General features: G+C 71.3%; 51 protein-coding genes and 1 tRNA gene (2 of these 52 running past the window's edge). 39 read left to right on the top strand and 13 right to left on the bottom strand.

What is annotated here, in order from left to right:
- The 5 genes in view from KYK13_RS37420 to KYK13_RS37400 are tightly spaced (at most 53 nt apart) and all read left to right on the top strand, a layout consistent with a single transcriptional unit that may run on beyond the window.
- Window positions 1-584 carry the end of a HAMP domain-containing sensor histidine kinase gene (locus KYK13_RS37420; RefSeq protein WP_223639938.1) on the top strand. Its footprint begins 865 nt before the window's first position, so the window shows 584 of its 1449 coding nt (coding positions 866-1449); its start codon lies beyond the left edge, outside the window; the stop codon is at window positions 582-584.
- A gap of 46 nt (window positions 585-630) precedes the next feature.
- The gene (locus KYK13_RS37415; protein ID WP_223639936.1) at window positions 631-1977 is read left to right on the top strand and encodes an efflux RND transporter periplasmic adaptor subunit; all 1347 of its coding nucleotides are present in this window, start codon (window positions 631-633) and stop codon (window positions 1975-1977) included.
- Window positions 1978-2030: 53 nt separating this feature from the next.
- Window positions 2031-2777 carry an ABC transporter ATP-binding protein gene (locus tag KYK13_RS37410; RefSeq protein WP_223639933.1) on the top strand — a complete coding sequence of 249 codons (747 nt, stop codon included), beginning with the start codon at window positions 2031-2033 and terminating at the stop codon, window positions 2775-2777.
- Window positions 2774-4006 (top strand): ABC transporter permease, encoded by a 1233-nt coding sequence (locus KYK13_RS37405; RefSeq protein ID WP_223639930.1) that lies wholly within the window; start codon window positions 2774-2776, stop codon window positions 4004-4006. Before KYK13_RS37410 ends, KYK13_RS37405 begins: the two co-directional genes overlap by 4 nt.
- Window positions 4006-5463 (top strand): TolC family protein, encoded by a 1458-nt coding sequence (locus KYK13_RS37400; RefSeq protein WP_223639928.1) that lies wholly within the window; start codon window positions 4006-4008, stop codon window positions 5461-5463. The genes KYK13_RS37405 and KYK13_RS37400 overlap by 1 nt, the downstream gene beginning before the upstream one ends.
- A gap of 3 nt (window positions 5464-5466) precedes the next feature.
- Here KYK13_RS37400 and KYK13_RS37395 read toward each other — a convergent pair whose 3' ends face one another.
- Entirely contained in the window at window positions 5467-6057 is a 591-nt protein-coding gene (locus KYK13_RS37395; protein WP_223639927.1) for a DUF2378 family protein, read from the bottom strand.
- 440 nt (window positions 6058-6497) lie between these two features.
- Between KYK13_RS37395 and KYK13_RS37390 the strand changes: the two genes are divergently transcribed.
- Window positions 6498-6863, top strand: a complete 366-nt coding sequence (locus KYK13_RS37390; protein WP_223639925.1) for a helix-turn-helix transcriptional regulator — start codon at window positions 6498-6500, stop codon at window positions 6861-6863.
- Window positions 6864-6915: 52 nt separating this feature from the next.
- Here the strand turns inward: KYK13_RS37390 and KYK13_RS37385 are convergent, their stop codons facing one another.
- From KYK13_RS37385 to KYK13_RS37370, 4 genes are read right to left on the bottom strand one after another with little or no spacing between them, the layout of a single operon-like run.
- Window positions 6916-8448 (bottom strand): response regulator, encoded by a 1533-nt coding sequence (locus KYK13_RS37385; protein WP_223639923.1) that lies wholly within the window; start codon window positions 8446-8448, stop codon window positions 6916-6918.
- Complete coding sequence (locus KYK13_RS37380) at window positions 8441-10492, bottom strand: hybrid sensor histidine kinase/response regulator (protein WP_223639921.1); 2052 nt, start codon at window positions 10490-10492, stop codon at window positions 8441-8443. The genes KYK13_RS37385 and KYK13_RS37380 overlap by 8 nt, the downstream gene beginning before the upstream one ends.
- Window positions 10489-11196: a hypothetical protein gene (locus tag KYK13_RS37375; protein WP_223639919.1), complete on the bottom strand. Its 708-nt coding sequence runs from the start codon at window positions 11194-11196 to the stop codon at window positions 10489-10491. The genes KYK13_RS37380 and KYK13_RS37375 overlap by 4 nt, the downstream gene beginning before the upstream one ends.
- 4 nt (window positions 11197-11200) lie before the next feature.
- Entirely contained in the window at window positions 11201-11860 is a 660-nt protein-coding gene (locus tag KYK13_RS37370) for a B12-binding domain-containing protein (RefSeq protein ID WP_223639917.1), read from the bottom strand.
- A 173-nt stretch (window positions 11861-12033) separates the two neighbouring features.
- Between KYK13_RS37370 and KYK13_RS37365 the strand changes: the two genes are divergently transcribed.
- The 5 genes from KYK13_RS37365 to KYK13_RS37345 all read left to right on the top strand — a co-directional run bounded on the left by KYK13_RS37365 (window position 12034) and on the right by KYK13_RS37345 (window position 17074).
- On the top strand, window positions 12034-12783 hold the full coding sequence (locus KYK13_RS37365; protein ID WP_223639915.1) for a hypothetical protein: 750 nt from the start codon (window positions 12034-12036) through the stop codon (window positions 12781-12783).
- Between the two features lie 9 nt (window positions 12784-12792).
- Complete coding sequence (locus KYK13_RS37360) at window positions 12793-13323, top strand: hypothetical protein (protein WP_223639912.1); 531 nt, start codon at window positions 12793-12795, stop codon at window positions 13321-13323.
- A gap of 189 nt (window positions 13324-13512) precedes the next feature.
- Window positions 13513-13992: an RNA polymerase sigma factor gene (locus tag KYK13_RS37355; RefSeq protein ID WP_223639909.1), complete on the top strand. Its 480-nt coding sequence runs from the start codon at window positions 13513-13515 to the stop codon at window positions 13990-13992.
- A complete protein-coding gene (locus KYK13_RS37350) occupies window positions 13989-14813 on the top strand; it encodes a DUF4384 domain-containing protein (protein WP_223639906.1) in 825 nt (274 codons plus the stop codon). Before KYK13_RS37355 ends, KYK13_RS37350 begins: the two co-directional genes overlap by 4 nt.
- Complete coding sequence (locus KYK13_RS37345) at window positions 14810-17074, top strand: caspase family protein (RefSeq protein WP_223639903.1); 2265 nt, start codon at window positions 14810-14812, stop codon at window positions 17072-17074. The genes KYK13_RS37350 and KYK13_RS37345 overlap by 4 nt, the downstream gene beginning before the upstream one ends.
- 47 nt (window positions 17075-17121) lie before the next feature.
- On the opposite strand, the gene KYK13_RS37340 is transcribed toward KYK13_RS37345, so the two are convergent.
- The gene (locus KYK13_RS37340; protein ID WP_223639900.1) at window positions 17122-17628 is read right to left on the bottom strand and encodes a DUF6748 domain-containing protein; all 507 of its coding nucleotides are present in this window, start codon (window positions 17626-17628) and stop codon (window positions 17122-17124) included.
- Window positions 17629-17890: 262 nt separating this feature from the next.
- Between KYK13_RS37340 and dnaN the strand changes: the two genes are divergently transcribed.
- The 7 genes from dnaN to KYK13_RS37305 all read left to right on the top strand — a co-directional run bounded on the left by dnaN (window position 17891) and on the right by KYK13_RS37305 (window position 25133).
- On the top strand, window positions 17891-18997 hold the full coding sequence (dnaN, locus tag KYK13_RS37335) for a DNA polymerase III subunit beta (RefSeq protein WP_223639897.1): 1107 nt from the start codon (window positions 17891-17893) through the stop codon (window positions 18995-18997).
- A gap of 113 nt (window positions 18998-19110) precedes the next feature.
- Window positions 19111-20322, top strand: a complete 1212-nt coding sequence (locus KYK13_RS37330; protein WP_223639894.1) for a hypothetical protein — start codon at window positions 19111-19113, stop codon at window positions 20320-20322.
- An 82-nt stretch (window positions 20323-20404) separates the two neighbouring features.
- Window positions 20405-21139, top strand: coding sequence for a hypothetical protein (locus tag KYK13_RS37325; protein WP_223639893.1), 735 nt, complete (start codon window positions 20405-20407; stop codon window positions 21137-21139).
- Window positions 21132-22202: a site-2 protease family protein gene (locus tag KYK13_RS37320; RefSeq protein ID WP_223639891.1), complete on the top strand. Its 1071-nt coding sequence runs from the start codon at window positions 21132-21134 to the stop codon at window positions 22200-22202. Before KYK13_RS37325 ends, KYK13_RS37320 begins: the two co-directional genes overlap by 8 nt.
- 8 nt (window positions 22203-22210) lie before the next feature.
- The gene (locus KYK13_RS37315; RefSeq protein WP_223639889.1) at window positions 22211-22996 is read left to right on the top strand and encodes a hypothetical protein; all 786 of its coding nucleotides are present in this window, start codon (window positions 22211-22213) and stop codon (window positions 22994-22996) included.
- The gene (locus tag KYK13_RS37310; RefSeq protein ID WP_223639887.1) at window positions 22993-23904 is read left to right on the top strand and encodes a type VI immunity family protein; all 912 of its coding nucleotides are present in this window, start codon (window positions 22993-22995) and stop codon (window positions 23902-23904) included. Before KYK13_RS37315 ends, KYK13_RS37310 begins: the two co-directional genes overlap by 4 nt.
- A gap of 98 nt (window positions 23905-24002) precedes the next feature.
- On the top strand, window positions 24003-25133 hold the full coding sequence (locus KYK13_RS37305; protein WP_223639885.1) for a DNA replication/repair protein RecF: 1131 nt from the start codon (window positions 24003-24005) through the stop codon (window positions 25131-25133).
- Here the strand turns inward: KYK13_RS37305 and KYK13_RS37300 are convergent, their stop codons facing one another.
- Complete coding sequence (locus KYK13_RS37300) at window positions 25134-25520, bottom strand: hypothetical protein (protein ID WP_223639883.1); 387 nt, start codon at window positions 25518-25520, stop codon at window positions 25134-25136. It abuts the gene before it with no gap.
- Between the two features lie 262 nt (window positions 25521-25782).
- Between KYK13_RS37300 and KYK13_RS37295 the strand changes: the two genes are divergently transcribed.
- The 12 genes from KYK13_RS37295 (at window position 25783) to KYK13_RS37235 (ending at window position 38969) form a co-directional block, all read left to right on the top strand.
- Entirely contained in the window at window positions 25783-26289 is a 507-nt protein-coding gene (locus tag KYK13_RS37295; protein WP_223639881.1) for a hypothetical protein, read from the top strand.
- Window positions 26286-27080 carry an ABC transporter permease gene (locus KYK13_RS37290; protein ID WP_223639879.1) on the top strand — a complete coding sequence of 265 codons (795 nt, stop codon included), beginning with the start codon at window positions 26286-26288 and terminating at the stop codon, window positions 27078-27080. The genes KYK13_RS37295 and KYK13_RS37290 overlap by 4 nt, the downstream gene beginning before the upstream one ends.
- Window positions 27081-27093: 13 nt before the next feature.
- Entirely contained in the window at window positions 27094-27921 is an 828-nt protein-coding gene (locus tag KYK13_RS37285) for an ABC transporter ATP-binding protein (protein ID WP_223639876.1), read from the top strand.
- Window positions 27918-29120 (top strand): MlaD family protein, encoded by a 1203-nt coding sequence (locus KYK13_RS37280; RefSeq protein ID WP_223639873.1) that lies wholly within the window; start codon window positions 27918-27920, stop codon window positions 29118-29120. The genes KYK13_RS37285 and KYK13_RS37280 overlap by 4 nt, the downstream gene beginning before the upstream one ends.
- Before the next feature lie 249 nt (window positions 29121-29369).
- Entirely contained in the window at window positions 29370-30272 is a 903-nt protein-coding gene (locus tag KYK13_RS37275) for a zinc metalloprotease (RefSeq protein ID WP_223639870.1), read from the top strand.
- A gap of 226 nt (window positions 30273-30498) precedes the next feature.
- Window positions 30499-31404: a zinc metalloprotease gene (locus KYK13_RS37270; protein ID WP_223639868.1), complete on the top strand. Its 906-nt coding sequence runs from the start codon at window positions 30499-30501 to the stop codon at window positions 31402-31404.
- A 162-nt stretch (window positions 31405-31566) separates the two neighbouring features.
- Entirely contained in the window at window positions 31567-32730 is a 1164-nt protein-coding gene (locus KYK13_RS37265) for an alanine--glyoxylate aminotransferase family protein (protein ID WP_223639866.1), read from the top strand.
- A 273-nt stretch (window positions 32731-33003) separates the two neighbouring features.
- Complete coding sequence (locus KYK13_RS37260) at window positions 33004-33636, top strand: TIGR02265 family protein (protein ID WP_223639864.1); 633 nt, start codon at window positions 33004-33006, stop codon at window positions 33634-33636.
- 225 nt (window positions 33637-33861) lie between these two features.
- A complete protein-coding gene (locus KYK13_RS37250; RefSeq protein ID WP_304504078.1) occupies window positions 33862-35490 on the top strand; it encodes an ATP-binding protein in 1629 nt (542 codons plus the stop codon).
- A complete protein-coding gene (locus KYK13_RS37245; protein ID WP_223639862.1) occupies window positions 35487-35864 on the top strand; it encodes a response regulator in 378 nt (125 codons plus the stop codon). The genes KYK13_RS37250 and KYK13_RS37245 overlap by 4 nt, the downstream gene beginning before the upstream one ends.
- Window positions 35865-35973: 109 nt before the next feature.
- Window positions 35974-38145, top strand: a complete 2172-nt coding sequence (locus tag KYK13_RS37240) for a cation:proton antiporter (protein WP_223639860.1) — start codon at window positions 35974-35976, stop codon at window positions 38143-38145.
- Window positions 38146-38150: 5 nt separating this feature from the next.
- Window positions 38151-38969, top strand: coding sequence for a helix-turn-helix domain-containing protein (locus KYK13_RS37235; protein WP_223639858.1), 819 nt, complete (start codon window positions 38151-38153; stop codon window positions 38967-38969).
- A gap of 16 nt (window positions 38970-38985) precedes the next feature.
- On the opposite strand, the gene KYK13_RS37230 is transcribed toward KYK13_RS37235, so the two are convergent.
- A complete protein-coding gene (locus KYK13_RS37230; RefSeq protein ID WP_223639856.1) occupies window positions 38986-39738 on the bottom strand; it encodes a GNAT family N-acetyltransferase in 753 nt (250 codons plus the stop codon).
- A 110-nt stretch (window positions 39739-39848) separates the two neighbouring features.
- On the opposite strand from KYK13_RS37230, the gene KYK13_RS37225 reads away from it, so the two are divergent.
- Window positions 39849-40304 (top strand): hypothetical protein, encoded by a 456-nt coding sequence (locus tag KYK13_RS37225; RefSeq protein ID WP_223639853.1) that lies wholly within the window; start codon window positions 39849-39851, stop codon window positions 40302-40304.
- A gap of 122 nt (window positions 40305-40426) precedes the next feature.
- A complete protein-coding gene (gene gyrB, locus KYK13_RS37220) occupies window positions 40427-42883 on the top strand; it encodes a DNA topoisomerase (ATP-hydrolyzing) subunit B (protein ID WP_223639850.1) in 2457 nt (818 codons plus the stop codon).
- A 153-nt stretch (window positions 42884-43036) separates the two neighbouring features.
- On the opposite strand, the gene KYK13_RS37215 is transcribed toward gyrB, so the two are convergent.
- Both KYK13_RS37215 and KYK13_RS37210 read right to left on the bottom strand, forming a co-directional pair.
- Window positions 43037-43594 (bottom strand): hypothetical protein, encoded by a 558-nt coding sequence (locus KYK13_RS37215; protein WP_223639847.1) that lies wholly within the window; start codon window positions 43592-43594, stop codon window positions 43037-43039.
- 149 nt (window positions 43595-43743) lie between these two features.
- The gene (locus KYK13_RS37210) at window positions 43744-46566 is read right to left on the bottom strand and encodes a serine/threonine-protein kinase (RefSeq protein ID WP_223639845.1); all 2823 of its coding nucleotides are present in this window, start codon (window positions 46564-46566) and stop codon (window positions 43744-43746) included.
- Between the two features lie 293 nt (window positions 46567-46859).
- On the opposite strand from KYK13_RS37210, the gene KYK13_RS37205 reads away from it, so the two are divergent.
- From KYK13_RS37205 to KYK13_RS37195, 3 genes are all read left to right on the top strand, one after another.
- Window positions 46860-48233: a hypothetical protein gene (locus KYK13_RS37205; protein WP_223639843.1), complete on the top strand. Its 1374-nt coding sequence runs from the start codon at window positions 46860-46862 to the stop codon at window positions 48231-48233.
- 125 nt (window positions 48234-48358) lie between these two features.
- A complete protein-coding gene (locus KYK13_RS37200) occupies window positions 48359-49414 on the top strand; it encodes a metallophosphoesterase (RefSeq protein ID WP_223646944.1) in 1056 nt (351 codons plus the stop codon).
- 124 nt (window positions 49415-49538) lie between these two features.
- Entirely contained in the window at window positions 49539-50036 is a 498-nt protein-coding gene (locus KYK13_RS37195; protein WP_223639841.1) for a hypothetical protein, read from the top strand.
- Window positions 50037-50105: 69 nt separating this feature from the next.
- Here KYK13_RS37195 and KYK13_RS37190 read toward each other — a convergent pair whose 3' ends face one another.
- The 3 genes from KYK13_RS37190 to KYK13_RS37180 all read right to left on the bottom strand — a co-directional run bounded on the left by KYK13_RS37190 (window position 50106) and on the right by KYK13_RS37180 (window position 53140).
- The gene (locus tag KYK13_RS37190; protein ID WP_223639839.1) at window positions 50106-50390 is read right to left on the bottom strand and encodes a hypothetical protein; all 285 of its coding nucleotides are present in this window, start codon (window positions 50388-50390) and stop codon (window positions 50106-50108) included.
- Window positions 50391-50472: 82 nt separating this feature from the next.
- Window positions 50473-51690: a glycosyltransferase family 87 protein gene (locus tag KYK13_RS37185; RefSeq protein WP_223639837.1), complete on the bottom strand. Its 1218-nt coding sequence runs from the start codon at window positions 51688-51690 to the stop codon at window positions 50473-50475.
- Window positions 51691-51748: 58 nt separating this feature from the next.
- Complete coding sequence (locus tag KYK13_RS37180) at window positions 51749-53140, bottom strand: NAD(P)/FAD-dependent oxidoreductase (protein WP_223639835.1); 1392 nt, start codon at window positions 53138-53140, stop codon at window positions 51749-51751.
- 388 nt (window positions 53141-53528) lie between these two features.
- Here KYK13_RS37180 and KYK13_RS37175 point away from each other — a divergent pair, with 388 nt between their 5' ends.
- The 4 genes from KYK13_RS37175 to KYK13_RS37160 all read left to right on the top strand — a co-directional run.
- Window positions 53529-53933, top strand: a complete 405-nt coding sequence (locus tag KYK13_RS37175) for a ribosome-binding factor A (protein ID WP_223639833.1) — start codon at window positions 53529-53531, stop codon at window positions 53931-53933.
- Window positions 53930-55087: an RtcB family protein gene (locus KYK13_RS37170; protein WP_223639830.1), complete on the top strand. Its 1158-nt coding sequence runs from the start codon at window positions 53930-53932 to the stop codon at window positions 55085-55087. Before KYK13_RS37175 ends, KYK13_RS37170 begins: the two co-directional genes overlap by 4 nt.
- Before the next feature lie 178 nt (window positions 55088-55265).
- A tRNA-Gln gene (locus tag KYK13_RS37165) sits at window positions 55266-55339 on the top strand.
- Window positions 55340-55396: 57 nt separating this feature from the next.
- Window positions 55397-55922: the 5' portion of a non-proteolytic archaemetzincin-like protein gene (locus tag KYK13_RS37160; RefSeq protein ID WP_223639827.1), read on the top strand. 32 nt of this gene lie beyond the right edge of the window; 526 of the gene's 558 nt are visible here — the first part of the coding sequence; the start codon lies at window positions 55397-55399; its stop codon lies beyond the right edge, outside the window.

The following is a 55922-nucleotide window of genomic DNA, read 5'->3' as shown; positions in this document are numbered from 1 at the left end:
AGCGCCTGGTCTCGGACGTGCTCACCGCGTCCCGCCTGGAGCTGGTGACGGAGGGCCCGAGCGGCGGCGTGCCCCCCTTGCGCCTGGAGCGCGTGGACGCGAACGCGCTGGTGGACAAGGCCGTCGCCCGCTTCCGCACCGCCCGGCCGAAGCACCGGCTGGAGGTCCAGGTGGACGGCGCGCTGCCCGCCCTGGAGGCGGATCCGGTCCTGCTGCGGCGCGTGTTGGACAACCTGCTCGACAACGCGGGGAAGTACTCCGAGCCCGGCACCACCGTGACGCTGCACGCCCGGCCCGTGGGCGGCGGCCTCCAGGTGGAGGTGCGGGACCAGGGCATCGGCATCGAGGCGCAGGACCTGGCGCGCGTGGGCACGCCGTTCTTCCGCACCGACCGCAGCCGCGCTCGCACCACGGGCGGAGTGGGGCTGGGGCTGGCGCTCGTGCGCCGCATCCTGGATGCGCACCACGGCCAGCTCACGCTGGAGAGTCAGCCCGGCCAGGGCACCACCGCGCGCGTCGTGCTCCCTGGAGTGGGGGCCACGGACACACCGGACGGTCGCCTCGCTGTGGGTCATCTTTCGTAATAGAGACGAGATTCGCCGCAACATTTCAAAACGTAGACATAGGGGCATGAAGGCCTTGAGCGAGATGCCGCGGGAAGCGCCGGCCCTGGCGCCGGTGGAGACGGAAGAGGACGAAGGCCGCAAGCGGGGCATGCCGCGCTGGGCCTGGATCCTGGGAATCTTGGTGGTGGTGGGCGCTGTCGTGTTCTGGCGCGTGCGCGCCGGAAGCCGGGCGGACGCCGTCACCTACGAGACCACCCCCGCCGAGGCCCGGAAGCTCACGGCCAAGGTGACCGCCACCGGCACCGTGGCGGCGCTGGTGACGGTGCAGGTCGGCAGCCAGGTCTCCGGTCGCATCCAGGAGCTGATGGTCGACTACAACTCGCAGGTGAAGAAGGGGCAGGTCATCGCCCGAATCGACCCGCAGCTGGTGCAGGCCGCGCTGGACCGGGCGAAGGCGAACATGACGGCCTCGCGCGCGAACCTCCAGAAGGCGCGCGTCAACGCGGACGTGGCGAAGAAGCAGGCCGTGCGCTCGCGCGAGCTGCGCGCCCAGCAGTTCATCTCCCAGTCCGAGCTGGAGACCGCCGAGTCCGCCGCCGCCAACGGCCAGGCGGAGGTGACGGCCGCGGAGGGCGCGGTGGCCCAGGCGCAGGCCGCGCTCAACGAGGCGGAGGTGAACCTCAAGTACACGACCATCGTGTCGCCCACGGACGGCATCGTCATCTCGCGCAGCGTGGACGTGGGCCAGACGGTGGCCGCGTCCCTCCAGGCCCCCGTGCTCTTCACCATCGCGGAGGACCTGCGCAAGATGCAGGTCAACACCAGCATCGCGGAAGCGGACGTGGGCAAGCTGCAGCCCGGCATGAAGGCCACCTTCACCGTGGACGCGTTCCCGGGGGAGACCTTCGAGGGCACCATCCGGCAGATCCGCAATGAGGCCATCACCGTGCAGAACGTGGTGACCTACCTGGCCGTCATCGACGTGCCGAACCCGGACATGAAGCTCAAGCCGGGCATGACGGCCAACGTGACCATCGTCACGCAGCAGAAGGACCAGGCCCTGTCCGTGCCCAACACGGCCTTGCGCTACCGCCCCGTGCCGTCGGCGAACGCGCCCGCGCAGGCGCCTGCCCCGCAGGCCCCCGCCGGCATGCGCACCGTCTACGTGCTGCGCCGCCAGCCAGAGCAGAAGCCCCAGCCCGTGGCCGTGAACGTGCGCACCGGCATGACGGACGGCACGTACACGGAGGTGGTGGAGGGTGAATTGAAGGCCGGCGACCGCGTCATCACCGCGGCGAACTCGCCGGCGGGCCCGACGTCCTCTGGCGGTCCTTCGGGCGGAAGCCCCGTCGGTGGACCGGGCGGCGGCGGCCGGGGCATGGGCGGCGGCATGCGCCGCGGCCCGTTCTAGGCACCAGTCCAATCACTCTCATCGAGGGCAGGGGAAGGGACAGAGGCAGCGAGATGGACGCGGACACGAAGCGGGCACCCCCCGTCATACAGCTCAAGAACGTGGTGAAGGTGTACAAGTCCGGCGACGTGGAGGTGCGGGCCCTGCGCGGCGTGGACTTCACGGTGGAGCCCGGAGAGTTCGTCTCCATCATGGGCTCCTCCGGTTCAGGCAAGTCCACGCTGATGAACATCCTGGGCTGCCTGGACCGGCCCACCTCCGGTGAGTACCTGCTCAACGGCCGCGAGGTGGCCCGCCTGGACCGCGACGGCCTGGCGCGCGTGCGCAACCGCACCCTGGGCTTCGTCTTCCAGAGCTTCAACCTGCTGGCGCGCACCACCGCGCTGGAGAACGTGGAGCTGCCCATGCTCTACGCGGGCGTGCCCGCGAAGGAGCGCCGCGTCCGCGCGAAGGAGGCGCTGGAGCGCGTGGGGCTGGGGGCCCGCCTGGACCACCACCCGAAGCAGCTCTCCGGTGGCCAGCAGCAGCGCGTGGCCATCGCCCGGGCGCTGGTGGGCCGGCCCCGCGTCATCCTCGCGGACGAGCCCACGGGCAACCTGGACTCGCGCACCACGGTGGAGGTGATGGCGCTGTTCCAGCAGCTGCAGAAGGAGGGCCTCACGCTGGTGCTGGTGACGCACGAGCCGGACGTGGCCGAGTACACCCAGCGCGTGGTGGTGGTGAAGGACGGGCGCATCGTGAATGACAGACGCCAGACGCCGCACCCGGCGGTGGTTCCCGCCGAGGAGGTGGGGGCATGAACATCCTGGAAACAGTCATCCTGGCGCTCCGGGCGCTCTTGCGCTCCAAGACGCGCTCGGTGCTCACCGCGCTGGGCATCATCATCGGCGTGGGCGCGGTCATCGCCATGGTGGCCATTGGCGACGGCGCGAAGGCCAGCGTGCAGAAGGTCTTCGACTCCATGGGCACCAACCTGCTCATCATCCTGCCGGGCTCGTCCAAGTCCGGTGGCGCGCGAGGCGGCTTCGGCAGCCAGCCCACCATCACCTGGGATGACCTGGAGGCCGTGCGCACGCAGGTGCCCACCGTGCGCGGCGCGGCGCCGGAGATGCGCTCCAACGCGCAGGTGTTCAGCGAGGACCAGAACTGGAACACCAGCATCATCGGCACGACGGTGGACTACTTCACCGTGCGCAGCTGGACCATGGCGCTGGGCGCGCACTTCACGGACGCGGACAACGAGGCGGGCGCGAAGGTGGCGGTGCTGGGCCAGACGGTGGTGGACAACCTCTACGGCAAGGGCTTCAACCCCGTGGGGCAGGTCATCCGCATCAACAAGACGCCCTTCACCGTGATGGGCGTGACGGCGCCCAAGGGCCAGTCGCCCGTGGGCCAGGACTTCGACAACACGGTGTTCGTGCCGGCCACCACGTTCAAGCGGCAGGTGCAGGCGCAGAGCCTGGGCGCGTACATCACCGGCGCGGTGTTCGTGCAGGCGGTGAGCGCGGACCTCACGGCCAGGGCCCAGGCGGACGTGTCGAACCTGCTGCGCGAGCGCCACCGCCTGGGGGAGAACGACCCGGACGACTTCGACGTGCGCAACCTGGCGGAGGTGGCCAGCGGTCAGCAGCAGAGCACGGAGACGCTGAGCCTGCTGCTCGCGGCCATCGCGGCGGTGTCGCTGGTGGTGGGCGGCATCGGCATCATGAACATCATGCTGGTGAGCGTCACCGAACGGACGCGCGAGATTGGCGTGCGCGTGGCGGTGGGCGCGCGGCCGCGAGACATCCTGGCGCAGTTCCTCATCGAGGCGCTGACGCTGGCGGTGCTGGGCGGCATCATCGGCGCGGCCGTGGGCCTGGGCGTGGCGAAGCTGCTCGCCGCGCAGTTCGGCTGGCCCATGCTGGTCCGTCCTGACGTCGCGCTGCTGGCCATCGTGTTCAGCGGCCTGGTCGGGGTCGTCTTCGGGCTGTACCCGGCGCGCAAGGCGAGCCTGTTGGATCCCATCGATGCACTGAGGTACGAGTGATGCGGTCGCTTCCGTTGACGCTTTCGTTGTGTGTCCTGCCCGTGGTCGCGGGGGCCCAGGCGGCCTCGCAGCCCCAGGCCCCGGCCGCCCAGGCTCCGGCGGACACCCGGGCTCCGGCCTCGACGCCGCGGAGCCCGGCGACGCCCGCGACGCCCCCGGCCGTGCAGCAGTCCCTGTCGATGTCCGAGGCCCCCGAGGGGCGCGTCATCACCCTGGCGGACGCGGAGGCGCTGGCGCGGCAGAACCAGCCGGCGCTGCGCTCGGCGCAGGCGAGCACCGACGCGGCGTACGCCCGGGTGGATCAGTCCTTCTCCAGCTTCCTGCCGCAGGTGAGCGCCAACGCGGGCTACACGTTCGGCACCAGCAACCGGGCCGTCATCCAGAACGTGCCGGGCAGCGACACCGGCGTGGTGTCCAACTCCACGCGGCGCTTCAGCGGCAGCGTCACCGCCAACCAGCTCATCTACGACTTCGGCAAGACGAAGGGCCGCTACAGCGCGTCGAAGGAGTCCGCGGGCGCGCAGGAGAGCTCGCAGCAGCAGGTGATCCAGGACGCGCTGCGAAACGTGCGCACGGCGTACTTCAACGTCCTCACGCAGAAGGCCCTGCTGGGCGTGGCGCGCGAGACGCTCCAGAGCGAGGAGGCCCGGCTCAACCAGGTGAGCGCGTCCGTGCAGGTGGGCACGCGGCCGGAGATCGACCTGCTCCAGCAGCGCACCGCGAAGGCCAACGCGCAGGTGGCGCTCATCCGCGCGCAGAACGCCTACGCCACCGCGAAGGCGCAGCTCAACCAGACCATGGGCGTGGAGACGGCCACGGACTTCACCGTGCAGGACGTGACGGTGGCGGCCATCCCGGGCGAGGACGAGGTGCTGGACGCGCTGGTGAAGCGCGCGCTGGAGTCCCGGCCCGACGTCGCCGCGCGCGAGCGGCAGATCGCCGCGCAGGAGTCACAGGTGAAGGTGACGAAGGCCGGCCACCTGCCCAGCTTGAGCGCCACGGGCAACCTGTCCGACGTGGGGGAGAACCCGTTCAACGGCGCCACGCTGAGCGCGCAGGGCGGCATCCAGCTGAGCTGGTCGCTGTTCCAGGGCGGGCTCGTCAACGCGCAGACGCGCGAGGCCAACGCCAACCTGCGCGACCTCCAGGCGCAGAAGGACTCGCTCCGGCAGCAGGTGCGGCTCCAGGTGGAGCAGGCCCGGCTCAACGTGGTGGCCACGCGCGAGGCGCTCACCGCCGCGGACGAGGCCCAGATGAACGCCCGCGAGCGGCTGCGGCTGGCGGAAGGGCGCTACCGCGCGGGCGTGGGCAACATCATCGAGGTGAGCGACGCGCAGGTGGCCTTCACCAACGCCGCCGCCCAGCAGGTGCAGGCGACGTATGACCTGGCCACCTCCCGCGCGGAGCTGGCGCGCGCCCTGGGCACGGTGGAGCTCAACACCCTGGCGTCTCGCTAGGGACTACAGCGTCACCAGGAAGCGGGTGGCGGCGTTCACCGGGTCGTGCTCCAGCACGTCCACCCGGGCGTGCACCGCGCCCGCGTCCTGGAACGCGAAGGTGAGCAGCCCCTGGGCGAAGCGGGGCGGCTCCGCGGTCAGCCACGCCTGGCCCACGAACTCGGCGCGCGGGCGGATGACCAGCTCCCACGCTTCGCCCCCTGGACGCGGCACCACGGTGGCGTCCAGGAAGGTGTGCCCCCACCGGACGTTGTGGGCCATGCGCTGGAGCATCCGCTCCGCCCCCACCACGCGCGCGAAGTCATGCAGCGACGCGCCCAGGCGGGACGCCTTCACGCTCGCGCCGTAGCGCTCGCCCAGCAGGTAGAGCGCTCGCGCCTCCCCCAGCCCCGGGTTGAGCAGGCGCGCCATGCTTTCAATGAGGCGCGGCCACAGCCGCGCCGGATACGCGGGCCTTCCCCGCGCTTCGTCCGACAAGCCCAGGAACCTCAGCGTTCCGCGCAGGCCCGGGGTCCGGGCATCCACGCAGGCGAGCATCGCTTCCACCGCCTGCCCCAACACGAGCGGCGCCGGCGCTTCCCGGGGGAGGGTCATCGCGTCCATCCCCCGGCGATAACGCCCGGCCTCATTTTCACGCATCACGTCTGTGTGAAGAGATGTTTCGGCCGCGCTTCCACGGAGCCGCCGCCGCCGGACGCGGCGTAACCGGGCGGCACTGAAAACATGAGCCAACCCTGAAGGGTGGCAGCGGCGGCAGGACGCTCGAACACCGTAGGAAACGGCGGCTCCAACGTCATGGGTCACCTCCGGACAAGCCCGGAAACGCGTGGGGATGCACCTCGCGGAGGCCGTTTCCAGAGGGCGCTCCGTCTCAAAAGAGCCGTGGGTGTCGGGGTTACCCGGACTCCGAAAGTCCACCTCCCGCGCAGCGACCCTATGGGTGAACAATGGGAGGCTGACCCGGCAAGTTCTGTCTGTCTGCCTCTATACGTCCTATGCCGTCGGCCAAACGTTTCGGGTCGGCAAGCAAAGGCATGGACAAGAAACTCGCAACCACCATCGGCGCATCGGCTCGGGTCGCCCGGGGCCGCATGGAGCTGACGCAGGCCGACGTGGCCGAGCGGATCGACGTGGCGACGGAAGTGTACGGCCGCCTGGAGCGCGGCGGTATGCTCCCCAGCGTCCAGACCCTGCTGAAGCTGTGCCACGAGCTGCACGTCTCCGCGGACGAGCTGCTGGGGCTGTCCGCGCAGGGCGCGCCGCCGTCGCGCACGAGCGAGGCGCCGCCGCCCACGCCGGAGCGCCCGGAAGTCCGCCGGCTGCTGCGCAGCGTGCGCCAGCTGGACCCCGCCCAGGTGAAGCTGCTGGGCCTGGTGGCCAACGCCCTGACGCGGCGGTAGCCCCCCGCTCCACCCCCGCCTCCGAAAGCCCGGGACCGCGCGCGAACCGCCTTCACAGGTTCGACAGGACGCGATCCAGGTCGGCGGGCCGCACCGGCTTGGTGAGGTGCACGTCGAACCCGGCCCTCAGGGCCTGCTGGTAGGCCTCCGGGTCGCCGTAGCCGCTGAGCGCCACCAGCCGCAGGCCCTGCCCCACCCGAGCGCGGAGGGCGCGAGCCACCTGGTAGCCGTCCAACCCCGGCAGGCCAATGTCCACCAGCGCCAGGTCCGGCGCGTGCTCCAGGGCCAGCGCCACGCCCTGCACGCCGTCCTGGGCCACCGCCACCTGGTGACCCCACAGCTCCAGGAGGTCGCGCATGGACTGACGCGCGTCCGAGTTGTCCTCCACCAGGAGGATGCGCCGCGCGCGCCGCGCGTCCAGGAGGTGGGCCCCGACCGGCGGGCAGACGCGGGCCTCCGGGAGCAGCGGCAGCCGCACCATGAACTCGCTGCCCTGGCCCGGGCCGCCGCTGGTGGCGTCCACGGTGCCGCCGTGCATCCGCACCAGCGTGCGCACCAGGGTGAGGCCAATGCCCAGGCCCCCGCGCGAGCGCTCCAGGGACGTGTCCGCCTGGGCGAACAGCTCGAACATGGCGGGCAGCTTCTCCGGCGGGATGCCGATGCCGGTGTCCTTCACCCGCAGCACCGCCTGCGCGCTGCCGTCCACGCCCTCCTGGAACAGCTCCACGGTGACGCAGCCCTGGTCCGTGTACTTGGCCGCGTTGTCCACCAGGTTGGTGAAGACCTGCTCCAGGCGGGTGGCGTCGCCCTCCAGCCACAGCGGCGTGCGGGGCAGGTGGGCCTCCAGCGTCAGGCCGCGCGCCTCCACGCGGGGGCGCAGGATGGAGAGCACCTGCTGGAAGATGGCCGTCAGGTTCAGCGTCTCCTTGCGCAGCTCCACCTTGCCCCGGGTGATGCGGCTGACGTCCAGCAGGTCATCCACCAGCCGCGCCAGGTGGTGCGTCTGGCGCTGGATGATGCCGTGCATCCGCGCTTCCTTGGTGTCCGTGGGCGCCTTGCGCTCCAGGATGCCAATGGCCGTCATGATGGCGGCGAGCGGGTTTCGCAGCTCGTGGCCCAGCATGGCCAGGAACTCGTCCTTGCGCCGGTCCATTTCAATGAGCTGGTCCGTGCGCAGCCGGGCCTGCTGCTCCGCGTGACGCAGGCGCAAGAGCGAGCGCACCGTGGCGATGAGCTCCGACGGCTCGTAGGGCTGGGTGAGGTATGCGTCCGCGCCGCCCTCCAGGCCCTGCACCTTCTTGTCCGGCGTGACGAACGTCGCGGACGTGTGCATCACCGCGATGGCGGCCGTGGCCGCGTTGGCCCTGAGGCGCGCGCAGACCTCGTAGCCGCTGATGTCCGGCAGCTTCACGTCCAGGACGATGACGTCCGGGCGGTGCTCCTCCGCCATGAGGAGCGCGGCCATGCCGGTGGCCGCCTCCAGCACGCGGTAGCCGGACATCTCCAGGATGCGGTTGACCAGGTAGCGGTTGGCCTCGTCGTCGTTGACGTTGAGGACCGTCGCCAGGCGGGGTTCCTCAGCCACGGGGGTTCACCTCCCGCAGCTCCCGGTTTCCGCCGAGGCCCGCCTTGGACAGGGCGTCACGGATGCGGGTGATGGCCACCTCCCGGCTGAGCGTGTGCTTGGCCAGGATGGCGGAGGTCTCGCGCGCCAGCCGCTGGCGCTCCGACTCCTGCAGCTGGTGGGAGGTGTGCAGGATGATGGGGATGTCGCGCGTGCGTGGATCCGCCTTCAGCTCATCCAGCACGTCGAAGGCGGTGATGTCCGGCAGCACGAAGTCCAGGAAGATGAGGTGCGGGGCGTGCTCGCGGGCGATGCGGACGCCCTCGCGGCCGTTGGCGGCCTCCAGCAGCTGGAACTGGGTGTCCTTCAAGAGCTGCTTGAGCAGGTAGCGGTGCACGTCGTCGTCGTCGATGATGAGCAGCCGCTCCATCGGCCCGGTGCGCGCCATGGCGGACAGCTTCTTCTGCAGGCGCGTCTCGTCCACGGGCTTGAGCCAGAACTCGTCCGCGCCCAGGGCGCGCGCCTTCTGCTCGCGGTCCGTCACGGTGACGACGAGGACGGGGATGTCGCGCGTCTGCTCGCCGTTCTTCATCTCCGCGAGGAAGCTCCAGGACGTCTCGCCCTCCAGCATCACGTCCAGCACCATGGCCGCGGGGCGCACGCGCTGCATCACCTTGCGCGCTTCGTCCACGCTGCGCACGGGCAGCACCTGGAAGCCGGAGCGCGCCAGGTACTTCTCGTAGAGGAAGAGCGTCTGGCGGTCGTCCTCCAGCACCAGCACCGGCGCGCGCGCGGGGTCCAGCGTCGCGCTGCGCTGGGTGAGCCCCGTCATCTCCGACACCTCCGGGTGGATGCGCGGCAGGGTGATGGTGAAGGTGGCGCCTTCCCCCAGCCGGCTCTGCACGGTGAGCGTGCCGCCGAGCAGCTCCGTCAGCTTGCGCGCGAGCGGAAGGCCCAGGCCGGTGCCCTTCACGCGCCGCTGCAGGTGGCTGTCCACCTGGATGAACTCCTCGAAGACGCGCTCGTGGTTCTCCGGCGCGATGCCGATGCCCGTGTCCTTCACGGTGAACACCACCGTGTCGCGCGGGCCCGGGGCCGCGGTCACCGTGACGGAGCCGGACTCGGTGAACTTGAGCGCGTTGGAGATGAGGTTGCGCACCACCTGGCTGAGCTTGGCCTCGTCCGTCTCCAGCTCCAGGGGCTCCCGCGGCTCCTCGAAGTTGAGCGCCACCGTCGAGTCCGGCGGCAGCAGGGGCCGCGTCATGCCGCGCAGCGCGCTGATGAGGTCGGACGCGACGAAGCGGCTGTGGCGCAGCGTCGTCTTGCCGGACTCCACCTTGGACAGGTCCAGCAAGTCATTGACCAGCTCGAAGAGCGCCTCCGCGGAGCCGCGGATGAACTGGACCTGCTTCTCCTGCTCCGGCGCGAGGCTGCCGTTGAGCGGATTGAGCAGCACCTTCGACAGCCCGAGGATGGAGTGCAGCGGCGTGCGGAACTCGTGGCTCACGTTGGCCACCACGCGGCTCTTGATTTCGGACGCGCGCTGGAGGCTCTCCGCCTTCTCGTCCAGGGCGGCGTGCAGGCTGCGCACGCCGCGGTTGGACTCCTCCAGCTCGCGGTTCAGGCGGGCCAGCTCCTCCGCGCGGCGCTTGAGCTCGTGCTGCTGGCGCTCCGTCTCGCGGTGGAGCGCGGACAGCTCGCCCAGCGTGGTGCTCACCTGGGTGAGCGCGGCGCCGTAGTCCTCCGGCACCAGGCTGCCCACCAGCGCGACACCGCCCTCGTGCGGGCGGGCGCGGAAGGCGAACGTCGCGGGCTTCTGGTGGCTCTGGAGGATGAGCTCCCAGCCGTCCACGGCTTCGTCGCGGGCCTGCGCGAGCAGCTTGTCCACCTTGCTCTCGCTGCCGTGGCTGGCCAGGTCCTTCAGCGCCTGTCCGGGCTTGATGCCCAGGATGCGCGCCGCGCGCTCGTCGCGCCAGACGACCGTGCCTTGCGCATCGCAGGCCAACGCAAGCTCGCGGCTGAGGGATTCGAAGATCCCGGAGGCGCGGTCATCCTCTTTCATCATGAGTGCGTCTCCTCCCATGAAACGGGTGCCCGCGCGAGCAACGACCGCGCATGGGGATGTCCGTCCTCCAGGGCCGCCTTCAGCGCGTCCAGGAGGTGGGGAAGGGTCAGGGGGGAGAGCCCCCGCTGGGGCCAGAAGCCCGCGTACCATTGGAGGTGGGCGTCCCACAGGTCCGCGCGGTCCAGTGCGAGTGCATCCGCGAGATAGGACAACTGGAGCCGCACCTCTTGTTCCAGCCGGGGGCGACTTCCCGAAGGAAGTGGGGCCTCCAGCCGCCGGACGACCGCGCTGATGAGCCCGGGGGCATCCGCTTCCAGCGCGTGGGCAGGGCCTTCCCGGTAGCGCAGGGCCTGGCGGGCGGCATGGACGTAGGTGTGCGGCAGCGAGTCCGGGCCGAAGCCCTCTGCCTGGAGGGCGCGGGAGAGCCCCTCGAAGTGCTGATCCAGATGGAGCGAGCACATCCCGCGGGTGACGAGCAGGGTGCGCAGCCAGCGCGCGTAGTCCTCCAGGATGGCGGGGCGGGACGCGTCCAGGGCCTGGACGAGGTAGCGCACGTGGAAGACGGCGTCCTCGTCTCCGAAGCGCCGCGCGCGCTGGATGCCGTAGCGCGCGGCCCAGAACGGGTCCTCATACAAAGCTTGGACTGAAGCGGAAGCGATGGACGGGGTCCGCGCCTCCACCTGGTGGCTCACGTGCGGCGGCATGACGTCAGACTCCCAGGAGGCGGCAGGCGGAGGCGACCAGCTCGCGGACGCTCTTGCCGAAGAAGGACACGGCCAGTTCCTCTTCCAGCACGGGGCCCCAGTCGAAGGCGAGTCCGCCCACGGCGATGGGCAGGGACGGAGCCACCTCGCGCACCTTGCGCACGGCCTCGCGGACCTGGGGCATGTGGAAGGGCATGGAGACGGAGAGGGCCACGAGGTCCGGCGGGGACTCACGCACCATGCGGGCCAGGTGGTCCGCGGGCATGTTGGCGCCGAGGAAGCGCACGTCGAAGCCGGCCATCTCCAGGAAGTCGCTGGCCATGCGCGCGCCCACTTCGTGCAGCTCGCCCTCCACGCACGCCATCATCACGGTCTTGCCGTTGGACGGGTCGCGGGGCAGGTGGCGGTACAGGTGGGCCAGGACGTACTGGGAGATGGCGGTGGCCAGGTGCTCCTGGGCCACGGAGATGATGTTCTCCTGCCAGAGCCGCCCGATTTCGTACTGGGCCGCCTGGATGACGTCCAGGTGGAGCTCCTGGAGGGGCACTCCGCACAAGAGCCCCTCATCCACGAGCAGGCGCAGGGCCTCCTGGCGGTTTCCGGAGAGCTGCGCGGCCAGGTACCGCGCCCGCAGCGAGTCGATGGCAGGGGTCGTTTGGATCACGGGAGCGGTGGCGGACGGGACAGGGTAGAGGCGTTCCAGCTTCCGTTAAACCCTGGACCGCCCGCCCGCATCCGTAAGTGAACACTCACCCGTCCGGCGGGGCGTCCAATTGCTTTTTTGCTTGCAGGTCAAGCGGGCTTCCAGGCGGTGCGCTCAGTCTGCGGCATGATTTAATGGATTACATGCATGGCAGCTATTGCTGGTCTGCCTGGGGCTTCGCGGTGGGGCTGGCCCTGCTGGCGGGCTGCTCGGGGCCACGGGAGGTGGAAGGGGTCTGGCGCCCCAGTCCTGGCGCGTCGCAGGAGCACATCCCAGGACCCATGAAGAACTTCGGGCCCTTCGACCTGGCCGCGGATGCGCTGTCCGCAGCCTGTCCGCTCATCCTCTCCAAGCCGAATGCGTCCGTGGTGGCCCTCCAGGAGACGCAGCCCGAGGTGGCCGTCCGCATGGCGACGGAGTACTGCGCCTGGCTCTACGCCACGCCGGAAGGACGATACGAGATGAGCATGCTGTCGGACTCATCCCGTCCGGGGGACGCGGTGCGCGGGATGCGGAGCTGTTCACTGCCTCCGTTCGTGGACGATCCCCGCTACGCGCCCGGCACCCTCAAGCAGATCTTCGCGCTGCACAACCATCCCTTCGGGACGCGCCTCTCCGCGCGGGACCTGCGCTTCATCGAGTCGATGGCCACCGTCCACGACTGGGAGGTCTTGACGCGGGAGGGGCGCATCCGCCTGTCCATCATCGCGTTCTTTTCCCGGTCGAGGGACGCGAACGCGCCCACGTGCGACGGCTTCTACCAGTATGTTCCCGCCTCCCGGGAGATGATGCTGTGGACGCGCACGGGCGGCCGTTGGAGGCAGGAGTCCCATGGCATCGTCGAGTGGCTCGATGAGCGCACCTACCGGCTGGATGCGCTGTAGGAAGGCCGCATGCGGGAGCGGATCATGTCGCTGAGGGCGGCCGCGTTGGTGCTGGGACTGATGGGCTGTGCCCGGAGGCCCGAGCCTCTTTCCGCTCCGGTCCTGGAGGACCGGGCCGTCCGCTTCCCGGTGTCCTCCGATGCAGGCGTCATCCACGCCGGTGAACCGGTCGTGCTGGATGGCGAGACCCTGCGCGCGTTGTCCATCGTCTCGCAGGACCTGTTCCCGCTGGGGAGCGCGACGACGTCGTGCGACAGCCGGCCGGAGTCCTACTCGTACCGGGTCCTCCGGCAGGACGGCATCCTCTTCGTCTACGTGGAGGAGGATCCCGCAGCGTGTGGACGGCGGTTCCCGTCGCTCGACTCCGGCGCGAAGTACGCGCTTCGTCCGGACGGGCGCATCCTCCGGCGCGTCGTCGACGGTGTGGACGCGGACGACGACCTGCGGGGCGTGATGCTGCCGGACGGCGGGGTGCAGACCGTCCTCGTGCCCCCGAGCCAGGGAGTGCTTCCGGCAGACGGGGGGGATGCGGGACCGTGAGGGCTTGGGGTGGGCGGGTGTGCTCCGCTCGCCCAGGATGGATCCGGCGAGCGGACGTGCAGGCCTTCCTTTCCCGGCCGTGGGTGGCCTGGGTGGGGGAAACGGGGTAGGGACGCCGCTTTCGTCAAAACGCCGGTGACAGATTCGCGGGGCGCCGGTGTTCCCCTGTCCAACCGGGAGGCGCGAGCGGTGTCCGTCGATGTGGAGGCCTATTACCGACGCTATGGCCCCCAGGTGCTCCGGCGCTGCCGCTTCCTGCTGCGCGACGAGGAACAGGCCGTGGACGCCATGCATGACGTGTTCGTTCAGCTCTTGCGCTACCAGTCCGCCCTGAAGGACGCCGGACCCTCCAGCCTGCTGCATCAGATTGCCACCCGCGTGTGCCTCAACCGCCTGCGCGGCGCCAAGCGGCGCCCCGAGGACCGCGACGACGAGCTGGTGCTGAGAATCGCCGCGTCCGGAGACACCGAGGCGCGCACCGCCGCCCGGGGCCTGCTGGACCGGCTCTTCGGCCGCGTCCCCGCGTCCAGCCGCGACATCGCCGTGCTCCACCTGGTGGACGGCATGACGCTGGAGGAGACCGCCCGCGAGGTGGGCCTGTCCGTGTCCGGAGTGCGCAAGCGCCTCCGGGCCCTGTCCGCTGTCCTGCAGGAGCTGGAGGCCGCATGACGTCCCCCCACCGCACCCCGGACTGGCTGCTGGAGCGCATCGCCCTGGGGGAGCTGCCCCCGGACGAACTCGCCGCCGCCCGCGACCGCCTGTCCCGCGAACCCGACGGCCCCGCCCGCCTCGCCGCCCTGGAGGCCGACTCGCGCGCCACCCTGGAGGCGCTGCCCCCGGACCGCGTCGCCCGCGAGGTGAAGGCCCGCTTCGCCCGCGCCACACCCCCCGCCGAGGCCCCCGCATCGCGCCCTTCCTGGCGCTTCCTGCCCGCTCTGGTGCCGGTGCTCGCCGCCGCCGCCTTCGTCGTCCTCGTCCGGCCGGGGGCGTCCCAGCAGCAGGAGGCGCACGACCCGTGGGCCGCGACGTCCTCCCCCGGCGTCCTGGAGCCCACGCGCAGCAAGGGGCTGCAGCCCCGGCTCGACGTCCACCGCCAGGTCGCCACCCGCACCGAGCGCCTCACCGACGGCGCCCGGGCCCAGGCCGGTGACGTGGTGCAGCTGTCGTACACCGCCGCCGGCCACGCCCACGGCGTCATCCTCTCCGTGGACGGCCGGGGCACCGTCACCCCGCACCTGCCCTCCCAGGGGGACACCTCCGCGCCCCTGGAGCGCAGTGGCGCGCACGTCCTGCCCCGCGCCTACGAGCTGGACGACGCCCCCGGCTTCGAGCGCTTCTTCCTCGTCACCGCGGACGCCCCCTTCGAACTGGAGGGCGTGATGGCCGCCGCGCGCGTCCTGGCCGCATCCCCCGAGGCGCGCACCGCGCCGCTGACCCTGCCCGCGGGCCTGGACCAGACGTCCTTCCTGTTGGAGAAGCCCTCCCCATGAGAGCGCTCGTCATCCTCCTGTTCACGCTGGCCGCGGCCACCCCCGCCTCCGCCGCCGAGTCCGCCGACGTGCGCCGGCTGGCGCTGCTCGTGGGCGTCAATGACGGCGGCCCGGAGCGCGTGCGGCTGCGCTACGCGGAGACCGACGCGAAGGCCTTCTCCACGGTGTTGTCGGAGCTGGGCGGCGTGCTGCCCCAGGACCGCGTGCTGCTCACGGACGTGGACCGCGCGGGCGTGCTCGCCGGCTTCGACAAGGTGCGCCGCATGGCGGAGGGCATCCGCGCTTCCGGGGCCCGCCGCGTGGAGGTGCTGCTGTACTACTCCGGCCACTCGGACGACGAGGGGCTGCTGCTCAAGGGCCAGCGCCTGGACTACGGCGAGCTGCGCCGCTCGCTGGAGGGGCTGCCCGCGGACGTGCGCATCGCGGTGCTGGACTCGTGCGCGTCCGGCGCGTTCGCGCGCAAGAAGGGCGGCGTCGCGCGGCCCGCGTTCCTGGTGGACTCCGGCATCCAGGTGAAGGGCCACGCCATCCTCACCTCGTCCAGCGCGGACGAGGCGTCGCAGGAGTCGGACCGGCTGGGCGGCTCGTTCTTCACGCACCACCTGCTGTCCGGCCTGCGCGGGGCCGCGGACGTCACCCACGACGGCCGCGTCACCCTCACGGAGGCCTACCAGTTCGCGTTCCACGAAACGCTCGCGCGCACCGAGCGCACGCAGGGCGGCGCGCAGCACCCCAACTACGACATCGAGCTGGCCGGCACCGGCGACCTGGTGATGACCGACCTGCGCGCCACCACCGCGGGCCTGGTCCTCACCGAGCCGCTGGAGGGCCGCCTGTACGTGCGCGACGCGGTGGGCACGCTGGTGGTGGAGGTGCAGAAGCAGCCCGGCCGCGCCACCGAGCTGGGCCTGGCCCCCGGCGCCTACCGCGCCCGGCGCGAGTGGGACGGCGGCGTGTCCGAGGCCGCCTTCACGCTGAAGGAGGGCCTGCGCACGCCGCTGGCTCCCGGCGACTTCCTGGGCGTGGGCCACGAGCCCACCGTGATGCGCGGCGGTGGCGGCGGCGTGGCCGTGGCCCCGCAGGGCCGCGTGCAGCTGCCGGTGAACCTGAGCCTCGTCCCGGCGATGAGCACCAACACGCTGAGGGCGGGCCGCGCGCAGGTGGAGAACCGCTTCGCGCTGGGCGTGGTCAACGGCGGCGCGGCGCTGGGCGGCGGGCTGGCGCTGGGCTTCGCGGGCAACGTGTACGACGCGGAGGTGTCCGGCCTGGCCATGGCGCTGGGCTTCAACACGTCCGGCGGCGACGTGAGCGGCGCGCAGCTGTCGCTCGTCACCAACGTGGCGGGCGGGTCGGTCACCGGCGCCCAGGCGGCGCTGGGGCTCAACGTGGCCAACGGAGACGTGGACGGCGTGGGGCAGCTGGCCGTGGGCGCGAACATCGCGCGCGGCGCGCTGGGCGGCGTGCAGGCGGCGCTGGGCGCCAACGTCACCACCTCGAACGCCACCGGGGTGCAGCTGTCACTGGGTGTCAATCACGCGAACGGCACGATGAAGGGCATCCAGTTCGCGCTGGGCGTCAACTCCGTGACGACGGCGGCGCGGGGCCTCCAGGGGTCGGTGCTGCTCAACCGCGCGCCGTCCCTCACCGGCATGCAGCTGGGGTTGATCAACGTAGGCGGCGACGTGACCGGCATGCAGCTGGGGATCATCAACGTCGCGGACACGGTGCACGGCATGCAGCTGGGCCTGGTGAACGTCTCCGACGCGGTGAGCGGCGTGCCGCTGGGGCTGGTCTCCTACGAGAAGCAGGGCCAGCTGCACCTGGAGGTGTTCGGCAGCGACGTGCAGCTCACCAACCTGGCGCTGAAGTTCGGCGGCAGGTACCTCTACACGACGCTGCTCGCGGGCATCGGACCGGACGACCGCTTCCAGCGCTTCAGCCTGGGCCTGGGCGTGGGCGGGCACATCCCGCTGGGCTCGCGCTTCTGGGTGGACGCGGACGTCGCGGGCAGCCAGGTGCTCTCCACGAAGCACCCGTTCTCCGGCGCGTCCAACACCCTGCTGACGCAGGCGCGCGCCATGCTGGGCTTCCAGGTGATGCCGAGGCTGGCCGTGTTCGCTGGCCCCACCTACAACGTGGCCTTCACCTGGGGGGAGCCGGAGTTCGCGAAGCTTTCCACGCTGCCGGTGAGCTCGCGCAACATCGGCACGGACACGCGCATGCAGCGCTGGCCCGGCTTCCAGATGGGCGTGCGGCTCTGAGCTTCGGCCGGGACCGCGCGGGACGCGGTCCCGGAGGGGAGCGCACCTCAGCCGACGACGCGGGTGGCGCGCAGGACGACGGCGTCGCCCGCGGGGCCGGCCTTGAGCCGCTTGTCCAGCGAGCCCTCCACCTTGAGGCCGGGGCCCCCCTTGGCGGCGCGCTGGAGCAGCTCGCCCGTCTTCTCGGAGTCCCCGCCGGTGATGGCGCTCAGGTCGATTTCATGGAGGGTCTGGAGCTTCTTGTCCGGCGCGTCCGCGCTGAACAGGTCGTAGTGGTCGCAGGGCGGCGCGAAGCAGCGCTTGCCGTTGTCCTTGATGATGTAGACGGTGCTGGTGGTCATGGTGGCGTCTCCGGGTGAGGGGGTGGGGGCGGCCGTGCCGGGCTCGTTGGCGGCGTCCGCGGGCGCTTCCACCTCGGTCCGCTTCAGGTCGGCGGGGGCCGCCGCGCCGGGCACATCGCCGCCGGACGGCTGCGTGGTGGGGGAGGACGGCGTGCTGCACGCCACCGGGCCGAGCACGAGCACGGCGGACAGGATCAGCGAGCGGGCGTTCATGGCGACTCCGGAAGGAGGACGGGGGCCCTCCTTCAACGCGGGAGGGGCACGGCCGGGTCCACTCTGCCCGGCCGCGCGCCCGCCTGCCAGGGCGACAGGGGCGATTTTCCTCCATGTCCTACATGGGCTCCCGGACAGTCCGGAAGCAGGCGGAGTGGGGCCATAAAGCGCCGCCAAGAGGGTGGAAGGGGTTGACCGTTCGTTGTACACCCGCGCCCCAAGAGATCGGCCTCCGGGGCCGTGACCTGTAAGGACGCCCACGATGGAATTCCGCATCGCCGCCGACGAGCTGAAGAAGGCCCTCTACCGCGCCCAGGGCATCGTGGAGCGCAAGACGACGATGCCCATCCTCGCCAACGTGCTGCTCACGGCGAACAAGGGCAGCGTCACGGTCACGGCCTTCGACCTGGACATCGGCATCGTGTCCGAGCACCAGGCGGACGTGTCCAAGCCGGGCGCCGTCACGCTGAGCGCGAAGTACGTCTTCGACATCGTGCAGAACCTCCCGGACGCGGAGGTCACGCTCAAGAAGCTGGCGAACAACTACGTCGACATCTCCTCCGGCTCCGCGCACTTCAAGATCGTCGGCATGGCCGCCGAGGAGTACCCGAAGCTGCCCAAGGAGGAGAACGCTCCGCTGGTGCAGATCTCCGGCAACGTGCTGCTGGAGATGATCAAGAAGACCCAGTTCGCCATCTCCAGCGACGAGACGCGCTACATCCTCAACGGCGTCTTCTTCGAGCCGCAGTCCAGCGGCAAGGTCCGCATGGTGGCCACGGACGGCCACCGGCTGTCGCTCATCGAGCGCGAGATGTCCGGCGACTTCAAGCTCAAGAGCGGCGTCATCATCCCGCGCAAGGGCCTGATGGAGCTCAAGCGCCTCCTGGACGAGGCCCCGGACGCGGAGTGCCACCTGGGGTTCGCGGAGAACTCGGCGCTGTTCAAGAAGCCGGGCCTCACCATGGTGATGCGCCTCATCGACGGGCAGTTCCCGGAGTACCAGCGCGTCATCCCCAAGGAGGGCGAGAAGGTCGTCCTCGTGCCGAAGGTGCGGCTGCTGGAAGGCCTCAAGCGCATCGCGCTGCTGTCCGCGGACAAGAGCAACGCCATCCGCATCGGGCTGGAGAAGGGCAAGCTGCTCATCACGGCCAGCAACCCGGACCTGGGTGAAGCGCGCGACGCGCTGGACGTGGACTACAAGGGCAACGACATCACCATCGGCTTCAACGCCCGCTACCTGATGGACGTGCTGGGCGTGACGGAGACGGACGAGGTCAGCTTCGAGCTGGGCGACGAGCACAGCCCGGGCGTCCTGCACGGCCCCGGCGACCGCAGCTTCACCGCCGTGGTCATGCCCATGCGCGTCTGAGCCGGCCCGGGCGTCCACCTTCCCACGCCGGAGGGGACGCCACCGTTCCACGTCCGACGCTCCGCGCCATGGGGGAGCCTGCGCCCGGCGCGGGGGCTTCCTATGATGGGGGCGTGGCCACCCGTCCAGATGACCTGAGAGCGCGGCTGGAGGACCGAGCGGACCTCCTGGAGGCCACGCGCCTGCGCTACCGCGCGCTCAAGGGGGTGCTGGAGTCCTTCTTCTGGAAGGACCGGATCCGCAACCACTTCGAGCTCTTGCGCGAGGTGGCCATCGCCCAGCCGGAGGTGGACGCGACGCTGGCCGCGCTGCGGCGCCGCGTGGAGGCGGAGGGCTGGCCCCGCGACGCCGCGCCCGTCCGGCTGATGCACGAGGTGGAGCGCCTGCGCGAGGCCGTGGAGCGCGCGGCGGAGCGGCGGCTGGCCGCCAGCGCGTCCGACGGCGCGGAGGGCGAAGGGCCCACGACGCTGGGCGAGCGGCTGCTGCGCCTGGAGACGGAGGTGCTGGACGCGGCGCCGCTCCTGGGGGGCCGCGTCTGGGCCCAGGCGGTGGAGCTGTTGCCGCGCAACCTGCCGGAGCTGCGCGCCGCGTGCGCCGCGGGCGAGGTGTTCGAGCGCGTGTTCAAGCGCCCCGTGACGGAAGGGGCGCCGGCCTTCACGGACGAGGAGGCGCGGGAACTGGCCCGGGCGCTGCCCCTGGGGGCCGCCGCGCTGGTGTCGCTGTGGGAGCGGCTGGAGCGCTACGACAGCCGGGGGCGGGTGAAGGACTTCCTCCAGCGGCGCATGCGCCGGGCGCCGACGCGGGTGGCGCGCAGCGGGCCGGAGCTGCTGTTGCACGCGGCCTTCTGGCACGACGTGGCGCGGGTGCGGGTGCGCGCGGTGCTGGAGGCGGAGCTGTCGCCGGTGGTGCCGCGCGAGGTGGAGCTGCCCGCGCTCCTGTCCTGGCGGGCCGCGCTGTCGGAGGACCCGGCGCTGCGGCTGTCCGCGCGGAGCGTCTTCACGGAGGGGCGCGCGGGGTTGGTGGAGACGGCGGCGGCGCTGGCGGCGCTGTCTCGCGAGCGGCCGCGGGGTGCGTGGAATGAAGAGGTCGCGTGGTCGCGGCTGGAGCAGGCCGCGCTCCGGGCGCGCGCGGAGGAGGGGCCGGAGGCGGAGGCCCTGCGGGACGCGCTGCGCCTCTTCGTGATGCTGCGGGGCCAGGCGCGCACGCCCGCGCGGCTGTTCTCGCCGGAGCACGCGAAGCCCGCGGGGGGCGACGTGGCCCGGAACGGGGACCTGGTGGCGCTGGTGCAGGCGGCGCGTCACGCGGCGCTGCGGCAGGGCGGCTGAAGACAGACACCGGTTTGGGGCCGGTGGCAGGCTTCTGTTAGGTTGGACGGGCTGATTCCTTTCCCTGTCGGAATCCCCGCCCATGACCCAGCCTGTTCCTCCGCCGTCCGATGACGCGGCGCCGCTCCAGTTCGACCGCGCCGAGTTCACCGAAGCGCCCCCGGCGCCGAAGTGCTCCCTCTGCCAGCGCGCCATCAAGAGTGTGTATTACGACTTGAACGCGCGCCTGCTGTGCCCCGACTGCCGCGAGAACGTGGAAGCGGCGATGACGGGCGGCTCGAAGGTGAAGCGCTTCCTGAAGGCGTCGGTGTTTGGCTTTGGCGCGGCCATCGCGGGGGCGCTCGTCTATTGGGTGGTGAGCCTGTCGGGCTACAACATCGGCCTCGTCGCCATCCTGGTGGGGTGGATGGTGGGGACGGCGGTGTTCAAGGGCTCGGAGGGCCGCGGCGGCAGGGGTTACCAGTCGCTGGCGGTGGTGCTGACGTACCTGTCGGTGGCCGCGTCGCTGGCACCGGATGTGTACAAGGCGGTGTCGGCGCCGTCCTCCCAGGCGGAGGAGCCGGCGGACGCGGAGCCGGTGGATGAGGGGGTCCAGAAGTTCGCCGCGCTGGTGGGGACCGTGGTGGTGACTCCGGCGGCGCCGGTGTTCGTGGCGCTCGACAGTCCCATGTCCGGGCTCATCTACGGCTTCGCGCTGTTCGAGGCGTGGCGCCGCACGAAGCGGACGGAGCTGAACATCGGCGGGCCGTACAAGCTCCAGGAGGCGCCGGCCGAGGGCGAGGCCGCGCCGGCGGGGCAGGAGCAGGCCGTTGGCTGAGTCGCTCGCGGCGTCGCTCCTCACGCAGCGGTGTGAGGGGTGTGGTTCGGAGCTGTCGCCCCGGCGGCTCACGTGTCCGTCGTGCCAGCGGCTGGTGCACGCGAAGCGGCTGACGCAGTTGGCGGCGGATGCGCAGGCGGCGTCGGCGCGGGGCGCGCCGGTGGAGGCGCTGGCGCTGTGGCGTGAGGCCTTGGAGTTGTTGCCGCCGGGCACGTCGCAGCACGCGCAGGTGACGGCGAGGGTGACGGCGCTGAGTCAGCAGGCGGATGCGCAGGGATTGGCGGTGCCGCTGGCGGAGGCGGAGCGCAAGCGTTCGGGGATGCCGAAGGCGCTGGCCAGCATGGGCGCGGTGGGGCTGATGCTGTGGAAGTTCAAGTTCGTGCTGGCGCTGGTGTTGGGCAAGGGGAAGCTGCTGCTGCTCGGGCTCACGAACGCGAGCACGCTGTTCTCCATGATGTTCGCGGCGAGCGTGTATTGGACGATGTGGGGTTGGAGCTTCGCGCTGGGGCTGGTGGCCTGCATCTACGTACACGAGATGGGTCACGTGGCGTCGCTGCGGCGTCTGGGGATGAAGGCGGACGCGCCCATGTTCATCCCGGGCCTGGGCGCGTTCGTGCGCCTGAAGCAGGTGCCGGTGGATGAGCGCGAGGACGCGCGCGTGGGATTGGCGGGGCCCATCTGGGGCAGCGTGGCGGCGGTGGCGGCGCTGGTGGCGGCGGTGCTGACGGGGTGGAAGGCCCTGGGCGCCATCGCGCACGCTGCGGCCTGGCTGAACCTGTTCAACCTGGTGCCGCTGTGGCAGTTGGACGGTTCAAGAGGGTTCCGGGCGCTGGCGCGTCCGCAGCGGTGGATGGCGGTGGCCGTGCTGGGCGCGACGTGGTTCGCCACGGGAGAGAACCTGCTCCTGCTCATCGGGGGCGTGGCGATGTTCCGGGCCCTGCTCACGCCCGCGTCGGAGAAGGGCGATGTGCGCACGCTGGTGGAATACAGCGCGCTGGTCGTGGGCCTGGGCGCGCTGGGCTGGGCCGCGCAGCACTGGACGGGAGCGACGGCGGCGCTGTGACGCAGGTGATGGCGAAACTGTGCGCGGCCATCGCGCTGCTCACGGCCTGTGCTGGCGGGAGCACGCGGCGCTCCGCGCACGGTGACTTGCGCTTCGTCGACACGGAGACCGCCGCGAGGCTGCGTCATGCGGCCCTTGTCGCCGAGCAGGGTGTTTCTTCCACCACGGCCTCTGTCCTGGTCCAGGCCGCCCCGGTCATCCTCGGCTTGATGCAGCGGGACCACAGCGCGGATGAGCTGGAGGAGCGACTCGTGGAATGTGCCGTCGAGGCCGAGCGTCAGGGCAATGCGCATTTCTTCCAGGGCCGTCCTCCGACGCGGCAGGAGTGCCGCGAGGTGGTGGGGCGCGACCGCTGCGGCAACCCCATCACCCGGGCCATGCAGCTCGGAAAGCAGAAGCACGTCCTGGCTCTTCAGTGCGCGGAGGAGGTGCTCAAGGAGCTATGGGCCGCGCCCTACAGCATCGAGCAGCGCTATCGCTACTATCCGAATGCCCGGTTCGTGGAGCCCCTCAGCCGGGAGAAGGAGACGCGGATGCTCGCCGAGGGCTGCACCGATGAGCTCCGAGGCACGATCAAGCCGGACCTTGTCCTCCATGCGGACCGGAGTCTGAACAAGGCCGCGCTCATCCTCGACTTCAAGTTCCCCTGCCCTGAAAGCAACGAACCGCAGTGGACCGTCTATGGGGAGGGCAGTCCCTACGATGGAAAAACGCAGGAGAAGGTCTACGAGGAGGCGCTTGGTGGGAGAGCCCGGCTCGTTTCTCCTCGCAAGGGAGTTGTGGGCCAGCCATGAGCGCGAACTTCCCGACCCTTCGTCTTCATTACAGGGATGGCGCGGTCGCGGCCCGCGACGGTGTCGTGGTCGCGTTCTTCATCCCCCACGACCACAGGATCGTGACCCAGGCGTGTTGGCGCGCCTTGCAGGCCTACGTTCGAGCCATCCCGCCGCAGTCGCTGAACTGGTACGGCGCGGACGATGGGGATGTCCTTGAGCTGGATGCGGACGGATGGGAAGTCATTCGCAAGCGGATGGTGGAGCGACCCTCCCGCCTGGCCTGGCACGTCGACTTGTCCGACCTGCCTGGAGGAACCGGAGGGTACCAGTTCGAGTACCACAGCTGGCGGATCGAGCCCCCGATCCGCGATGCGTCCGCCACAGCGATGTCCTTCACATTTCCGACCGAGTTCCTCCTGGAACAGGGCCCCCAGCGGATGCGTGCCCTGGTGGTGGAGCTGGCTCGGGAGCTGCCCTTCCATTTCGGCTACGCGAGCTTCGCCCTTGCCTCTCGATCGGGCTCCTGGACCGCAGGGGACTGGAAGGTCCTGGAAGAATACTCCGCGCGCTATCTAGGGGTGGACCTGCCCGCTGTCGCCAGCCTCGGTTACGTCATCGGGACCCACGCCCTGGGCGCCCACTGGCTTACCTTCCTGGGCCCACCGCTGTTGGACCGGCTCGGTGGCATTGAAGCGCTGCGGCAGGCACTCCCGTTTCCGGAGGTCTCCTTCCTCCCCATGGACCACGAACGCCTGCTGCTGACCCTGAGCGAATGGCCCGAGGCCATCGACATCGAGACATCAGCCGTTCCACCCCAGTACCGCGCCCTGGCCTGCCTGTTGAAACCCTTCATGTACGAGCCAGGAGAGAACGACACCGGGATCGGGAGCTACCTGGACCGCTGGCGGCGACGGCTCTGTCCGTAGCGCTCCCGCGCCCACCAGCCAGGCATCACCCGCTGAATCCCGCGCACCGCCGGCCGCCGCATCTGTAGTACGAAGGACGGCCCCTTCTCGGTGACGCTGTGCGCCTCCTCTCGCTCCAGGTCCAGGACTTCCGCAACCTCCCGGCGGTGCAGCTCGCGCCCAGCACCCACGCGACCATCGCCGTGGGCCAGAATGGGCAGGGGAAGACCAACCTCCTGGAGGCGCTCTACTTCCTCGCCACCCTCAAGCCGCTGCGCGCCGGCCGCCTCTCCGAACTCGTCCGCTGGGGCTCCCAGGCCGCCCGTGTCACCGGCCGCTTCCTCCTCAAGGGCGCCGAGCGCGAAATCTCCGTCGAGGTCGGCGGCGGCACCCGCCAGGCCCTCGTGGACGGCAAGAAGGCCGCCAGCCTCGAGGACTACTTCGGCGGCGTCTCCGTCGTCGCCTTCACCCCGGATGACCTGGAGGTCATCAAGGGCGGCCCCGACGCCCGCCGCGCCTTCCTCGACCGCGCCGTCTTCAACCGCTTCCCCGCCTTCCTCAAGGAGAGCCGCGAGTACGCCCGCGCCCTCAAGAACCGCAACCGCCTGCTGCGTGAAGGCGCCACCGTCGACGCCGCGTACCTCGACGCGTACGACGAGACCCTCGCCCGCTCGGGGGCGCGCCTCTACGCCCGCCGACGCGCGCTGATGGCCGAGCTCGCGCCCCGCGCCCAGGCCACCTTCGCGTCCATCGGCCGCACCGCCGACCCCGCCGTCTACGGCTACCACCCCGCGCACCTCGGCGCGGACTTCGCCCACGCCGACGAGGCCGCGCTCGCCTCCGCCCTGCGCGAGGCCCTGTCCGCGCGCCTGCGCCGCGACCTGGACCGCGGCTTCACCTCCGTGGGCCCGCACGTGGATGACGTCTCCGTCACGCTGGGCGGCCGCAGCGCGCGCGCCTACGCGAGCCAGGGACAGCAGCGCGCCCTGGTGCTGGGCTGGAAGATCGCGGAGATTGAAAACCTGGAGGCCGCCATGGGCTTCCTCCCCCTGCTGCTCCTGGATGACGTCTCCAGCGAACTGGACCCCGAGCGCAATGCCTACCTCATGGGCTACCTCGCCCGGAGCGGCGCGCAGGTCTTCCTCACCACCACCGACGCGGGGCTCGTCCGGGCCGCCGCCGCCAGTGACACCCTCTGGCTCACCGTCCACGCGGGACAGGTGGCCACCGAGGCACCGCCCGCCCCCTAGTCAGTGCACCCGCCGCCGGTGGTGCCAGGGCCAGTGCACCGGCCTGCGGCCCGGGTGATGGGGCAGCTCCTGCCGCGTCACGTGCCCGAAGTACTCGAAGCGGAACTCCGCCCAGAGCAGCCCGAACGCCACCGCGAACAGGAACACCGCCAGCGTCAGCCACCACGCCGTGCCCGTGGCCAGCGCGATGATGAACAACACCCCCAGCACCGCCGACAGCCCCAGCGACAAATCCCGCAGGCGCTTCGACTCGCTCCAGGCCATTCCCATGGTCAGCATGGAGAGCGCCAGCAGCGGCCACGCCAGCCAGTACGCCGTGCGCGCGTACAGGTTGGCAATCGACAGCAGGAACAATCCGAATCCGAATATCGCCAGTCCGCCGTCCATCTCATCCTCCTCGGTGAGAGTCCCCCGGCTCCCGGCTGAACATGCGCCCTGCTCATGCCCGCATGCACCCCACCTTCCCCAGTCCGACCGGGGACACGGCGGGAGAGCGGCCCCCGGACCCCCTCCGGAATACGCGGCCCAGGGCCCGGAAGTCGACGTTCGCTCCCGTTGGCTCCGACGAAGTTCTTGCGGAGCCGCCGGGCGTGCACCATGACGAGGTCCCACCGTCCCACCGGGCCCCCGGGACGCTTGAAATGGTGCCATGCCGCGCTTGCTGCTGACGCTCGTGCTGTCCGCCCTCCTCGCGGGGTGCCACCGCCCGACGTTCAAGGACTCGGTGCTCCAGAAGCCCGACGTGAAGTACAGCGTCGGCCCGCTCTCCAATGAGGTCTGGGAGCGCCGCGGCTTCTCCGACAACGACCTCGCCTTCGTGGAGCGCGGCGAAACCGGCCGCGTCATCGCGGTCAACTCCACCTGCCGGGACTACGACGACCCGTCCCTCCAGGTCCTCACGAAGCACCTGCTCATGGGCTTCACCGAACGTCAGGACCTGGGCCAGCGCACCTTCCCCCTGGACGGCCGCGAGGCCCTGCGCAGCCGCTACATCGCGAAGCTCGACGGCGTGCCCGTGTCGCTGGAGCTGGTGGTGCTGAAGAAGGACAACTGCGTCTTCGACTTCAGCTACGTCGCCCCCGTGGGCACCGCCGACGCGCGCATGGCGGACTTCGAGAGCGTCTTCCAAGGCTTCCACGGGGAGCGCCGGCGATGATGCCCGAGGCGAAGCTCTTCGCCGGCGGCCCCAGCCTCAAGGAGCGCCTGCGCGAGCGCATGGAGTCCCTGGGCGCCCTGTCCGTGATGACCGGCCAGGTGTTCAGCCGCGCCGTGCGCCCGCCCTATGACTGGGCCGGCCTCATCTTCCACACCGAATCACTGGGCGTGCGCTCGCTGCCCATCGCGCTGCTCACCGCGACGTTCGCGGGGCTCGTCATCTCCCTGCAGTTCGGCTACTTCCTCGCCCGCTTCGGCGTGCAGTACACCGTGGGCCGCGTGGTCATCCTCACGCTGTTCCGCGAGCTGGCCCCCGTGCTCACCGCCCTCACCGTGGGCGCGCGCATCGGGTCCGGCATCGCCGCGGAGCTGGGCTCCATGACCGTGACGGAGCAGGTGGACGCCATCCGCGCGCTGGGCGCGGACCCCTTGCGCAAGCTGGTGGTGCCGCGCGTGTTCGCGTGCCTCATCGTGCTGCCGGTGCTCACCGTGTTCTCGGACGTGGTGGGCCTGGTGGCGGGCGCGCTGGTGGTGAAGTCCCAATACGGCATCCCGCTGGATCAGTTCTCCCAGGGCGCGCTGGACGCAGTGCTGATGGGCGACTTCGTCTCCGGCGTCATCAAGGGCGCGGTGTTCGGGCTCATCATCGGCATCGTCGGCTGCTTCAAGGGGCTGGCGGTGGAGGGCGGCACGGAGGGCGTGGGCCGCGCCACCACGCAGACGGTGGCCATCACCTCCGTCACCGTGTGCCTGGCGGACTTCTTCATCACGAAAATCACGCTCTACTTCTGAAGCCGCCCGCACCATGCGCAAGGCCCACCTCCACAGAGACCCCGCCGTCCCGTTCACGTTCCGCAAGCCCACGCCGGGCGAGGAGCTCATCCGCTTCGACGGGCTCATCAAGCAGTTCGGCCCCAAGCGCATCTACGACGGCGTGGACCTGGACGTGCGCGCGGGCGAGACGCTGGTGGTGCTGGGCGGCTCCGGCGTGGGCAAGAGCGTGCTGCTCAAGTGCCTCATCGGGCTCATGCACCCGGACGGCGGCAGCATCCTGTTCGAGGGCTACGACCTGGCGAAGTTCTCCGAGGCGCAGTTCCTGGAGGTCCGCAAGCACGTGGCCATGGTGTTCCAGGGCGCGGCGCTGTTCGACTCGCTCAGCGTGGCGGAGAACGTGGCGTACCCCCTGCGCGAACACTTCCCCACCATGTCCCGCGCGGAGGTCCAGAAGCGCGTGGCGGAGAAGCTGGAGCTGGTGGACCTGCCCAACACGGAGAAGCTGATGCCGTCGGACCTGTCCGGCGGCATGCGCAAGCGCGTGGGGCTGGCGCGCGCCATCGCCACGGACCCGGAGGTCATCCTCTGGGACGAGCCCACGACGGGCCTGGACCCCGTCACCACGCAGACCATCAATGAGCTGATTGAGTCCATGAAGCAGCGCCTGGGCGCGACCTCCATCGTCGTCACGCACGACATGGTGAGCGCCTTCGTGCTGGCGGACCGGATGGCCATGCTGGCCAACCGCAAGATTGTCCAGGTGGGCACCCCGGAGGAGATGCGCCGCTCCCAGGTGCCGGAGGTGCGCGCCTTCATCGACGCGCGCCGCCTGGAGCTGAACCCCCGAGGAACACCATGAGTCTCTTCACCTCGACCTCGAAGGAGAAACGCCTGGCCGTGCGGGCGGGCCTCTTCGTCGCCGTCGGCCTGGCGGTGGCCGGCGTCGTCGTCTTCTTCATCGGCCGCGAGTCCAACCTCTTCCAACGCCAGGTCATCTTCCGCGCCTACTTCCAGAGCGTGGACGGCCTGAGCGACCAGTCCCCCGTGTGGATTGGCGGCCTGAAGGTGGGCCGCGTGAACAGCGTGTCCTTCTCCCAGGACCTGAAGGACAGCCGCCTGGAGGTGGAGTTCCAGGTGGCCAGCGCCTACGCCAACCGCGTGCGCGCGGACTCCGTGGCCCGCCTCACCAGCATGGGCGTGCTGGGCGACAAGGCCGTGGACATCTCCCTGGGCAGCGCGGACCAGCCGCCCGTGGAGCCCGGCGGCGTCGTGAAGTCCGCCAGCGGCGGGGACCTGTCCAAGCTGATGACCAGCGCCAGCCGGGTGATGGAGAACTCCGTCGAAATCAGCGAGTCCCTCAAGGACGCCGTGAAGACCTACACGAACCCGGACCTGTCCAAGGACCTGGCCCGGAGCGTCGCCTCGCTGCGCAAAATCATCGAAGAGGTGGAGAAGGGCAACGGCGCCCTGCACGCCCTCATCTACGACCCGCGCATGGGCCAGGAGGTGAACACGCTGCTGGCCAACGCGTCCGGCGCCGCGAAGCGCATGGACGGAGCCCTGGGCCACGTGGAGGCCATCCTGGGCGAGGTGCGCCGGGGGGACGGTACCGCGCACGCGCTCATCTACGGCCAGGACGGCGCGGTGGCCATGCGCGAGCTGGGCGAGGCGGCCGGCCAGCTCGCGGGCCTGCTGGAGGACGCGAAGAAGAGCCCCAACGGCGCCGTGCACCAGCTCATCTACGGCGACGCGAAGGGCATGTTCGCGGACCTGGGCAGCGCCGCCGCGGACATCAAGCAGATCACCGCCACCGTGGCCCGGGGGGACGGCACCCTGGGCGCGCTCGTCAACGACCCCACCGTCTACGACGACCTGCGCGAGGTGCTGGGCAACGTGAAGCGCAACCGCATCCTCCGCGCCCTGGTGCGCTTCTCCGTGAGCAACCGCGAGAACCTGGACCGGGTGGGCGCCCCCCAGACGGCGCCCACCCCGCTCACGCCCGACGACGGGGGCACCCCCGCGAAGCCCGACGGCGCGCCCACCCCCTCCGCTCCCTGAGCCTTCCGGGAGGTCCGGGAAAAAAAGTACGCCGGGCTGTGGCCGTTTTTCCCGTGCCGGGGTCCCCGTCCAGGGGCTCCGGCATTTTTCATTTCACGGGCTGAAACACCGCCAGGCCGCATCCCGGCCTGTGACGCTTGGCTTGTCTTTGGTGGTTTACGCCAAGTTCAAAATTGTCGCGTGATTTGACTTTCTCTGTTTCATCCGTGTATCAATTTTCCGCCCCATTTCTCTAGGAGTTGGGAAACGATGCTTCGTCACGTCGCGCAGCGTGGTGGTCGTCTCGCCGTTGTCTTTGGCACCCTGATGTCCCTGGCGGGCTGCAGCAGCAGCGCCCCGACTTCCGAGGAGCAGACTCCGGCGGCTCCCGCGGAGGAGACCACCGCGCAGGCCATTCCCCACCGCGGCTGTGCGACCATCGAGCCGTCCGCGCAGGAGAAGGCGGAGATTGAAGCGGCGCTGGCCAACCGCGTGCAGGAGAAGCGCGCGGTGGGTTCGGTGAACGTGCCGGTGTACTTCCACGTCATCAACAAGGGCGCGGGCCTCGCCAACGGCGACATCCCGGACTCGCAGATCACCGCGCAGATGAACGTGCTGAACGCGGCGTACGCCAACACGCCGTTCTACTTCACGCTGGCCGGTACGGACCGCACCACGAACAGCACCTGGTTCAACCTGGGCCAGGGCACGGCGGCGGAGAAGAAGATGAAGTCCGCGCTGCGCAAGGGCGGCGCCAACGCGCTGAACCTCTACTCGGCGAACCTGTCCGGCGGTCTGCTCGGCTGGGCGACGTTCCCCTCCAGCTACAAGAGCCAGCCCTCCATGGACGGCGTGGTCATGCTCTACAGCAGCGTCCCCGGCGGCTCCGCGGCCCCCTACAACGAGGGCGACACGGCCACGCACGAGGTCGGCCACTGGCTGGGCCTGTACCACACGTTCCAGGGCGGCTGCGCCAGCCCGGGTGACTCCGTCAGCGACACGCCGCCGGAGGCCTCGCCCGCCTATGGCTGCCCGGTGGGTCGTGACACCTGCGCCGGCGGCGGCGTGGACCCCATCTACAACTTCATGGACTACACCGACGACAGCTGCATGAACGAGTTCACGCCGGGCCAGGTGGCCCGCGCGGACAGCCTGACGGCGCAGTACCGCTAGTCCCCGGCCTCGCTTCCTGAAGTCCAAGGCGCCGGAGTCCCCGCTCGCAGGGGGACTCCGGCGCCTTCCTGCTTCGGGATGAAACACAGACAGGACAGGTCGCGACAGGGGACGCGCGGTTCGCCTGATGAGAGTTCGATGAGAATTCAGCTTTTCATGGCCCGTTGACTTTGGCGGTTTCATCCGTGTATTTCTGGATGACCCACTTTCCTAGGAGTCGGGAAACATGTTCCGTCACGTCGCGCAGCGCGGTGGCCGTATCGCGGTGGTTGTTGGCACCCTGATGTCCCTGGCGGGCTGTAGCAGCAGCGCCCCGACTTCCGAGGAGCAGACTCCCGCGGCTCCCGCGGAGGAGACCACCAACGCGCAGGCCATTCCGCACCGCGGCTGCGCCACCGTGGAGCTGTCCGCCCAGGAGAAGGCGGAGGTTGAAGCGGCGATCGCGGGCCGCGTGCAGGCGAAGCGCGCGGTGGGCTCGGTGAACGTGCCGGTGTACTTCCACGTCATCAACAAGGGCGCGGGCCTCGCCAACGGCGACATCCCGGACTCGCAGATCACCGCGCAGATGAACGTGCTGAACGCGGCGTACGCCAACACCCCGTTCAAGTTCACGCTGGCCGGCACGGACCGCACCACGAACAGCACCTGGTACACCGTCACGCCGAACAGCCCGGCCGAGACGAGCATGAAGAACACCCTGCGCAAGGGTGGCAAGGAGTCGCTCAACCTCTACACCGCGAACATCGGCGGTGGCCTGCTGGGCTGGGCGACCTTCCCCTCCAGCTACAGCAGCGCGCCGAAGATGGACGGCGTGGTCATCCTCTACAGCAGCGTCCCCGGCGGCACGGCGTCCCCCTACAACCTGGGCGACACGGGCACGCACGAGGTCGGCCACTGGGTGGGCCTGTACCACACGTTCCAGGGCGGCTGCGCCAGCCCGGGTGACTCCGTCAGCGACACGCCGCCGGAGGCCTCGCCCGCGTACGGCTGCCCCGCGGGCCGCGACACCTGCGCCGGTGGCGGCGCGGACCCCATCTACAACTTCATGGACTACACGGACGACAGCTGCATGAACTCGTTCACCGCCGGCCAGGTGGCCCGCGCGGACAGCGTGACGGCGACGTACCGCTAGTCAACGTTCGGCCTATGAAGTTCCAGACGCCGGAGTCCCCAGTGCACGGGACTCCGGCGTCTTCATTTTCCAGCGTGGACAAGCCGGGCGCGCGCTGGCCACAGTGGGGGGCCGCCCTCCGCCGTCTCATCGGGAAAGGGGGGCCTCAGGAGGCGTGGCGCCGTGAGAGACCTGTTGATGATTCCCGGGCCGGTGGACGTGGACGCGGAGGTGTTGCAGGCGATGTCCGGGCCGGTCCCCGGACACCTGGACGCAGGCTTCATCGCCACCTTCGGCCGGGCCCTGAAGCGCCTGCGCGAGGTGTCGCTCGCGCCCGGCTCGCAGCCCTTCGTCGTCTCCGGCAGCGGCACGCTGGCCATGGAGCTCGCCGTGGCGAACATCGTGGAGCCCGGCGACCGCGCGCTGGTGGTGAACACCGGCTACTTCAGCGACCGCATGGCCCACATCCTGGAGCGCCACGGCGCGAAGGTGACGCACGTGCGCGCGGGCGCCGTGGGCAGCACCCCGGACGTGGCCCAGGTGGAGGCGGAGCTCCAGCGCGGCGGCTTCAAGCTGATGACCGTCACCCACGTGGACACCTCCACCGCGGTGCTCGCGCCCGTGGAGCCGCTGGTGAAGGCCGCGCGCCAGCACGGCGTCCTGGCCGTGGTGGACGGCGTGTGCGCCACCGCCGGCGAGGCCTTCCACCAGGACGCGTGGGGCGCGGACGTGTACCTCACCGCCAGCCAGAAGGCGGTGGGGGTGCCGCCGGGCCTGGCGCTGCTCACCGTGAGCCCCCGCGCGCTCGCCGCGTGGAGGGCGCGCAAGGCGCCGGTGGCCAGCGTGTACGCGGACTGGGCGGAGTGGCTGCCGGTGATGGAGGCCTACGAGGCCGGCAAGCCCGCCTACTTCGCCACCCCGCCCACGCCCCTGGTGTGCGCGCTGGACGTGAGCCTGGGGCAGATCCTGGCGGAGGGCATGGAGCCCCGCTTCGAGCGCCACCGCCGCATGGCCCGCGCCTTCCGTGCCGCCTGGAGCGCGCTGGGTCTGCGGCTCGTCCCCGCGTCGGAGGCCGTGGCCGCCAACACCCTGAGCGCCGTGTACTACCCGGACGGCGTGGACGCGTCGCTCGTGGGCCGCGTGAAGGCGCAAGGGGTCGCCATCGCCGGCGGCCTCCACCCCGAAATCAAGGCGCGCTACTTCCGCGTGGGGCACATGAACCGCGTCAGCGCCGGAGACGTGCTCGTCACCGTGGGCGCCATCGAACGCGCCCTCAGCGCCGCCGGCCACCGCGCCGCCGCCTCCGGAACGGCCGTCTCCGCCGCCCAGGCCGTCCTCTCCGGGTAGGACGCTGTGTGGGGCGCGGACCTCAGCCTTTCTCAGTGTTCAAGAACGGCCATCCGCGCCCCTATTAGATTGGGGTAAACTCCGGGATAATGGCAGGTACTTCCTGGCTTCCTTGGATTTCTTGTCGTTTTTGTGGAATTGTGTGATTGCGCTGCACGGTGTGAGCGGGGCGTGGGCCCCGGCACCTGTGAGGGGGAAAGGGCTGCGCTGGTGAAGGGGACCCGGGCAATGGGGGGGGGCCTGATGCCAGCGCTCGAAGCAGGAGAGGTCGGTATGGATCGCGGACCGGTGGAAGGTTCGTCGAAGGCGGCGGCGGGCAGGGCGGAGCAGAGCGCGGCGTGGCACCTGACGGAGCGGTGCCTGGCCGCGACCCCGGAGGACGGGGCGCGGGGGATGTTCTTCCTGGGCGTGGTGAAGGTGGTGGGCTTCCTCCAGGGCGAGGAGGCCGGGGCCACCTGCCTGGCGGCGTCCGGGCTGAAGGACCTGAGCGCCGCGGACCTGTACCCGGTGACGCACTTCCTGCCGATGGTCGCCGAGGCGACGTGGCTCCTGCGCCCCCAACTGGGCGACTGGGCGCAGGCGCTGCGGTACATCGGGACGCAGGCCACGGTGGACTTCCTGTCCTCCATGTTCGGCCGGGAGCTGATGCAGGCCGCCGGCCGCAACCCGTGGCGGATGCTCCAGCACATGGCCGAGGGCTACCGCGCCGCGGTCAGCTACGGCGAGCGCAGCGTGCTCTGGACGGGCGACCACAGCGCCCGCTTCGTGATGCGCCGGGACTTCATGCCCACGCCGTACCACGAGGGCGTGCTCCAGGCCGCCCTGGAGGCCGTGGGCGCCCAGGACGTCCAGGTCCACGGGCGGCAGCTGTCCCTGCTGGACACCGAGTACGACGTCTCCTGGTAATCCGAGGACACCCCGCGCAAGTGCGGGGTCCCGGCGCGGGACGTTCACCAGCCACCGCTCGGTGTTGAACGTCCGCCATTTCTCCCGCTGGCGTGACAGGGAGGGCCACTAGCATGGATGAAGAGGCCCACACCCCACGGGAGGAGCAACGCGAATGGATGCAGCACGAGGCTCCCGGCCGCAGGGGCGTTGTCCGGCCCCGGGGCTGATGGGCGGGGCCCGGGCATGACGCCCTTCCGGCTGTTGCTGGTGGAGGACAGCATCAATGACGCGGCGCTGGTGACGGCGGAGCTGGAGCAGGCGGGCTACCTGCCCACGGCCCGGCGCGTGGAGACGCTGGAGGCGCTGCGGGACGCGCTGGCCGCGGAGCCATGGGACCTGGTGCTGTGCGACGACCGGCTGCCGCGCTTCAACGCCCTGGACGTGCTGGCGCTCCTGCATGCGCAGGGGCGGGACGTGCCCCTCATCGTCCTGTCCAGCCAGCTGAGCGAGGAGCAGGCCGTCACGCTGATGAAGGCGGGCGCGCGCGACTGCTTCTCCAAGGACCGGATGGCCCGGCTGGGGCCGGCGGTGGCGCGTGAGCTGGAGGAGACGCGCGTGCGGCGCGAGCGCGCGCGGGCGGAGCTGGACCGGGACATCCTCGCCAAGGCCAGCGAGCTGCTCACCGCGTCCCTGGAGCAGGCGGCGCGGCTGGATCAGCTGGTGCAGTTGATGGTGCCCCGGGTGGCGGACTGGTGCGCGTTCTTCCTCCAGGACCCGGACCAGGGCGGCCTGCGGCTGGTGGCGCTGGCGCACCCGGACGCGGAGCGGCGCGCCCATGCCTGGAAGCTGGACCAGCGCTTCCCCCTGGACCCCCAGGCCGCCGCGGGCCCCTCGCACGTGCTGCGCACCGGCCAGCCGGAGTTCATGCCGGACGTGCGCCGGCGCCCGGTGCCCATCACGAAGGACCCGGCGCACCAGCGCGCCATTGAAGGCCTGGGGCTGCGCTCGGTGGTGAACGTGCCCCTGCCGGGCAACGAAACGCGGCTGGGCGTGCTGTCCATGGGCACGCTGGGGGAGCGCGCGCTCGCGCCGGTGGACCTGGCGCTGGCGCAGGAGCTGGCGCGCCGGACGGGGCTGGTGCTGGAGAACACCCGGCTCTTCCAGGAGGCCCGTGAGGCGGTCCGCCTGCGCGACGAGTTCCTCACCGTGGCCGCGCATGAGCTGCGCACGCCCCTCACCACGCTGCGGCTGCAGCTGGGCACGCTGTTGCAGCGCTCGGAGGCGCACCACCTGGAGCCGGACGTGGTGACGCGGCTGGAGCGCAGCGTGCGCCAGGTGCGCCGGCTGGGCACGCTGGTGGAGGGCCTCCTGGACGTGTCCCAGCTGTCCAGCGGCGAGCTGTCGCTGATGCCCGAGCACTTCGACCTGGAGGAGCTGGTCGCGGAGGTGCTGGAGCGCTACCAGGCGGAGGCTCGCGCGGCCGGATGCGAACTGCGCCAGTCCCCGCGCCACGGGCTCTGGGGGACGTGGGACCGGCTTCGGGTGGACCAGGCCGTGGCGGCGTTGATATCCAACGCGCTCAAGTTCGGTCCGGGGCGGCCGGTGGAGGTGGACGTGGGGCGGGAAGGGGGCTTCGCGCGCATCCAGGTGCGCGACCGGGGCATTGGCGTGCCCGTGGACCAGGTGGAGCGCATCTTCGAGCGCTTCGGCCGCGCCGTCAGCTCGCATTCTTATGGAGGCCTGGGCCTGGGGCTGTACCTGGCCCGCCGCGCCGCGGAGGCGCACGGCGGCCGGGCCTGGGCGGAGCCCGTCGCGGGCGAGGGTGCGCGCTTCACGCTGGAGCTGCCATTGGAGAAGGAGGCGCGCGAGTGAGCCGGCCGCTGTTGGTGGTGGATGACGACACGGACCTGCGGGAGGCGCTGGAGGAGGTCCTGCGCGACGCGGGCTACACCGTGCTGGGGGCGGGCAACGGCCTGCAGGCGCTGGAGGTGCTCCGCCGGGAGCCGGTGCCCCCGTGCCTGGTGCTGCTGGACATGATGATGCCGGTGATGGACGGCGCCACCTTCGGCCGCCAGATGCGCCAGGTGCAGGCGTGGCGCGACATCCCCGTGCTCGTCTTCTCCGCGTCCGCCAACGCGCGCCAGGTGGCGGAGGAGATGGGCGCCTGCGGCTACCTGCGCAAGCCGGTGGACGTGGAGACGCTCCTCAAGGCCGTGGGGGCCAACAAGGCCCCCGAAGTCGTCTGAGACTCCCGGTGTCTGTCCTCTCCGCGGGCGGACCGGCTCGCCCGTGTTGACGCTGCGCGAGAGGCCCTGGTAAGTGCATCCTTAACACTTTTCCCGCGAGGCCTGTCCGATGAATCCCCACATGCTCGCCCAGCTCCTGGTCCAGCTCATCGTCATCATCGCGGTGTCCCGGTTGATCGGCCGGGGGGCGCGCTGGCTGGGGCAGCCCCTGGTCATCGCGGAGGTGGTGGCGGGCATCGCGCTGGGCCCGTCGCTGCTGGGCTGGCTGGCGCCGGACGCCATGCGCTGGCTGTTCCCGCCGGAGTCCATGCCGTTCCTGAAGATGCTGGCCGAGGTCGGCCTGGTGCTCTTCATGTTCCTGATTGGCCTGGAGCTGGACCCCAAGCTGCTCAAGGGGCGGGGCCACGCGTCGGTGGCCATCAGCCACTCCAGCATCATCACCCCGTTCGCCCTGGGCGCGGCGGCGGGCGCGCTGTGGCTGTACAAGTCGCTGTCCAGCCCGGACGTGCCGTTCTCCTCGTTCGTGCTGTTCATGGGCGTGTCCATGAGCATCACGGCCTTCCCGGTGCTGGCGCGCATCCTCACCGAGCGCGGGCTCATGCAGTCGAAGCTGGGCGCCATCGCCATCGCGTGCGCGGCGGTGGACGACGTGACGGCGTGGTGCATCCTGGCGTTCGTGGTGTCTCTGGTGCGCGCGTCGGACCTGGCGCACGCGGCGCTCACCACGGTGTTCGCGCTGCTCTACATCGGCTTCATGCTGGTGCTGGTGAGGCCGTTCCTCGCCCGGCTGGGCGCGCGCGTGGCCAACCGCGAGGGGCTCACCCAGAACGTGGTGGCCATCACGATGATGATGCTGCTCGGCTCCGCGTGGACCACCGAATACATCGGCATCCACTCGCTCTTCGGCGCCTTCATGTTCGGCGCGGTGATTCCCAAGGAGGGAGGGCTGGCGGCGGCGCTGGCGGAGAAGCTGGAGGACGTGGCCGTCGTGCTGCTGTTGCCCGTGTTCTTCGCCTTCAGCGGCCTGCGCACGCAGCTGGGCCTGCTGGCCACGCCGGAGGCGTGGCTCACGTGCGGCGCCATCATCGTCCTGGCGTGCCTGGGCAAGTTCGGCGGCAGCGCGGTGGCCGCGCGCCTCACCGGCCTGCGGTGGCGGGAGGCGGGGGCCGTGGGCGTCCTGATGAACACGCGCGGCCTGATGGAGCTCATCGTGCTCAACCTGGGCCTGGACCTGGGCGTCATCTCGCCCACGCTCTTCACGATGATGGTCATCATGGCGCTGGTCACGACCTTCATGACCACGCCGCTGTTGCGCCTGCTGTATTCGCCGGAGGAGCTGGCGCGCGAGAAGCTGGTGCAGGCGCCCGAGCCGGTGCTGCCGGCCTCCGCGTACACGGTGCTCCTGTGCGTGTCGCACGGGCAGGCCGGCCCGGGCATGGCGGTGCTGTCGCGCGCGCTGTCGGGCGAGCGCAACGAGGCGAACCTCTACGCGCTGCACCTCTTGTCGCCGGAGCGCTCGCTCAAGGCCCGCGGGGAGGAGGCCCTGGACCCCGTGGCCGCGTCGGGCGGCGCGCTGGCGCCCCTGGTGGGCCGGGCGGAGAAGCTGGGGCTGTCGGTGCGCACGCTGTCGTTCGTTTCGTCGGAGCCCGCGCGGGACATCTGCCGCACGGCCCAGGCCAAGCGCGCGGACCTGGTGCTGCTGGGCTGGCACAAGCCGCTCTTCAGCCAGACGGTGCTGGGCGGCACGGTGCGTGAGGTGATGCAGGAGGCGGGCGGCACGGTGGCGGTGCTGGTGGACCGCGGCCTGTCACAGGTGCGCCGGGTGCTGGTGCCCTTCGTGGGCAGCCGGCATGACCGGGCGGCGCTGGGCCTGGCGCGACGGCTGGTGAAGCAGGCCGGTGCGGAGGTGACGGTGCTGCACGTGACCTCTCCCGAGGGCTCGGGCGCGGGCCGCGCGCAGGTGGAGGAGCTGTTCCCCGCGGAGGAGGGCGCCTCCGTGAAGCTCAAGGTGGTGCGCCACGCGTCGCCGGAGGACGCGGCGCTGGCGGAAGCGAAGGCGGGTTACGACCTCGTCGTGGTGGGCCTGGGGGCCGAATGGGGCCTGGAAGACCGGCTGTTCGGCGTGCAGCGCGAGCGCATCGTTCGCGACGCGCCCGCCTCGCTGCTGCTCGTGTGTCATCCGGAGACGGCGACGCTGCCGGCCCGGACCCCGGAGGAGGCCCGGGCGCAGGGGGCGACGCCGGACCCGACGCCGACGCAGCCGCTCGGCGCGCGGAGCTGACCGCCATGCACCTGGGAGCCACACTGCGCCTGTTGCGGGTGGACGCGGGGCTGTCCCTGCGCGACCTGGCCCGGCGCATCGGCGTGTCGAGCGCCTACTTGAGCCGCGTGGAGAACGGCGTGGACGCGCCGCCCACGCAGGAGCGGCTGACGGCCATCGCCCGGGAGCTGGACGTGCCCCCGGGGCTGCTCATGGACGTGGCCAACCGGGTGAGCCCGTACGTCGCGGGCTACCTGGAGGACGTGCCCGCGGCGGGGACGCTGATGCTGGACATCGCGCGGCGCAAGCTCACCGGCGCCCAGCTGGCGCGCGTGCGGGCCTTCCTGGACGCGGAGTTCCCCCTGCGCGAGGTGCGCGGCGATGAGCCCGTGCCCCCGCTGGGGCCGCTCCTGAGCACGGAGCGGGTGGTGGTGCAGCTCTCCTGCGGAGACTACGAGGACGCGCTGGACGTGGCGGCCGGGCGGCTGGCGGCGGCGCTGCCCGGAGTGGACGCGGCGGCGCTCGCGGAGGGCCTGCGCAAGCGGGAGGACGAGGTCCCGTCCCAGGTGGGCAACGGCGTGGCGGTGCCGCACGCGTTCGTGGCCGGAGCGGCCCCGGTGGCGGCGCTGGTGACGCTGGCCCGGCCCCTGAAGGTGGACGCCCCGGACGGCCTGCCCCTGCGGCTGGTGGTGGCGCTGGTGGACGGCCACGTGGGCCGCGCGCGGCTGATGCGGCTGGCGCACGTGGCGCGCCTTGCGGGGCGCGGGCTGGCGGACCGGCTCCACGGCCTGGAGGAACCCCAGCGGGTGCTGGAGACGCTGGAGGAGCTGGAGGCGCTGCGCTGAGGGGGGCGGGGCCGCTTCAGGAGCCCTGGGGCACCCAGTGCTCCCAGAGACCGATGTCTCGGAAGCCCAGGTGCCGGTACACGCGGATGCCCGCCGGGGTGGACTGGAGCACCATCGCGGTGCACCCGCGCTTGCGCGCCTCGGCGATGATGCCCCGCATCACCGCGGACGCGAGCCCCAGCCCCCGCGCCTCCGGAAGGGTGGCCACCAGGTACACGCCCGCCGTGTCCGCCACGTCCACCGTGAGGCCGCAGGACAGCGCCCGGCCGTGCTCGCGCGCCACCACGGTGTTCACCGTCAGGCGGGGCGGCTGCTGCCAGACGGAGAGGATGTCCCGCCACTCCGGGCCGTAGGTCTGGACGTTGATCTCCACCAGGTCGTTGAGGTCCTCCACGGGCTCCACCGGCACCCCGGGCGCCGCGTCCGGCAGCTCCTTCAGCCAGGACCCCATGGCCACCACGGTGAAGTCCGGGCGGTAGCCCGCGGCGCCCAGCACCCGCGTCGCGTCCCCCTGCCCCGGCGCCAGGGTGACGCGCCAGCGCGGCAGCCCATGCCCCCGGTAGAAGTCCGTGACGGCGGGCAGCGCCCGGGCCAGCGCGTCCGCGTCCGTGAAGAGGACCTGCTGGAAGTGGGCGTCCTGGTAGGCGGGCAGGGCGAAGGCGTCCACGCCCGGGAGCCGCAGGTGGAGCAGCGGGCCGCGCTCGGCCTGCAGTGTCTTGAAGGCGATGAGGTTGGTGTGCAGTCGCTGGGTGAGTTCGGCGTCCGTCATGCGGGCCGGGAGCCTATGCACGGGGGCGACGGGCAAAGAACAGCCGTGGAGGAAAGGTCGCGCGCACCGTGCGCCAGGGGGTTAGGTTTCACTCCTTTCGACCCGCCACCATGACCCCGCGCTTCTTCTCTTTCGACCCGCGTCCCACCCGAATCGCCCTCATCGTGGGCGCGTGCCTCCTGGCGGTCCTCACCGCCTGGGCCCTGGCGGACTACCGGGGCGGCGGGGGGCTGGTCGCCATGGCGCGCGCGGGCCTCAGCGCCGGCCTGATGCTGGCCTTCCTCGTCTCCATCCACCGCCTGCGCCCCCGCGCGGAGTGGGGCGTCACCCTGGACGCCGCGGGCGTGCGGGTGGCCCGGCCCTTCAGCGGCCAGCCGCTGGAGCTGCACTGGGGACAGATTGATTCCGTGCGCCAGGTCGGCCGCAGGGGGAGCGTGCTGGGCCTGTTCCTCAAGGAAGGGGGAAGGGTGCTCGTCACGCGACATCTTTTCGCCCGCAAGGCTGTTTATGAAGAGCTGATCGCGGCGCTGGAGGACCGCCTCCCGCCCTCGCGTTTCGACGCCTGATTCATGAATCTTTTCGCAGCCTTGCGTGGGCTCCCGGAGCTTGTCCGGGATGCCCGGTGGTGGTAGGCACAACAGGCTTGAGCCCTGTCGCAACGGCAGCCTTTCCCAAGGACACGCTTCACATGGAAAAGACCCCCGCTACCGGTGTCTCGCCGGCCGCGCCGCCCGCCGATTATGGGACGGACGCCATCACCAAGCTCGAAGGGCTGGAGGCCGTCCGCAAGCGCCCCGGCATGTACATCGGCGACACGATGACCTACGGGCTCCACAAGCTCGTGTACGAGGTCGTCGACAACTCCGTGGACGAGGCCCTCGCCGGCCACTGCACGGACATCGACGTGGTCATCCACGTGGATGGCTCGCTCAGCGTCCAGGACAACGGCCGCGGCATCCCCGTGGGCCCGCACCCCGACCCCAAGTTCAAGGGCAAGGACACGCTGGAGGTGGTGCTCACGGAGCTGCACGCCGGCAGCAAGTTCGGCAACGGCGCGTACAAGGTGTCCGGCGGCCTGCACGGCGTGGGCGTCACCTGCGTGAACTTCCTGTCGGAGTGGTTCAAGGTCCGCGTCCAGCGCGCCGGCAAGGTCTACGAGCAGTCGTACTCGCGCGGCGTGGCCAACGGCCCCCCGCAGGAGGCGGGCACGACGGACAAGCGCGGCACGTTGATCCACTTCAAGCCGGACCCCACGGTCATGGAGACGGTGGACTTCAACTTCGAGACGCTCAGCCAGCGCCTGCGCGAGCTCGCGTTCCTCAACGCGGGCCTGCACATCACCATCCGCGACGAGCGCACCCAGAAGGAACACGACTTCAAGTTCGACGGCGGCATCTCCTCCTTCGTGGAGTACCTCAACAAGGCGAAGGAGGCGCTGCACGACAAGCCCGTCTACATCAAGTCGGAGCGCGAGGGCGTGTCGCTGGAAATCGCCATGCAGTGGAACGATGGCTACGACGAGCGCATCTTCACCTTCGCCAACAACATCAACACCCACGAGGGAGGCAGCCACCTGTCCGGCTTCAAGGCCGCGCTCACGCGCACGCTCAACAGCTACGCGGAGAAGGGCGGCCTCTGGAAGGACCTGAAGGAGACGCCCACGGGCGAGGACGCGCGTGAGGGCCTCTCCGCGGTCATCTCCGTGAAGCTCTCCAACCCCCAGTTCGAGGGCCAGACGAAGACGAAGCTGGGCAACAGCGAGGTGAAGGGCCTGGTCGAGCAGATGGTGAATGATCAGCTCGCCACCTTCCTGGAGGAGAACCCGCCGCTCGCCAAGAAGGTCGTGGTGAAGATTGGCGACGCGTGCCGCGCCCGCATCGCCGCGCGCAAGGCGCGTGAGACGGTGCGCCGCAAGGGCGTGCTGGACGGCGGCGGCCTGCCCGGAAAGCTCGCGGACTGCCAGAGCCGCGACCCGCACGAGAGCGAGCTGTACATCGTGGAGGGTGACTCCGCAGGTGGCTCCGCGAAGCAGGGCCGGGACCGGCGCAACCAGGCCATCCTGCCCTTGCGCGGAAAGATCTTGAACGTGGAGAAGGCGCGCTTCGAGAAGATGCTGACCAGCGCTGAAATCGTCACGCTCATCACCGCGCTGGGCACGGGCATCGGGGCGGAGGACTACGACCCGGAGAAGGCGCGCTACCACCGCATCATCCTGATGACGGACGCGGACGTGGACGGCAGCCACATCCGCACGCTGCTGCTCACGTTCTTCTACCGGCAGATGCGCGAGCTCATCGACCGGGGCTTCGTCTACATCGCGCAGCCGCCGCTCTACAAGGTCACGCGCAACAAGAAGGACACCTACGTCAAGGACGAGCGCGCGCTCAACGAGTACCTGCTGCGCATCGCCGCGGAGCACTGCCGCGTGAAGACGCCGGCGGGCGAGCTGGGCGGCGCGGAGCTCAAGGCGCTCCTGGAGAAGGTCATCACCTACGAGGAGCGGCTGGAGAAGCAGGCCAAGCGCCGCGACGCGCGCATCGTGGACGCGCTGGCCCAGGCCACGAACCTGCGCGCGGAGATGCTCGCGGACGGGGCGGCGGTGGAGGCGGCGCTCGCGTCCATGCGCGAGTACTGCCAGCGGCGCATGCCGGAGGTGGTGGGCCGGCTGTCCACGCGGCTGGAGAAGGACGCGGAGCACCAGGAGGCGCAGCGGCTGGTGGTGACGACGGACGTGAACGGCTCCATGCGCGAGTCCGTCTTCGACCAGGCCTACCTGTCCTCACCGGAGTACCTGGAGCTCATCGCCCTGCGCGAGGTGTTCCAGTCGCTGGGCAAGGCGCCCTATCGGGTCCAGGTGGACGGCGGCGAGGTGACGGCGTTCTCCGTGCAGGAGGTGCTGGCCGCGGTCCGCAAGGACGCGCAGAAGGGCCTGGGCCTGCAGCGCTACAAGGGCCTGGGCGAGATGAACCCGGAGCAGCTCTGGGAGACGACCATGGACCCCAACCGCCGCACGCTGCTCCAGGTGCGGGTGGAGGACATGGTGGAGAGCGACGAGATCTTCTCCCTGCTCATGGGCGAGGCCGTGGAGCCCCGCCGCGAGTTCATCGAGCGCAACGCGCTGGACGTGCAGAACCTGGACATCTGAGCCTCGGCGCAAGCGGCGCCTGAAGTCACACGCCGGGCCCCGGGAGAAAGACCCGTGGGCCCGGTGCCGTTTTTCCGGCTCCGCGCCCACGTGCCCTTCCCATCCTTTTCGAGCCGGGCCGCGGAGGAGACGCGGGGCGGCCCCCATGAGCCCTTACGGAAGGAACCTGGCGACCAGTGACCAGCGCGAGGACGTCCCCGCGCGCATGTTCAGGATGGCGGTGATGCCGATGACGCCCGCCATGGTGGCGAGGTTCGCGATGCCGCCCGCGTCCAGCGCCCGCATCGTCTTCGCGGCCCTCTCCGGCGTGCCCGCGGTGGGCGTCAGGCCCGTCTCCGACGGGACGGCGCCCTCGGGGGCCTGCTTCGCGAGGAAGGCCCCGCCGAAGATGTTGGCCGCGCCCAGCGCCACGCTGGCGCCCAGCAGCACGTCCTTCGCGATGACCAGCCTGCGCGTGGTGCGGTCAATCTCCCGGCCCGTCAGCCGCGAGCGGCCCACCAGCCAGGTGATGGCCGCCAGGCCCACGGACGCGGCGTTGATGATGTTGAAGCCATTCCAGGCGGCGTTCACCACCTGGCCGCGCTCGGCCTCGGAGCCAATCACCTTCACCGCGGGGTTGAGGGCCACCTTGCCGAAGAGCGAACCGCCGAAGCCCACGGCGAGCCCCAGGTTGTGCAGCACCAGACCAGTCGAAGACAGGACGGGCATCATGGACGGACTCCCGTGGAGAAGAAGTGGATGTCCGTGAGGGTAGGCACTGGCCCCGCGCGCGGGAGCAGCGCGTCAGGGTGGGCCCGGGCGTCAAGGGGGTGCTCGCCTGCTGGACGTCCTCGCCGGGCGGGGGCCCGGACGTCCGGCCGCTACCGCTCGGCGCTCCGGGCGCCGCGCAGCGCTTCCGCGCGCTCCTTGCGGGACATGTTCGTCACGTCGACGATGTCGAAGTCGAGCGCACCCTGGTTGTCCCCCAGCCGCAGGTCGGGGAAGACGCAGCGCAGCTCCTCCACGCCGGACACCTGGTAGCGCTTGCCCGTCTCGAAGAGGCGGTGCGTGCTGCGCACGGACTCGGCCCGGGGGCCCTTCTCCACGCACAGCACCGTGTGCACGCGGCCGTTGGCGCCGGCGTGCACCTCCGCGAAGTCGTCGCGCACGGTGAACGCATAGGTGGACTGGGGGTTGAGGCCGCGCAGCAGCATCTGGTGCTGGGGCTTCACCTGCACGGCGTTCTTGTCCGCCTCGAACAGCACCGAGCGGGGCGGGACGTACGCGGACTGCCGCAGGTGCACGCGGATGGAGCCGCGGTTGTCCTCGGGGCCGGTGTCATCCAGGGCGAAGAAGTGGAGCTTCTTCGCGCCCTTGATGCTGCGCGGCGCGCTGCTGACGAAGCCCACGGCGTTGTCCGCCGGCAGGTCTCCCTCCGCGTAGTAGACGAGCGTGCCGGACGTGGTGCCGTCGCCGCTCGCGAACGCAGCGCTGCCTTCCGTCCACACGGAGTATGCCACCGAGGGCGACACGTCGATGGTGGCCGTCGGGTACTCCGGCAGCGGGAGCGCGTTGTACATGGGGCGCAGCACCAGCAGGCGGGTGGGGTAGTCCACGCGCCGCATCTCGCGGTCCGGGTCATTCGCCAGCGCGTCCTCGCCCGTCACGCTCCCCGCGTCGGCGGAGGCCAGGCCGCCGTCCGCCTCCAGGGAGGTGCCCGCGTCCTCGGCGGGGACGGCCGCGGCGGCGACGGCGGCGGTGCCCGCGTCGAGCGTGGCGGAGGTGGGAATCTCCGACGCCATCTGGGTGGTGCCGGGCGCCACCTCCAGCTCCGCCTTGAGGTGGACCTCCGGCTGGTTGGGGGTGAAGCGCCGCGTCCAGGCGCGGTAGCCCGGCCGGGTGACGACGATGGTGTGGGGCGTGTGTTGCTCCGCGCCGATGATGCGGCTGGGCGTGTTCCCCACCGGCCGGCCGTTGACGACGATGGCGGCCCCCGCCGGCTGGGAGGTGATCCACAGGACGACGGGCTCGTTGGTGCCTTCGGGGACTTCCGGCGGGGACAGGAAGTGCAGCAGCAGGCCGAGGACGACGAGCGCGGCGGTGATGCCGAACACGACGATGCTCAGCTGGCGCACCTGCTTCACGCGCTTGCGCTCGCGCTCGGTGGCCTCGGCGGCCAGCTTGTCGCGCGCGTCGTCCGCGGTGGTGCGGGCGCGGGGGGCCTGCTTCTCCTCAGGGGCCGGCGGCTCCGGCGCGATGGCCGTCTCCACCGGTGTGTCACGCGGCGCGGCCAGCGTGGGCAGCGCCCGGGGCATCGCCGTGGGCTCCGTGCCGGAGTCGGTGTCCGGCTCGGGCGGAAGCTCGGGCGGCAGGGGGCGGCGGCCGGTGCCGGTGGTCTCGCGCGGGGCCCCCGTCGTCACGCGGCGCGCGCCGGTGCTGGTGTTGCGGCGCACGGCGGTGGCGTCGGTGGTCGCGCGGCGCGGGGCGCCGTCGGTCGAGGGGCGCAGGGCGGGCGTGCTGCCCGTGGAGCGCACCCCGGGGCTGGAGGGCCGCGCCACGCCCGGGCTCGACGGGCGGGCCACGCCGGGGCTGCCGGGGTTGGAAGACCGGCCGTTGCTCGACGGCAGCCGCGCGCGGCCCTGCGAGGGCTCCGAGCCCGGCGACTGCCACGCGGCCAGCTGCTCCTTGAAGCCGGGCGCCAGCTCCACCTTGCGGCCCTCGGCGGCCAGCTCCTCCGCGAAGAGGTACGTCATGAGCTGGCTGAGCATCGCCGGCGTGAAGCGGGGCGTGTCCCGGTAGAGCAGCTCCACCGCGGACTCGCTCAGGTCCTTCGCCGTCTGGTAGCGCGTGTCGCGGTCCACCGCCATCGCGTGCGCGATGATGCTCTCCAGGTCCTCGCCAATGGTCGGGTTGACGGCGGACGGAGGCAGGCAGTCGCCCTGCAGGATGCGGGGCAGCACGGTGACGAACTCGCCCTCGAAGGGGCGCCGGCCGCAGAGCATCTCATAGAGGACGACGCCCGCCGCGTACACGTCCGTGCGCGCGTCCAGGTCCTGGCGGCCGTGGGCCTGCTCCGGGGAGAAGTACGGGTACTTGCCCTTGAGCGTGCCCGGCGACGTCTTGGCCTCCACCGCGCTCGTCGCCTTGGCGATGCCGAAGTCGATGACCTTGACCTCGCCCTCGTAGGAGATGAGGACGTTGTCCGGGGACACGTCACGGTGGACCAGGCCCAGCATCCGGCCGTCCTCGCCCACGTGGCGGTGCGCGTAGTCCAGGCCCTCGCACAGCTTGCTGATGATGTGCAGCGCCAGCGGCTGGGGGAAGAACCCGATGCCCGCGCGCGAGGCGCGGCGCAGCACCTTGGACAGGGGCTGGCCGTGCACCAGCTCCATGGCGATGAAGTACTGCCCGTCCACCTCACCGAAGTCGAAGACCTGCGCGATGTTCCCGTGCGTCAGGCCCGCCACCAGGCGCGCCTCGCTGATGAACATCTCCACGAAGTCGTGGTCGTCCACGAAGTGCGGGAGGATCTGCTTGATGACGCACGGCTTGGTCACGCCCATCGCGCCCGTCAGGCGTGCGCGGTAGGTGACCGCCATGCCTCCCGCGGCAAGCTTGGAGACCAGGACGTACTTGCCGAATTGCTGGGGACTGGGTTCTGCCACGAGCGCGGAGGCGAGGCGGGGGTTGGGGAGGCCCAGCATACTCTCCTTCCATTGAAAGTCCCGGGCGCGCTCGCCTGGGATGCGAAGTTTTCGCTCCGGGTGCTGTCCGGGGGGCCGTGCGCGTCCTGGTGGGTCGGAACCGCCCTCGGGCGTGCCACGACGTCCAGGGTGGGTGGGGTGAGGGCGTGAGGCGGACTGTTGCGCCGGTTCACACTTCTTCACGCCGCTTCGTTCAGCGCATTCCGGGGGCGGGGTTATCACCTGCGCCGTTCCGGGCTCCGGTCCGGGGTGGGGGTGGTGGAAGGCCGCTCCCGGGAAGCGAGACGACGGCCATGGGGCATGGGCGCCCGGTGTGGAGTACGCGGGCCACCTTCGTGGTGGTGCTGGGGTGGGTGCTGGCCTCGGGGGCCGCGTGGGCGCAGGACGGCGGGGGCTGGCGGTCCGCTTTTGAACTGCTGGCGAGCGGCCCCGAGCTGGGCGGCAGCGACATCCCCCGCGAGGCGCCGGCGCGCCGGGGCTCGGACGCGTCGGTGGTGCCGCCGGAGGTGATGGCCCGGGTGCTGACGGAGGAGTCGCCCCGGCCGGTGCCCACCGCCTCCGCGGCGCAAGCAGGCCCGGTGGTGGCGCCGGAGGCCCCGGGGGAGACCCAGGAGGCGTTGGAAGGCGGCCGGGTGTCGGAGCCCGGCGTGCGCCCGGTGGAGGACGCGCCGAGGCCGCCGTTCAAGCCGCTGCCGGTGGTGGTCGCGGTGGTGCCGGGGCTGCTCCTGCACGGGCTGGGGGCGTGGACGGCGGGGGACGCGGCGACGGCGAAGGAGCTGTTCGCGGCGGAGGCCATCGGGCTGGGGTTGATTGGCGCGGGGCTGGTGCCCATGGCGTTGACGGGCGCGTCGCGCAAGACCGTCGGGCCGCTGTACGCGGTGACGCTGACGGGGGCGGGGGTGTTCTCGCTTTCGATGCTGGCGAACCTGTACGCGGTGACGTCGCCGGCGTTCGACCCGGGGCGCGTGCCGGACACGCTGCCGCCGCTGGAGCTCGACCTGGGCTACCAGTACGTGAACGACGCGACGGCGGAGTACCGCAACTTCTTCGCGCTGGGCGCGGTGGCGCGACTGTCGAAGGTGCGGCTGGAGGCATCCGCTCGGATGGCGCCGGACGAGGGCAACACGTTGATCCGCGCGGGCGCGGCGTACCGGCTGTGGGGCGCGCCGGAGCGGACGCCGGGGTTGGGTGACGGCACGTCGTTGGATGTGGAGGGCTTCGCGACGTACCACCGCTACCCCACGGAGGGCTTCACGCTGGGCGGCGGGGAGGTGGCGCTCAAGGGCCGCTACGCGATGGCGCGCTTCGGGCCGCGCTTCGCGGGGTCGTTCGTGGAGGGCGGCGTGGGGCTGTCCGCGCAGGCGTACAGCTATCCGGGGCGCGTGGACGACGACAACCTGTACGGCCAGCTGCTCTACACGTTCGGCTACGGCGTGTGGCTGGGGCGGGGCGGGCCGCTGAGGGGCGATGCGGTGCTCTATTACGACCATCGCAAGGACGGGCTGGTGGGCGGGCTGCGAGGCCGTGGCGGCGGCATGGTGGGGTCGTTTGGCTTGAGGGGGCGCGTGCTGCTGACGGAGCGCTGGGGCGTGGCGGCGGAGGCGCAGGCGGGCGGCGCGCTGATGGGGCGGCTGGCGCTGGTGTACGCGGTGGGAGGTGACACGTGAGCGAGGCGCGTGAGGGTGCGGTGGGTGCGGGATCGGCGGCGCGGATCCGCGGTGGAATCCCCGCCGCGGGCGTCCGGGTCCTGGGCGCGGTGGGGCTGACGGCGGCGCTGCTGACGGCGGGCTGCATGCGCCCCGGCGAGGACCGCGCGGTGCGGGACACGCGCGTGGGGCAGGCGGAGGCGGACGCGCTCACGGTGGAGGTGGAGGGCGGGCTCGCGTCGGTGCGGACGCTGGCGTCGGGGACGTTGGAGTTGTGGGGTCAGGCGCCGGTGTTCACCACGCGCGTCACCGCGAGCGCGGACGCGCGGACGGACTGGCTGTTCACGGTGCACAACGCGATGCCGGACGCGGCGTTGGACGCGGTGGATGAAGCGGGCTCGCCGCTGGGGGTGGTGGCGCTGCCGGACGCGCACCCGACGGTGAAGGTGTGGCGCGTGGCCCTGCGGCCGGGGACGACGGCGCGGCTGACGGTAGCGCCGCCGGACTGGGGCACGCGCGAGCCGTTCCGGTTCGCGGCGCTGGCGGACGTGCAGGAGGCGCTGTCCAAGGTGGGGGACATCTACGCGCGGCTGAACCAGGACCCCACGCTGCGCTTCATCTTCTTCGCGGGGGACCTGACGGAGTTCGGGACGCGCGAGCAGCTGGAGGAGTTCCAGCGGAGGCTGGAGGCGGACTCGCGCATCCCGCTGTTCGCGACGCTGGGCAACCACGAGACCTTCACGGACGACGCGCGCGAGTACCAGCGGCTGGTGGGCCGGGGCAGCCAGCACTTCGTCTTCCGGGGCGTGCACTTCAGCCTGGTGGACTCCGGCAGCAGCACGGTGGATCCGCTGGTGGAGGAGGCGCTGGACGGCTGGCTGGAGGAGGCGCGCGACGCGGTGCACGTGGTGGCGATGCACATCCCGCCGTTGGATCCGATTGGCGTCCGGGGGGGAGGCTTCGCGGTGCGCAACGAGGCGGCGGGGCTGGTGGGGAAGATGGCGCGGGCGGGGGTGGACCTGACGCTCTACGGCCACATCCACAGCTACTATTCATTCTCGAACGCGGGCATCCCGGCGTTCATCTCCGGAGGGGGCGGGGCGATCCCGGAGCGCTTCGACGGGGTGGGGCGGCACTTCCTGGCGGTGGACGTGGATCCGTCGGTGGGGGTGCGAGAGGTGGGCCTGGTGCGGGTGGATTGATCAGCCCGGGCCTTGACGATGCAGGCGAAGCCGACTTTTCGGCCTGTTAGAAGACCCCCTTGAAAGGGCACTGAACATCTGGGCAGATAGGCGTCGTTCAAACGCCTTGTGAGGAGGCCTGCCCATGTTCGAAACCCCCGAGAACGATTCCATCTCCCCCGCGCTGCGCGCGCTGCTCGAGCTGTTCGCCACGGACCTGGCGGACGTGAAGTTCCCGGACGTGGACACGGCGGTGCTGGGCGAGTCCGCGGCGCACGTGCGGGAGAGGGCGGAGGCGGTGGCCCGGGCGCAGGCGGCGTTGGACGCGGCGAGGCAGGCGCTGAACGAGAGCCAGGAGTCGCTCCTGCAGAAGGGGCAGCGCGCGCTGGCGTACGCGAAGGTGTTCGCGGAGGACGACGCGGACCTGGGCGCGAAGCTGGAGGCCATCCACCTGCCGCGCCCGGTGCGCAAGGGCGGCCAGTCCCCGGTGGAGCCGGTGGGCGCGGCGCAGGGCAACGATGAGAACGCCCCGCGCCGCCGCGGCCGTCCCCCCAAGCTGCGCCCGGTGGCCAACCTCTTCACGGACGGCGGCAACGGCGCGGACGGTGTGCAGGACGAGGCCGCCGCGAGCCTGCAGTCGTAAGCCCACGAAAAAGAAGACCGCGTGCCCCCGTACGGCGTTCGGGGGCACGCGGTCTGGTTCACCGAAGGGCTAGTTCTTCGGGAACGAGGTCCAGCCGGCCAGCCAGTGGGGGGAGCCCACCGCCGGGGTGAAGTTCGGGTTCTCCAGGTCCAGCGCCGCCGTCAGCTGCGGATGGATGAGCTTGTTGTTCGTGCTCGCGGCCAGCACCTTCTCCAACTCCACGAACGTGCTCACGTCCGGATCCGTCACGTTGCCCGCCGCGTCCTTCTTGGGGTTCGGCGCGTTCGGGACGGAGACCGTGTCACCCTTCTCCTGGACCGCCGGGCCGCAGGCGCTGTCGAACGTTTCGAACATGACGGGGTCGCATATAGCGACACCGTGTGTCACGAAGGTTCAGGCTCCGTGACACTTTGCCCCCGGCCATGTCTCGATCGGGTCACGGTCCGCGAGCAATCAGGAAGCCGGGGGGGAGCTTCGTCACGGACTCGTCGGAGATAACCGCTGTGGGCGTTCCGTGACGTCGCGTCTGCCACAACAGCGCGCTCAGCAGCGCCGAGTACGCCACGGCGAACGGCCGGAAGAGCAGCACGCGCCGGGCAGGCTCCGCGCCCAGCACCGCGTCCGACACGGCCATGCCGATGAAGGCCACGCTCGCCACGCATACCTGGCCCAGGCGCGAGCGCCCCTCCAGCGCCGCGCGGATCACCGGCCACGCGAGCAGGTAGTTCGCGCGCCACGCCAGGGGTGACAAGAGCGTCACGCCCAGGCAGCAGAACGCGAGCAGCTCCACCGGGCCGGGACGCGCCCACACGAGCGCGCCGACGAACAGCGCCAGCGCCACGGCCTGCGCGACGGTCATCGCGCCCGGGGGCGGCAGCGACTCCGGTGGGAGCACCAGCGACAGCAGCAGCGTGGGCAGGCCCTGCGGGTTGTGGCCCAGCGCCCAAGGCGGCGTGGTGCGCGCGAGGGTCTCCGTCCAGTCACGCAGCTGTGACAGCGTGCCCGTCCACCCGTAGCGGCCCAGCGTGGGCAGCACCAGCAGGACGCCGAAGAGGGCGGTGGTGCCCACCACGCGCCAGTGCCGGCGCGCCAGGAAGAACAGCCCCACGAGCGCGGCCGGGGGCTTGAGCAGACACGCGACGGCGAAGGCCGCGCCCGGGCCCCACGCCCGGCCCCGCTCCGCGCCCACGGCCGCGAGCACCAGCAGCCACAGCAGCACGGCGTCCACCTGGCCGTAGAAGATTTCGAAGGAGAACGCGGGCAGCAGCACGGCGGTGGCGAGCACCGGCGCCCACGGCCACGGCGTCGCCTCTCCGCCCTTCGGCATCGCGCGGCGCGTGAGCGCGGACACGGCGCCGAGCGCGAGCACGGAGCCCAGGTTCCACAGCGCCACGGCCGCGCGCGGCGGCACGACGGTGAAGGGCAGGAACAGGGGCGCGGTGACGGGCGCGTACTTGAACGGCATGGTGCCGTCCTCGGCGCGGTAGAGGTCCGTTCCGTCGCGGAAGCGCTCGGCGGCGGTGAGGTAGACGCGGAAGTCCGCGCCGCGCCGGGGATGCTGCCCCACCGCCACCGCCGCCACGGCGAGCACCAGCAGCAGCGCCCACTCCACCTTCAGGGATGCACGGTGACGGATGGGCTCAGCGGTGCTCATTCACGGCCAGGGACACGGTGGGGCGCGCACCATTCCACGCGGGGGCGCCCCGCCGCAATCACAGCCCGTAGGTCTCCAGGAGCCGCAGCCACACCTCGCTCACGGTGGGGTACGACGGCACCGCGTGCCAGAGCGTGTCCAGCGGCACCTCGCCCGCGACGGCGATGGTGGCCGCGTGGATCATCTCCCCCACGCCCGGCCCGGTGAACGTCGCGCCCACGATGACCCGGCGCTTCTCGTCCACCACCAGCTTGGCCGTGCCCTTCAGGTCCTGGCCCATGACGGACGCGCCGGCCACGTCACCCAGCTCGTACTGCACGGTCTTCACCGGCACGCCCGCCTTGCGCGCCTTCTCCTCGGTGAGCCCCACGCTGCCCACCTGCGGGTGCGTGAAGACGACCTGGGGCGTGGCCTTCGCGTCCGCCCACGCCTTCACGGGCTTGCCCAGGAGGACGTCGCCCAGCAGGCGCGCCTGGTACTTGCCCATGTGCGTGAGCAGGTTGCGGCCGTTCGCGTCGCCGCAGGCATACAGCCAGCCGCCGTCCACGTCCTTCGCGCGCAGCTGATCATCCACCTCGATGGACGCGCCGGGCTTGAGCCCCACCGTGTCCACGCCCAGGTCGTCCGTGCGCGCGGTGCGGCCCATGGCGACGAGCAGCGCGTCGGCGCGCAGCGTGTCGCCGCCGGTCAGCGTGATGGTGTACTCGCCCTTCTCGCCGGAGCGCTGCACCTTGGTGGCCTGCGTCTCCAGCAGCACCCGCACGCCGGAGTCGCGCAGCGCCTGGGCCACCTGCTCGCCCACGAAGGGCTCGAAGCGCTTGAGCACGCGAGGCCCGCGCTGCACCAGCGTCACCTCCGAGCCCAGCTCGCGCCACGCCTGCGCCAGCTCCACCGCCTCCACGCCGCCGCCCAGCACCACCAGCCGGCCCGGCACGGCCTTGGCGCCGGTGCCCTCGCGGTTGTCCCAGGGCTTGGACTCCTTCAGGCCCGGGATGTCCGGCAGGCGCGGCTTGCTGCCCGTGGCGACGACGACGGCCTTCTTCGCCTCCAGCTCGCGCACCTTGCCGTCCTTGCCCGTGACGGACACCTTGCGCGGGCCGGTGAGCCGGCCGTGGCCGCGCATCACGGTGAGCTTCGCGCCCTCGGCCCACTTCACCTGGGACTTGTCGTCGTAGCCGGACACCATCTGGTCGCGGTGCTTGAGCACGGCGTCCGCTTTCAGGGGCGCCTGGATGAGCTCGCGCACGCCGGGCGTGTGCTTCGCGAGCCACAGCGTCTCGCCGGGGTGCAACAGCGCCTTGCTGGGCATGCAGGCCCAGTAGGAACACTCGCCGCCCAGGAGCTCGTGCTCCACCAGCGCGACCTTCAAGCCCCCCGCCGCCGCGCGCGCGCCCGCGTTCTCGCCCGCGGGACCCGCCCCAATCACCACCACGTCGAAAGTCTCGGCCATGAACCCCTCCCGCCCCCTGCTTGCCCCGGGACGGCCGCCCCGCCAATGCGACTGGCGCCGCGCGTCGGATGGTGGATGGAGCGGCTGGTCACCAGAGGACAGCGCCGCCATGTCAGGAACCGGAAGGCTTTCGCGTCGGGCGCGGACCGCTTGCCGGAGGTGTGCCATGGGACGTGTCGCCAAGGTGGTCTCGGTTCGCTCCGTGCGGTCGCGCTTCTAGCGTCACCGGTGGCGTCCAGCTCCCGTCCGAAGGCCGCGCCCGAGTGAGCGCAGCCGCGGCCGTGGAGGACGCCTCCGCCGTGAGGTCCAGACGGCGTGTCCGCGCGAGGGCGCTCGCGTGCACACCTGGCCGTGCTCCGGCATGGCCCGCAGGACTCCGTCTTCCCTCATGTCTTCTTCCAAGCATCGCCGTTCCCGCGCGTCCGTCCGGCGCTCGGGCTCCTCGCTGTTCCATTCCGAATCGCCGTCCGCGCGTCACCTGCGCGTCCAATCCACCCTCTCCGAGGACATCTCGCTGCTCTTCCGGAGTGAGCTGTCCGACCCCCGGCTCGAAGACCTCTCCCTGGCGTCGTTCGAGCTGTCCCCCGACGGCCGCATCGCGAGCATCGGCTACACGCTGCCGCACGACGCGGACTCCGCCACCGTGAAGGAGGCCCTCACCCGGGCGGAGGGCTTCCTGCGCTCGCGGCTCGCGGAGCACCTGAACCTCAAGCGCACCCCGCACCTGCGCTTCGTCCTGGTGGGCATCGCCCCACGCACGGAACCCGAGGACGGGGAAGGAGGTGACGCATGATGCCCCGTGTCCTCGAAGTGCCACCGGGTGCCGTGCCCCTGCTCGCCTGGGCGCGCACGGTGCCCGCGGCGGCCCTGGAGCAGCTCCAGCAGCTCGCCGCGCAGCCCTACGTCACGGAGCACGTGGCGGTGATGCCGGACGTGCACCTCGCTTCGGGCGTGGCGGTGGGCACCGTCTTCGCCACGGAGGCCCATGTCGTCCCCGGCGCGCTGGGCAACGACCTGGGCTGCGGCGTGAGCGCGCACCGCTTCGCCTTCCCCGCCGCCTCGCTGTCGCGCGCGGACCTGGAGCGGCTCCTGTCCCAGCTCGCCCGGGTCATCCCGGTGGGGGACGCGGTGCACCGGGGACGTGGCCTGCCCCTGCCACCCGGGCTCGAGTCCACTCCGCTGTCCACCCAGAAGCTGGCCCATGCCTGGGAACGGCTGGCGCCGCGTCACCTGGGCACGCTCGGGGGAGGCAACCACTTCCTGGAGCTGGACCGCGACGGCGCGGGGGACCTCTGGCTGCTCATCCACTCCGGCTCGCGGGGCGTGGGGGGCGCCGTGGGGGAACACCACCAGCGCGTGGCCCGGGCGCTCGGCCAGGGCACGCCGCCCGCGCTGAGCACCGCCACCGAGGCGGGCCAGGCCTGCGTCCGTGACGTGGACCTGGCGTGCCGCTTCGCCCGCGCGAACCGGGACGTGCTCGCGGCCCGGGCCCTGGAGGTGCTGTCCGACCTGCTGGGCATCACCCCGGACGCGGACAGGACGGTGGACGTGCACCACAACCACATCGCCTCCGAGCCCCACTTCGGCCGCACGCTCTGGGTCCACCGCAAGGGCGCGGTGGGGCTGGACGCGGGGGCCCGGGGGCTCATCCCCGGCTCCATGGGCACGGCCTCCTACGTCGTCGAGGGGCTCGCCGAGCCCCGGGCCTTCCGCTCCTGCTCACACGGAGCGGGCCGGGTGCTCACCCGCACGGAGGCCCGGGCCCGCATCCGCCCGGACGCGCTGGCCCACGCCCTGCGCCGTGTGGTGTTCGACCCGGGCCGGGCGCACGCCCTGGTGGAGGAGGCGCCCGCCGCCTACCGGGACCTCACCGAGGTGCTGGAGGACGAGGCGGACCTCGTGACGCCCCGCGTCCGGCTCACGCCCCTGGCCGTGCTGAAGGGCTGAGAGGGAGGCGCCTGTCGGGTGGATGACAGCCCGCCCCCCCGGCAGCCGCCCGAGTGGCGTCCGGGGGAGTGATCCACCCCCCTCGTACTCCACGGATGGAGGGGCTCATCGTCAGAGTGGGTTCCCGCGCCCGTCAAAGTGCCGTAGTATCGGCCCACGAGTACGCGTGCGAACCTGCTGGGGCGTCGTCTAATGGCAGGACGTCAGACTTTGACTCTGATTATCAAGGTTCGAATCCTTGCGCCCCAGCCACTCCGCTCCGGGGGGACGCGGTCCTGAGTCCGTCCGGAGTTTGAAGGCGGTGGGCTGATGCCGCAGAAGACGCTCCTGCTGGTCACCGTGGGCAGTCCACCGTCCGCGCTCGTGAACGCCTTGCAGGAACCGCTGGCGACACACCTGGGCGTCAGCGCGGCCGTGAGCCGCATGGCGCTGTCCTCTCCGGCCTATGCCTTCAACAAGGACCGGAGCCAGTACCACTGCAACGCCATCATGCGCCGGCTGGGCACGGTGCTGGACGAGGCGCGGCGGGACGCGGGCCCGGGTGACGGGCGGCCGGACCTGGTGATGGGCGTGACGGACGCGGACCTCTTCGAACCGGACTCACCCTTCGTCTTCGGCCAGGCGGACCGCGAGTCCCGGGTCGCGGTGATGAGCCTGTTCCGGCTGCGCCAGGGCGCGGAGGGCGAGCAGCTTCGCCGCCGCGTGCAGGTGGAGGCGGTGCACCAGGCAGGCCACCTCATCGGGCTGTCGTACTGCGAGGACTCGCGCTGCGTGATGTTCTTCCCGCAGTCCGCGCAGGACATCGACCGCAAGTCGCTGGGCCCCTGCAACGTCT

It is taken from the genome of Corallococcus sp. EGB (assembly GCF_019968905.1).
Taxonomy (GTDB): domain Bacteria; phylum Myxococcota; class Myxococcia; order Myxococcales; family Myxococcaceae; genus Corallococcus.
This window is presented reverse-complemented; position numbering and strand designations above follow the sequence as displayed.

What these genes read in the sequence shown, in the direction of transcription:
- KYK13_RS37415 (WP_223639936.1), top strand. Translation starts at nt 631, where the DNA reads ATGAAGGCCTTGAGCGAGATGCCGCGGGAAGCGCCGGCCCTGGCGCCG.
- KYK13_RS37410 (WP_223639933.1), top strand. Translation starts at nt 2,031, where the DNA reads ATGGACGCGGACACGAAGCGGGCACCCCCCGTCATACAGCTCAAGAAC.
- KYK13_RS37405 (WP_223639930.1), top strand. Translation starts at nt 2,774, where the DNA reads ATGAACATCCTGGAAACAGTCATCCTGGCGCTCCGGGCGCTCTTGCGC.
- KYK13_RS37400 (WP_223639928.1), top strand. Translation starts at nt 4,006, where the DNA reads ATGCGGTCGCTTCCGTTGACGCTTTCGTTGTGTGTCCTGCCCGTGGTC.
- KYK13_RS37395 (WP_223639927.1), bottom strand. Translation starts at nt 6,057, where the DNA reads ATGACCCTCCCCCGGGAAGCGCCGGCGCCGCTCGTGTTGGGGCAGGCG.
- KYK13_RS37390 (WP_223639925.1), top strand. Translation starts at nt 6,498, where the DNA reads ATGGACAAGAAACTCGCAACCACCATCGGCGCATCGGCTCGGGTCGCC.
- KYK13_RS37380 (WP_223639921.1), bottom strand. Translation starts at nt 10,492, where the DNA reads ATGATGAAAGAGGATGACCGCGCCTCCGGGATCTTCGAATCCCTCAGC.
- KYK13_RS37375 (WP_223639919.1), bottom strand. Translation starts at nt 11,196, where the DNA reads ATGCCGCCGCACGTGAGCCACCAGGTGGAGGCGCGGACCCCGTCCATC.
- KYK13_RS37365 (WP_223639915.1), top strand. Translation starts at nt 12,034, where the DNA reads ATGGATTACATGCATGGCAGCTATTGCTGGTCTGCCTGGGGCTTCGCG.
- KYK13_RS37360 (WP_223639912.1), top strand. Translation starts at nt 12,793, where the DNA reads ATGCGGGAGCGGATCATGTCGCTGAGGGCGGCCGCGTTGGTGCTGGGA.
- KYK13_RS37350 (WP_223639906.1), top strand. Translation starts at nt 13,989, where the DNA reads ATGACGTCCCCCCACCGCACCCCGGACTGGCTGCTGGAGCGCATCGCC.
- KYK13_RS37345 (WP_223639903.1), top strand. Translation starts at nt 14,810, where the DNA reads ATGAGAGCGCTCGTCATCCTCCTGTTCACGCTGGCCGCGGCCACCCCC.
- KYK13_RS37340 (WP_223639900.1), bottom strand. Translation starts at nt 17,628, where the DNA reads ATGAACGCCCGCTCGCTGATCCTGTCCGCCGTGCTCGTGCTCGGCCCG.
- dnaN (WP_223639897.1), top strand. Translation starts at nt 17,891, where the DNA reads ATGGAATTCCGCATCGCCGCCGACGAGCTGAAGAAGGCCCTCTACCGC.
- KYK13_RS37325 (WP_223639893.1), top strand. Translation starts at nt 20,405, where the DNA reads ATGACCCAGCCTGTTCCTCCGCCGTCCGATGACGCGGCGCCGCTCCAG.
- KYK13_RS37315 (WP_223639889.1), top strand. Translation starts at nt 22,211, where the DNA reads ATGGCGAAACTGTGCGCGGCCATCGCGCTGCTCACGGCCTGTGCTGGC.
- KYK13_RS37310 (WP_223639887.1), top strand. Translation starts at nt 22,993, where the DNA reads ATGAGCGCGAACTTCCCGACCCTTCGTCTTCATTACAGGGATGGCGCG.
- KYK13_RS37300 (WP_223639883.1), bottom strand. Translation starts at nt 25,520, where the DNA reads ATGGACGGCGGACTGGCGATATTCGGATTCGGATTGTTCCTGCTGTCG.
- KYK13_RS37295 (WP_223639881.1), top strand. Translation starts at nt 25,783, where the DNA reads ATGCCGCGCTTGCTGCTGACGCTCGTGCTGTCCGCCCTCCTCGCGGGG.
- KYK13_RS37290 (WP_223639879.1), top strand. Translation starts at nt 26,286, where the DNA reads ATGATGCCCGAGGCGAAGCTCTTCGCCGGCGGCCCCAGCCTCAAGGAG.
- KYK13_RS37285 (WP_223639876.1), top strand. Translation starts at nt 27,094, where the DNA reads ATGCGCAAGGCCCACCTCCACAGAGACCCCGCCGTCCCGTTCACGTTC.
- KYK13_RS37280 (WP_223639873.1), top strand. Translation starts at nt 27,918, where the DNA reads ATGAGTCTCTTCACCTCGACCTCGAAGGAGAAACGCCTGGCCGTGCGG.
- KYK13_RS37275 (WP_223639870.1), top strand. Translation starts at nt 29,370, where the DNA reads ATGCTTCGTCACGTCGCGCAGCGTGGTGGTCGTCTCGCCGTTGTCTTT.
- KYK13_RS37270 (WP_223639868.1), top strand. Translation starts at nt 30,499, where the DNA reads ATGTTCCGTCACGTCGCGCAGCGCGGTGGCCGTATCGCGGTGGTTGTT.
- KYK13_RS37260 (WP_223639864.1), top strand. Translation starts at nt 33,004, where the DNA reads ATGGATCGCGGACCGGTGGAAGGTTCGTCGAAGGCGGCGGCGGGCAGG.
- KYK13_RS37250 (WP_304504078.1), top strand. Translation starts at nt 33,862, where the DNA reads ATGACGCCCTTCCGGCTGTTGCTGGTGGAGGACAGCATCAATGACGCG.
- KYK13_RS37240 (WP_223639860.1), top strand. Translation starts at nt 35,974, where the DNA reads ATGAATCCCCACATGCTCGCCCAGCTCCTGGTCCAGCTCATCGTCATC.
- KYK13_RS37235 (WP_223639858.1), top strand. Translation starts at nt 38,151, where the DNA reads ATGCACCTGGGAGCCACACTGCGCCTGTTGCGGGTGGACGCGGGGCTG.
- KYK13_RS37230 (WP_223639856.1), bottom strand. Translation starts at nt 39,738, where the DNA reads ATGACGGACGCCGAACTCACCCAGCGACTGCACACCAACCTCATCGCC.
- KYK13_RS37225 (WP_223639853.1), top strand. Translation starts at nt 39,849, where the DNA reads ATGACCCCGCGCTTCTTCTCTTTCGACCCGCGTCCCACCCGAATCGCC.
- gyrB (WP_223639850.1), top strand. Translation starts at nt 40,427, where the DNA reads ATGGAAAAGACCCCCGCTACCGGTGTCTCGCCGGCCGCGCCGCCCGCC.
- KYK13_RS37215 (WP_223639847.1), bottom strand. Translation starts at nt 43,594, where the DNA reads ATGATGCCCGTCCTGTCTTCGACTGGTCTGGTGCTGCACAACCTGGGG.
- KYK13_RS37210 (WP_223639845.1), bottom strand. Translation starts at nt 46,566, where the DNA reads ATGCTGGGCCTCCCCAACCCCCGCCTCGCCTCCGCGCTCGTGGCAGAA.
- KYK13_RS37205 (WP_223639843.1), top strand. Translation starts at nt 46,860, where the DNA reads ATGGGGCATGGGCGCCCGGTGTGGAGTACGCGGGCCACCTTCGTGGTG.
- KYK13_RS37200 (WP_223646944.1), top strand. Translation starts at nt 48,359, where the DNA reads ATGCGCCCCGGCGAGGACCGCGCGGTGCGGGACACGCGCGTGGGGCAG.
- KYK13_RS37195 (WP_223639841.1), top strand. Translation starts at nt 49,539, where the DNA reads ATGTTCGAAACCCCCGAGAACGATTCCATCTCCCCCGCGCTGCGCGCG.
- KYK13_RS37190 (WP_223639839.1), bottom strand. Translation starts at nt 50,390, where the DNA reads ATGTTCGAAACGTTCGACAGCGCCTGCGGCCCGGCGGTCCAGGAGAAG.
- KYK13_RS37185 (WP_223639837.1), bottom strand. Translation starts at nt 51,690, where the DNA reads ATGAGCACCGCTGAGCCCATCCGTCACCGTGCATCCCTGAAGGTGGAG.
- KYK13_RS37180 (WP_223639835.1), bottom strand. Translation starts at nt 53,140, where the DNA reads ATGGCCGAGACTTTCGACGTGGTGGTGATTGGGGCGGGTCCCGCGGGC.
- KYK13_RS37175 (WP_223639833.1), top strand. Translation starts at nt 53,529, where the DNA reads ATGTCTTCTTCCAAGCATCGCCGTTCCCGCGCGTCCGTCCGGCGCTCG.
- KYK13_RS37170 (WP_223639830.1), top strand. Translation starts at nt 53,930, where the DNA reads ATGATGCCCCGTGTCCTCGAAGTGCCACCGGGTGCCGTGCCCCTGCTC.